Annotated in this window: 49 protein-coding genes, 1 tRNA gene, 1 rRNA gene and 3 pseudogenes; 30 read left to right on the top strand and 24 right to left on the bottom strand. The window is 34.6% G+C overall.

The features are described from left to right. Positions 1 to 45: 45 nt before the first annotated feature. The 11 genes and pseudogenes from A9G48_RS09840 to tsaE all read right to left on the bottom strand — a co-directional run bounded on the left by A9G48_RS09840 (position 46) and on the right by tsaE (position 12,546). Positions 46 to 1,583: ribosomal RNA gene (locus A9G48_RS09840) — 16S ribosomal RNA — on the bottom strand. Positions 1,584 to 1,887: 304 nt separating this feature from the next. Next, on the bottom strand, positions 1,888 to 3,069 hold the full coding sequence (purT, locus tag A9G48_RS09835) for a formate-dependent phosphoribosylglycinamide formyltransferase (protein ID WP_034947594.1): 1,182 nt from the start codon (positions 3,067 to 3,069) through the stop codon (positions 1,888 to 1,890). Between the two features lie 78 nt (positions 3,070 to 3,147). Then, a complete protein-coding gene (locus A9G48_RS09830; protein ID WP_034947591.1) occupies positions 3,148 to 4,446 on the bottom strand; it encodes an adenylosuccinate synthase in 1,299 nt (432 codons plus the stop codon). Between the two features lie 19 nt (positions 4,447 to 4,465). After that, complete coding sequence (gene hflC / locus A9G48_RS09825) at positions 4,466 to 5,428, bottom strand: protease modulator HflC (protein WP_034947588.1); 963 nt, start codon at positions 5,426 to 5,428, stop codon at positions 4,466 to 4,468. Positions 5,429 to 5,437: 9 nt separating this feature from the next. Beyond that, the gene (hflK, locus tag A9G48_RS09820) at positions 5,438 to 6,649 is read right to left on the bottom strand and encodes an FtsH protease activity modulator HflK (RefSeq protein ID WP_051825406.1); all 1,212 of its coding nucleotides are present in this window, start codon (positions 6,647 to 6,649) and stop codon (positions 5,438 to 5,440) included. A 23-nt stretch (positions 6,650 to 6,672) separates the two neighbouring features. Continuing rightward, entirely contained in the window at positions 6,673 to 7,968 is a 1,296-nt protein-coding gene (gene hflX / locus A9G48_RS09815) for a ribosome rescue GTPase HflX (protein ID WP_034947585.1), read from the bottom strand. Between the two features lie 20 nt (positions 7,969 to 7,988). Continuing rightward, entirely contained in the window at positions 7,989 to 8,234 is a 246-nt protein-coding gene (gene hfq / locus A9G48_RS09810) for an RNA chaperone Hfq (RefSeq protein WP_034947582.1), read from the bottom strand. A gap of 286 nt (positions 8,235 to 8,520) precedes the next feature. Further along, positions 8,521 to 9,435: a tRNA (adenosine(37)-N6)-dimethylallyltransferase MiaA gene (gene miaA, locus A9G48_RS09805; protein ID WP_034947579.1), complete on the bottom strand. Its 915-nt coding sequence runs from the start codon at positions 9,433 to 9,435 to the stop codon at positions 8,521 to 8,523. Next, positions 9,432 to 11,285, bottom strand: coding sequence for a DNA mismatch repair endonuclease MutL (mutL, locus tag A9G48_RS09800; RefSeq protein ID WP_034947576.1), 1,854 nt, complete (start codon positions 11,283 to 11,285; stop codon positions 9,432 to 9,434). The genes miaA and mutL overlap by 4 nt, the downstream gene beginning before the upstream one ends. Positions 11,286 to 11,305: 20 nt before the next feature. Next, a pseudogene (locus A9G48_RS09795) lies at positions 11,306 to 12,010 on the bottom strand (N-acetylmuramoyl-L-alanine amidase); the annotation flags it as partial. A gap of 56 nt (positions 12,011 to 12,066) precedes the next feature. After that, the gene (tsaE, locus tag A9G48_RS09790; protein WP_034947573.1) at positions 12,067 to 12,546 is read right to left on the bottom strand and encodes a tRNA (adenosine(37)-N6)-threonylcarbamoyltransferase complex ATPase subunit type 1 TsaE; all 480 of its coding nucleotides are present in this window, start codon (positions 12,544 to 12,546) and stop codon (positions 12,067 to 12,069) included. Positions 12,547 to 12,673: 127 nt separating this feature from the next. On the opposite strand from tsaE, the gene tusB reads away from it, so the two are divergent. From tusB to A9G48_RS09775, 3 genes are all read left to right on the top strand, one after another. Next, positions 12,674 to 12,955: a sulfurtransferase complex subunit TusB gene (gene tusB, locus A9G48_RS09785; RefSeq protein WP_034947570.1), complete on the top strand. Its 282-nt coding sequence runs from the start codon at positions 12,674 to 12,676 to the stop codon at positions 12,953 to 12,955. Positions 12,956 to 13,078: 123 nt separating this feature from the next. Next, positions 13,079 to 13,642: a Sua5/YciO/YrdC/YwlC family protein gene (locus A9G48_RS09780; RefSeq protein WP_034947567.1), complete on the top strand. Its 564-nt coding sequence runs from the start codon at positions 13,079 to 13,081 to the stop codon at positions 13,640 to 13,642. Between the two features lie 4 nt (positions 13,643 to 13,646). Continuing rightward, on the top strand, positions 13,647 to 14,750 hold the full coding sequence (locus A9G48_RS09775) for an anhydro-N-acetylmuramic acid kinase (RefSeq protein ID WP_065576132.1): 1,104 nt from the start codon (positions 13,647 to 13,649) through the stop codon (positions 14,748 to 14,750). An 18-nt stretch (positions 14,751 to 14,768) separates the two neighbouring features. Here A9G48_RS09775 and A9G48_RS09770 read toward each other — a convergent pair whose 3' ends face one another. Then, a complete protein-coding gene (locus A9G48_RS09770; RefSeq protein ID WP_034947560.1) occupies positions 14,769 to 15,548 on the bottom strand; it encodes a Cof-type HAD-IIB family hydrolase in 780 nt (259 codons plus the stop codon). A gap of 1 nt (position 15,549) precedes the next feature. Further along, positions 15,550 to 16,233 carry a DnaA inactivator Hda gene (gene hda, locus A9G48_RS09765; RefSeq protein ID WP_080715932.1) on the bottom strand — a complete coding sequence of 228 codons (684 nt, stop codon included), beginning with the start codon at positions 16,231 to 16,233 and terminating at the stop codon, positions 15,550 to 15,552. Positions 16,234 to 16,903: 670 nt separating this feature from the next. Between hda and mnmG the strand changes: the two genes are divergently transcribed. Together mnmG and rsmG are read left to right on the top strand one after the other, a co-directional pair. Next, positions 16,904 to 18,796: a tRNA uridine-5-carboxymethylaminomethyl(34) synthesis enzyme MnmG gene (gene mnmG / locus A9G48_RS09760; protein ID WP_034947554.1), complete on the top strand. Its 1,893-nt coding sequence runs from the start codon at positions 16,904 to 16,906 to the stop codon at positions 18,794 to 18,796. After that, entirely contained in the window at positions 18,774 to 19,382 is a 609-nt protein-coding gene (rsmG, locus tag A9G48_RS09755; protein ID WP_034947551.1) for a 16S rRNA (guanine(527)-N(7))-methyltransferase RsmG, read from the top strand. Before mnmG ends, rsmG begins: the two co-directional genes overlap by 23 nt. A 32-nt stretch (positions 19,383 to 19,414) precedes the next feature. Here the strand turns inward: rsmG and A9G48_RS09750 are convergent, their stop codons facing one another. Next, on the bottom strand, positions 19,415 to 20,650 hold the full coding sequence (locus A9G48_RS09750) for an N-acetylmuramoyl-L-alanine amidase (RefSeq protein ID WP_034947548.1): 1,236 nt from the start codon (positions 20,648 to 20,650) through the stop codon (positions 19,415 to 19,417). A 378-nt stretch (positions 20,651 to 21,028) separates the two neighbouring features. Here A9G48_RS09750 and miaB point away from each other — a divergent pair, with 378 nt between their 5' ends. The 12 genes and pseudogenes from miaB to A9G48_RS09695 form a co-directional block, all read left to right on the top strand. Continuing rightward, the gene (gene miaB, locus A9G48_RS09745; RefSeq protein ID WP_034947545.1) at positions 21,029 to 22,456 is read left to right on the top strand and encodes a tRNA (N6-isopentenyl adenosine(37)-C2)-methylthiotransferase MiaB; all 1,428 of its coding nucleotides are present in this window, start codon (positions 21,029 to 21,031) and stop codon (positions 22,454 to 22,456) included. Between the two features lie 193 nt (positions 22,457 to 22,649). After that, positions 22,650 to 23,660 (top strand): PhoH family protein, encoded by a 1,011-nt coding sequence (locus A9G48_RS09740; protein WP_051825400.1) that lies wholly within the window; start codon positions 22,650 to 22,652, stop codon positions 23,658 to 23,660. Between the two features lie 39 nt (positions 23,661 to 23,699). After that, positions 23,700 to 25,640, top strand: a complete 1,941-nt coding sequence (gene mrdA, locus A9G48_RS09735) for a penicillin-binding protein 2 (RefSeq protein ID WP_065568918.1) — start codon at positions 23,700 to 23,702, stop codon at positions 25,638 to 25,640. A 2-nt stretch (positions 25,641 to 25,642) separates the two neighbouring features. Beyond that, complete coding sequence (mrdB, locus tag A9G48_RS09730) at positions 25,643 to 26,749, top strand: peptidoglycan glycosyltransferase MrdB (RefSeq protein WP_034947539.1); 1,107 nt, start codon at positions 25,643 to 25,645, stop codon at positions 26,747 to 26,749. A 14-nt stretch (positions 26,750 to 26,763) separates the two neighbouring features. Then, on the top strand, positions 26,764 to 27,945 hold the full coding sequence (locus A9G48_RS09725) for a serine hydrolase (protein ID WP_034947536.1): 1,182 nt from the start codon (positions 26,764 to 26,766) through the stop codon (positions 27,943 to 27,945). 335 nt (positions 27,946 to 28,280) lie between these two features. After that, the gene (rpsB, locus tag A9G48_RS09720; protein WP_034947534.1) at positions 28,281 to 29,018 is read left to right on the top strand and encodes a 30S ribosomal protein S2; all 738 of its coding nucleotides are present in this window, start codon (positions 28,281 to 28,283) and stop codon (positions 29,016 to 29,018) included. Positions 29,019 to 29,102: 84 nt separating this feature from the next. Further along, positions 29,103 to 29,960 carry a translation elongation factor Ts gene (gene tsf, locus A9G48_RS09715; RefSeq protein WP_034947531.1) on the top strand — a complete coding sequence of 286 codons (858 nt, stop codon included), beginning with the start codon at positions 29,103 to 29,105 and terminating at the stop codon, positions 29,958 to 29,960. A 118-nt stretch (positions 29,961 to 30,078) separates the two neighbouring features. Beyond that, a complete protein-coding gene (gene pyrH / locus A9G48_RS09710; RefSeq protein WP_034947527.1) occupies positions 30,079 to 30,813 on the top strand; it encodes a UMP kinase in 735 nt (244 codons plus the stop codon). A 29-nt stretch (positions 30,814 to 30,842) separates the two neighbouring features. Next, on the top strand, positions 30,843 to 31,400 hold the full coding sequence (gene frr, locus A9G48_RS09705; RefSeq protein ID WP_065576131.1) for a ribosome recycling factor: 558 nt from the start codon (positions 30,843 to 30,845) through the stop codon (positions 31,398 to 31,400). Positions 31,401 to 31,844: 444 nt separating this feature from the next. After that, positions 31,845 to 32,294 carry an MFS transporter gene (locus A9G48_RS11250; RefSeq protein WP_080715931.1) on the top strand — a complete coding sequence of 150 codons (450 nt, stop codon included), beginning with the start codon at positions 31,845 to 31,847 and terminating at the stop codon, positions 32,292 to 32,294. A 279-nt stretch (positions 32,295 to 32,573) separates the two neighbouring features. Then, positions 32,574 to 32,900: a hypothetical protein gene (locus A9G48_RS11245; RefSeq protein ID WP_051825396.1), complete on the top strand. Its 327-nt coding sequence runs from the start codon at positions 32,574 to 32,576 to the stop codon at positions 32,898 to 32,900. A gap of 10 nt (positions 32,901 to 32,910) precedes the next feature. Next, a pseudogene (locus A9G48_RS09695) lies at positions 32,911 to 33,207 on the top strand (alpha/beta hydrolase); the annotation flags it as partial. A gap of 96 nt (positions 33,208 to 33,303) precedes the next feature. Here A9G48_RS09695 and A9G48_RS12225 read toward each other — a convergent pair. Continuing rightward, a pseudogene (locus tag A9G48_RS12225) lies at positions 33,304 to 34,178 on the bottom strand (LysR family transcriptional regulator). Positions 34,179 to 34,689: 511 nt separating this feature from the next. Between A9G48_RS12225 and deoC the strand changes: the two are divergent. The 3 genes from deoC (at position 34,690) to ispC (ending at position 37,358) form a co-directional block, all read left to right on the top strand. After that, positions 34,690 to 35,355 carry a deoxyribose-phosphate aldolase gene (deoC, locus tag A9G48_RS09685; protein ID WP_034947521.1) on the top strand — a complete coding sequence of 222 codons (666 nt, stop codon included), beginning with the start codon at positions 34,690 to 34,692 and terminating at the stop codon, positions 35,353 to 35,355. Positions 35,356 to 35,416: 61 nt separating this feature from the next. Further along, complete coding sequence (gene deoR / locus A9G48_RS09680; RefSeq protein ID WP_034947519.1) at positions 35,417 to 36,178, top strand: DNA-binding transcriptional repressor DeoR; 762 nt, start codon at positions 35,417 to 35,419, stop codon at positions 36,176 to 36,178. Position 36,179: 1 nt separating this feature from the next. Continuing rightward, positions 36,180 to 37,358 carry a 1-deoxy-D-xylulose-5-phosphate reductoisomerase gene (ispC, locus tag A9G48_RS09675; RefSeq protein WP_034947516.1) on the top strand — a complete coding sequence of 393 codons (1,179 nt, stop codon included), beginning with the start codon at positions 36,180 to 36,182 and terminating at the stop codon, positions 37,356 to 37,358. 137 nt (positions 37,359 to 37,495) lie between these two features. On the opposite strand, the gene A9G48_RS09670 is transcribed toward ispC, so the two are convergent. After that, positions 37,496 to 38,455: an aminoimidazole riboside kinase gene (locus A9G48_RS09670; protein ID WP_065576130.1), complete on the bottom strand. Its 960-nt coding sequence runs from the start codon at positions 38,453 to 38,455 to the stop codon at positions 37,496 to 37,498. 311 nt (positions 38,456 to 38,766) lie between these two features. Between A9G48_RS09670 and A9G48_RS09665 the strand changes: the two genes are divergently transcribed. Beyond that, positions 38,767 to 40,236: a glycoside hydrolase family 32 protein gene (locus A9G48_RS09665; RefSeq protein ID WP_034947511.1), complete on the top strand. Its 1,470-nt coding sequence runs from the start codon at positions 38,767 to 38,769 to the stop codon at positions 40,234 to 40,236. Between the two features lie 44 nt (positions 40,237 to 40,280). On the opposite strand, the gene A9G48_RS09660 is transcribed toward A9G48_RS09665, so the two are convergent. Next, positions 40,281 to 41,285 carry a LacI family DNA-binding transcriptional regulator gene (locus A9G48_RS09660; protein ID WP_034947509.1) on the bottom strand — a complete coding sequence of 335 codons (1,005 nt, stop codon included), beginning with the start codon at positions 41,283 to 41,285 and terminating at the stop codon, positions 40,281 to 40,283. 210 nt (positions 41,286 to 41,495) lie between these two features. Between A9G48_RS09660 and A9G48_RS09655 the strand changes: the two genes are divergently transcribed. Further along, positions 41,496 to 42,740: an oligosaccharide MFS transporter gene (locus A9G48_RS09655; protein ID WP_034947507.1), complete on the top strand. Its 1,245-nt coding sequence runs from the start codon at positions 41,496 to 41,498 to the stop codon at positions 42,738 to 42,740. 181 nt (positions 42,741 to 42,921) lie between these two features. Continuing rightward, a complete protein-coding gene (gene cysE, locus A9G48_RS09650; protein ID WP_051825419.1) occupies positions 42,922 to 43,683 on the top strand; it encodes a serine O-acetyltransferase in 762 nt (253 codons plus the stop codon). A gap of 61 nt (positions 43,684 to 43,744) precedes the next feature. On the opposite strand, the gene A9G48_RS09645 is transcribed toward cysE, so the two are convergent. The 5 genes from A9G48_RS09645 to recN form a co-directional block, all read right to left on the bottom strand. Continuing rightward, a complete protein-coding gene (locus A9G48_RS09645; RefSeq protein ID WP_065568929.1) occupies positions 43,745 to 44,578 on the bottom strand; it encodes a mechanosensitive ion channel domain-containing protein in 834 nt (277 codons plus the stop codon). 62 nt (positions 44,579 to 44,640) lie between these two features. Further along, on the bottom strand, positions 44,641 to 45,234 hold the full coding sequence (gene slmA / locus A9G48_RS09640; protein WP_065576129.1) for a nucleoid occlusion factor SlmA: 594 nt from the start codon (positions 45,232 to 45,234) through the stop codon (positions 44,641 to 44,643). Next, positions 45,231 to 45,689 (bottom strand): dUTP diphosphatase, encoded by a 459-nt coding sequence (gene dut, locus A9G48_RS09635; RefSeq protein ID WP_034947500.1) that lies wholly within the window; start codon positions 45,687 to 45,689, stop codon positions 45,231 to 45,233. Before dut ends, slmA begins: the two co-directional genes overlap by 4 nt. Then, the gene (coaBC, locus tag A9G48_RS09630; RefSeq protein WP_065576128.1) at positions 45,673 to 46,899 is read right to left on the bottom strand and encodes a bifunctional phosphopantothenoylcysteine decarboxylase/phosphopantothenate--cysteine ligase CoaBC; all 1,227 of its coding nucleotides are present in this window, start codon (positions 46,897 to 46,899) and stop codon (positions 45,673 to 45,675) included. The genes dut and coaBC overlap by 17 nt, the downstream gene beginning before the upstream one ends. A gap of 52 nt (positions 46,900 to 46,951) precedes the next feature. Continuing rightward, positions 46,952 to 48,613 carry a DNA repair protein RecN gene (gene recN / locus A9G48_RS09625; protein ID WP_065576127.1) on the bottom strand — a complete coding sequence of 554 codons (1,662 nt, stop codon included), beginning with the start codon at positions 48,611 to 48,613 and terminating at the stop codon, positions 46,952 to 46,954. 195 nt (positions 48,614 to 48,808) lie between these two features. On the opposite strand from recN, the gene A9G48_RS09620 reads away from it, so the two are divergent. From A9G48_RS09620 to metF, 4 genes are all read left to right on the top strand, one after another. Beyond that, positions 48,809 to 49,372, top strand: coding sequence for a hypothetical protein (locus tag A9G48_RS09620; RefSeq protein ID WP_065576126.1), 564 nt, complete (start codon positions 48,809 to 48,811; stop codon positions 49,370 to 49,372). A 419-nt stretch (positions 49,373 to 49,791) separates the two neighbouring features. Next, positions 49,792 to 50,343 (top strand): YagU family protein, encoded by a 552-nt coding sequence (locus tag A9G48_RS09615; protein WP_034947488.1) that lies wholly within the window; start codon positions 49,792 to 49,794, stop codon positions 50,341 to 50,343. Positions 50,344 to 50,520: 177 nt separating this feature from the next. Beyond that, on the top strand, positions 50,521 to 52,794 hold the full coding sequence (gene metE, locus A9G48_RS09610) for a 5-methyltetrahydropteroyltriglutamate--homocysteine S-methyltransferase (RefSeq protein ID WP_065576125.1): 2,274 nt from the start codon (positions 50,521 to 50,523) through the stop codon (positions 52,792 to 52,794). A 133-nt stretch (positions 52,795 to 52,927) separates the two neighbouring features. Next, a complete protein-coding gene (gene metF, locus A9G48_RS09605; protein ID WP_065576133.1) occupies positions 52,928 to 53,803 on the top strand; it encodes a methylenetetrahydrofolate reductase [NAD(P)H] in 876 nt (291 codons plus the stop codon). Positions 53,804 to 53,867: 64 nt separating this feature from the next. Here metF and A9G48_RS09600 read toward each other — a convergent pair. Together A9G48_RS09600 and A9G48_RS09595 are read right to left on the bottom strand one after the other, a co-directional pair. Then, positions 53,868 to 53,944: transfer RNA gene (locus A9G48_RS09600), tRNA-Met, on the bottom strand. 905 nt (positions 53,945 to 54,849) lie between these two features. Beyond that, positions 54,850 to 55,185 carry a fatty acid desaturase gene (locus tag A9G48_RS09595; protein WP_255305663.1) on the bottom strand — a complete coding sequence of 112 codons (336 nt, stop codon included), beginning with the start codon at positions 55,183 to 55,185 and terminating at the stop codon, positions 54,850 to 54,852. A 69-nt stretch (positions 55,186 to 55,254) separates the two neighbouring features. On the opposite strand from A9G48_RS09595, the gene A9G48_RS11830 reads away from it, so the two are divergent. The 3 genes from A9G48_RS11830 to A9G48_RS11710 all read left to right on the top strand — a co-directional run bounded on the left by A9G48_RS11830 (position 55,255) and on the right by A9G48_RS11710 (position 56,483). Beyond that, positions 55,255 to 55,428, top strand: a complete 174-nt coding sequence (locus tag A9G48_RS11830; protein ID WP_202807469.1) for a hypothetical protein — start codon at positions 55,255 to 55,257, stop codon at positions 55,426 to 55,428. 168 nt (positions 55,429 to 55,596) lie between these two features. Further along, on the top strand, positions 55,597 to 55,881 hold the full coding sequence (locus A9G48_RS09585; protein WP_034947484.1) for a hypothetical protein: 285 nt from the start codon (positions 55,597 to 55,599) through the stop codon (positions 55,879 to 55,881). Between the two features lie 161 nt (positions 55,882 to 56,042). Next, positions 56,043 to 56,483: a hypothetical protein gene (locus A9G48_RS11710; RefSeq protein ID WP_034947481.1), complete on the top strand. Its 441-nt coding sequence runs from the start codon at positions 56,043 to 56,045 to the stop codon at positions 56,481 to 56,483. Positions 56,484 to 56,553 lie beyond the last annotated feature (70 nt).

The following is a 56,553-nucleotide window of genomic DNA, read 5'->3' as shown; positions in this document are numbered from 1 at the left end:
CTCTTTCTAAACAAACAATCTGTGTGAACACTTACGAGCTCTTCGTAAGGAGGTGATCCAACCGCAGGTTCCCCTACGGTTACCTTGTTACGACTTCACCCCAGTCATGAATCACACCGTGGTAAACGCCCTCCCTAAGGTTAAGCTATCTACTTCTGGTGCAACCCACTCCCATGGTGTGACGGGCGGTGTGTACAAGGCCCGGGAACGTATTCACCGTGACATTCTGATTCACGATTACTAGCGATTCCGACTTCATGGAGTCGAGTTGCAGACTCCAATCCGGACTTAGACGTACTTTATGAGGTCCGCTTGCTCTCGCGAGGTCGCCTCCCTTTGTATACGCCATTGTAGCACGTGTGTAGCCCTGGTCGTAAGGGCCATGATGACTTGACGTCGTCCCCACCTTCCTCCGCTTTATCAACGGCAGTCTCCTTTGAGTTCCCGACCTAATCGATGGCAACAAAGGATAAGGGTTGCGCTCGTTGCGGGACTTAACCCAACATTTCACAACACGAGCTGACGACAGCCATGCAGCACCTGTCTCACAGTTCCCGAAGGCACTCTCATATCTCTACAAGATTCTGTGGATGTCAAGACCAGGTAAGGTTCTTCGCGTTGCATCGAATTAAACCACATGCTCCACCGCTTGTGCGGGCCCCCGTCAATTCATTTGAGTTTTAACCTTGCGGCCGTACTCCCCAGGCGGTCGATTTATCGCGTTAGCTTCGGAGCCCATCACTCTAGGCAACAAACTCCAAATCGACATCGTTTACAGCGTGGACTACCAGGGTATCTAATCCTGTTTGCTCCCCACGCTTTCGCATCTCAGCGTCAGTATCTGTCCAGAAGGCCGCCTTCGCCACCGGTATTCCTCCACATCTCTACGCATTTCACCGCTACACGTGGAATTCTACCTTCCTCTACAATACTCCAGATAACCAGTTTTAAATGCAATTCCTAGGTTGAGCCCAGGGATTTCACACCTAACTTAATTATCCGCCTACATGCCCTTTACGCCCAGTCATTCCGATTAACGCTCGCACCCTCCGTATTACCGCGGCTGCTGGCACGGAGTTAGCCGGTGCTTCTTCTGTAACTAACGTCAATTCTAGGCACTTTTCATACCCAAAACTTCCTCACTACCGAAAGTACTTTACAACCCGAAGGCCTTCTTCATACACGCGGCATGGCTGCATCAGGGTTCCCCCCATTGTGCAATATTCCCCACTGCTGCCTCCCGTAGGAGTCTGGACCGTGTCTCAGTTCCAGTGTGGCTGGTCATCCTCTCAGACCAGCTAGAGATCGTCGCCTTGGTAAGCCTTTACCCCACCAACTAGCTAATCCCATATGGGTTCATCAAATGGCGCACGTCCTCGCGGAACCGTACTTTGGTCTCTCAACTTTATGCGGTATTAGCAGTCGTTTCCAACTGTTGTCCCCCTCCATCTGGCAGATCCCCATACATTACTCACCCGTCCGCCACTCGTCATCAAGTGCAAGCACTCATGTTACCGTTCGACTTGCATGTGTTAAGCCTGCCGCCAGCGTTCAATCTGAGCCATGATCAAACTCTTCAATTTAAAGTTTGATGCTCAATAACTGTCTCTGACATATTCAAATGAATCTTCAGTGTCACTTATCAAGACTTCTTAATCTTTTTAGTCCGTAGACTTTTAATCTTTCGTCTCGCAAGTGCCCACACAGATTGTCTGTTTCTTCTTTTTAAAGAGCTAACAGCTTATATCTTTCATCAACCTTTTGTTGATTTAGTTCGCTGTCTCAAGGGTTGCGTATGTTACTCACTTCACTTGTGAACGTCAACCCCTATTTTAGAATTTTTTATTTTTTTGTATTGAGTGACTGCTTTTTACACAAATTTATGCATTATAGGGTTATCTTTAGTTGTTTTGTCACATCAATTGCTTTATTAATGGCCTCTTTAACTGTCGATGCTCTAGCTAACGCAACCCCCATTCTTCGTGTTCCTTTTACTTCTGGTTTACCAAACAAACGTAAATCGGTTTGCGGCTCGCTTAATGCTTTATCAATATTAGCAAAAGTTATTTGCTTGGAATTACCTTCTACTAATAAGACAGACGATGCACAAGCACCATATTGTTCTATAATTGGAATTGGCAATCCTAATATTGCTCTAGCATGTAATGCAAACTCAGATAAGTTTTGTGAAATTAACGTCACCATACCGGTATCATGAGGACGAGGTGATACTTCACTAAACCATACTTGCTCCCCTTTAACAAATAATTCAACACCAAATACCCCTCGGCCACCTAATTCTTCTGTTATTTTAGTTGCAATATTTTTCGCTTGTTTCAATGCTTTTTCTGGCATCTGTTGAGGTTGCCAAGATTCTCGATAATCACCTTTTTCTTGACGATGGCCAATTGGTTCGCAGAATGAAACTCCGTTAATATGCCGAACAGTCAGCAAAGTAATCTCGTAATCAAAATCAACAAAACCTTCTATGATTACTTTCCCTTTACCAGATCGCCCCCCTTCTTGAGCATATATCCATGAAGATTTAATATCTGCTTCACTACGCAATAAAGATTGACCTTTACCCGAAGAGCTCATAACTGGCTTAACCAAACATGGAAAACCTATCTCTTTTACCATTTGTTCATATTCAAATTCGTTTTCGGCGAAACGATAAGGTGAAGTGGGTAGTTTTAATTCTTCTGCAGCAAGACGACGAATCCCCTCACGATTCATTGTTAATTGTGTTGCTTTTGCTGTTGGAATAACAGTAAATCCTTCTTTTTCCAACTCAACTAGTGTAGATGTGGCAATAGCTTCAATTTCTGGAACAATATAATCGGGATTTTCCATTTCAATGATTTTTTTTAGAGCATCCCCATCAAGCATATTAACAGTATGATACCGATGAGCTACTTGCATTGCTGGCGCATTAGCATAGCGATCAACTGCAATAACTTCACAGCCAAAACGTTGTAATTCAATCGCCACTTCTTTAGCTAGTTCTCCTGCACCACAAAGTAATACTTTAGTTGCAGTCGGTGATAAAGGAGTACCTAATTTAGCCATAATTTCCTCATACACAGTTAATCGTTATATCTCAAAAAATAAAAAATCGGGAAAATTATCCCGATTTTTTAATCAATATTAAGCTTGATAAGGATCACGTAAAATCATGGTTTCATTGCGATCCGGACCTGTTGAAATAATATCAATTGGTGTTTCGGTTAACTCTTCAATTCTTTTGATATAAGCTTTTGCTGCTTGTGGCAGTGCATCATAGCTTTTAATACCAAAAGTTGATTCACTCCAACCTGGCATAATTTCATAAACAGGTTTAACTAAGCCCCACTCTTCAGCAGCAGCTGGAGCATTTTTGATAACATCACCATTTGGTAATTGGTATCCGACACAAATTTTTACTTCTTTAAGCCCATCTAACACATCAAGCTTAGTTAAACAAAATCCTGAAACAGAATTAAGTTGTACCGCTTTACGCACAGCAACTGCATCAATCCATCCTGTTCGACGGCGACGACCAGTTGTTGCACCAAATTCATTACCTTGTTTGCAAAGATATTCACCAACTTCGTCAAATAGCTCGGTAGGGAATGGGCCTGCACCAACACGCGTAGAGTAAGCTTTAACAATACCTAACACATAGCCAACATAACGCGGACCAAAACCAGATCCCGTTGCCACACCACCAGCAGTAGTATTAGAAGAAGTTACAAAAGGATAAGTACCATGATCGATATCAAGTAATGTACCTTGTGCACCTTCGAACATAATTCTTTCGCCTTTTTTTCGTGCATCTTCTAAAAGCGCAGGAATATCGGCAATCATAGCAACTAAAATATCAGCTATAGCTAACGTAGCATCTAAAACTTTTTGATAATCTACAGCTTCGGTTTTGTAATAATTGACTAATTGGAAATTATGATATTCCATCACATCTTTTAGTTTTTCAGCAAAAGCTTGACGATCACGTAAATCACCAACTCGAAGTCCACGGCGAGCAACTTTATCCTCATAAGCAGGACCAATACCACGCCCTGTTGTTCCAATAGCTTTATTGCCACGAGCTTTTTCTCGAGCTTGATCTAATGCAATATGGTAAGGCAAAATTAGAGGACATGATTCAGAGATAAGGAGTCTTTCCCTAACAGGAATACCACTATTTTCTAACTCTTTCATCTCTTTCATCAAAGCATCAGGACATAGCACAACACCATTTGCAATAATGCTTATTACATCATTACGCAAAATTCCTGATGGAATTAAATGTAATACGGTTTTTTCACCATTAATAACTAATGTATGACCTGCATTATGCCCACCTTGATAACGAACAACATATTTTGCTTTTTCTGTGAGTAAATCAACAACTTTACCTTTACCTTCATCACCCCATTGTGTACCTAGCACAACAACATTATTACTCATAAGCTATTTACTCATTCTATTATTTATTTGATTTTAATTTCATATATTGGAAAAAGTCATTATCAGGGCTAATTACCATAACATCATTACTTGTAATGCTTTTTTCATAAGCTTTTAAACTACGAATGAAGCTAAAAAACATCATATCTTTACCAAAAGCATCAGCATATAGTTTTGCGGCAACGGCATCCCCTTCACCACGGATAATACGTGACTCTCGCTCAGCTTCAGATAAAATTTTAGCCGCTTGCAATGTTGCGCTAGCTCGGATTTCCTCTGCTTTTCTTACCCCCTCAAAACGCTTATCTCGAGCAATAACTTCGCGTTCTGCTCGCATTCTTGCATAAATAGAACCAGAAACAGCATCAGGGAAGTTTATTTTTTTTATACGCACATCAATTACTTCAACCCCAAAAGCTCTTAAACTAGTTTTGCCATCTTCAGAATCTTTTTTAAGATCAACAGGTAGATTACCAATTTGAGCATGTTTAACTACTTCATGATGAGTACCATTTAAAGAATCTTTAACACGAATCATTAAAGAATTACGTGATTTAGTATCCGCGTTAGAATCGTTTATAATATCTTCATTACTAAGCTTACCAATTTCAGCTCTTAAACGACCATTCAAACGTGCTAATAATAAGTCTTCAACATTGTTACCACCAGCTACCGTTTCATAATAACGGTTAAAATCTATAATTTTCCATTGAACAAAATAGTCAACAATTAGCTCTTTTTTTTGTACATTAAAAAACCGCTGTTCTCTATTATTATTAGAACTATTTGTCGTGTGGATTTTTGCATCAATTATTTTTACTCTATCCATACCAGGAATTTTGAAATGTAATCCAGGTTTTGACAAAGCAATAATTTTATTGAATCGCAATACGACTCCACGCGTACCTTCTTCAATAACATAAGCACTTGAAAAAAATATCCCAATCAAAATTAAGACAATAGGAATTAATAGTTTACGCATTTTTTCTCCTTATCGTCCTATAGTTCGCGTAGTATTTCCTGAAATACTACCACCATTAGGTTTATTACTATTTTGTGATTCAGGTTTAGTTTCTTGTCGATTTTTTATTTCCTCAGAAGTATTTAGCATATTAAAATGATAACTTTCATTTGTATTTGATAAGGTCGAGGTATCAAAACCCTTTTCAGCTTTATTTTTTAATAATTGCTCTAACGGCAATACCATTAAATTACCACTTTTATCATTAATAATGACTTTATTAGTTTTACTTAATATTTTTTCCATTGTTTCGATATATAAGCGCTCTTTAGTTATTTCAGGCGCAACTTTATATTGTGGTAATATTTTTTCAAATCGAGCAACATCACCAGATGCTTCAAGTTGAACGCTAACTTTATAAGCATTAGCATCAGCTAAAATTCTTGCAGAACGACCTTCTGCTTGCTGAATTAACTGCACTTTATCCGCTTCAGCCTGCTTTATCTCACGTTCACTGTCACCTTGAGCTCGTATAGCATCATCATAAGCGTCCTGAACTTGCTCTGGCGGTCCTGCAACTTGGAAATTTAAATCAACAATATTAATTCCCATATCGTAATGAGTAATAACATTTACAAGCTCATCTTTAGTGCTACTTTCAAGTGCTGCACGCCCATCTGAAATAATAGCATCAATATTAGAACTACCTACAGCCGTTCTAAGCGCACTATCAGCTGCTTGATGAAGGCTATCTTTAACATTAGTAACATTAAATAAATATTTTAAAGGATCATTAATACGATACTGAACATTCATTTCAACATAAACTAAGTTTTCACCTGTAGTAACGATGTATCCTTTCACATTAAAATTTTGTGTTCCTTGTGTATCGACAATATAAAGATTATCGATCAATGGCATTCTCCAATTCAACCCTGGTTGTATGATTTCAGATTGAACTTGACCAAAACGAGTAATTACGCCTCTTTGGCTTTGATTTATAGTATAAAAGCCACTTACGCCCCAAATAAGTATTAATGCAATTATAACAATGCTACCTATTTTAGTAGCACTAATTGGGCGTTTTCCTGGTAATAATCCACCAATATTGCCTGAATTACCTTTTTTTAAAAGGTTTTTAATTTTATCAAATAAATTACCTGATGAACCAGAAGGCTTTTTGTTATTATTTCCCCATGGATCATTGTCTTGTCCGTTATTTCCGGGCTGATTCCACGCCATATTTTATATGCTCCATTTAACAATTAGTTGTTATTTTGCGTATTAGTTAAGTATAACAGATCTGGCTCTTGTTTACAGAGCCTATTCCACTCAATTGAAGGTATTCTTACATTTAAATAAAAATTACCATCATCACAAATAATTTCCTTTTCTACTGCATTTAATTGATATAGACGACTTCTTATTCTAACTAAATAAGCAGGCAAACTTATCTGACAAATTTGCATTTGTTTAGTAAGTCTTTCTTTTAAAGCGATAAATAAAAGATCTAATCCTAAATTATTTTGGGCTGAAATCCAAACACGAATTGGGATGCCATTTTCATCTCGATCAATACTTGGCTGTTTATCTTCTATTAAATCAATCTTATTCATAACAAATAGTGTCGGTATTTTGTGTGCATTAATTTCAAATAATACCTCATCAACTGCATACATGCTATCTAACAAATTAGGATCGGCTGCATCTACCACATGCAATAATAATGCTGCTTCTTGTGTTTCGAGAAGTGTTGCTTTAAAAGCTGCAATAAGATCATGCGGTAAATGACGAATAAAACCTACTGTGTCAGCTAAAACAACCTGACCAACATCATTAACATAAATACGCCGTAATGTTGGATCGAGCGTAGCAAATAGTTGATCAGCCGCATAAACATTGGCATTAGTTAACACATTAAATAATGTCGATTTACCAGCATTAGTATAACCAACAAGTGAAACTGTTGACAGATCAGCTTTGTTCCTAGATTGGCGATTTTGGTTACGTTGTTTTTCAACTTTAGCTAGTTTTGACAAAATTAATTGAATGCGATGACGAATCAATCTTCTATCGGTTTCTAACTGAGTTTCACCCGGTCCACGTAAGCCTATCCCACCTTTTTGACGTTCTAAATGCGTCCAACCTCGAACTAAACGCGTGGATAAATATTGTAATTGTGCTAGCTCGACTTGTAATTTACCTTCATGTGTTCTAGCTCGTTGTGCAAAAATATCTAGAATTAATCCGGTTCGATCAACAACTCGGCATTTACACAATAATTCTAAATTACGTTCTTGGGATGGCGTCAAAGCATGATTTACTAAAATAACCGAAGCGTCAAGCTGTTTAACTTTTTCAGCTATTTCTTGAGCTTTACCTTCACCAATAAAATATTTTGCTTGAGGTGCTTTTCTTGAAGTTGTTACAATATCGAGAACGTCTATCTTAGCTGAAGAAACTAATACTTCAAACTCTTCAAGATCCTCGATATTGCTTTCTTTAGGGAAGAATACATGAACTAATAAGGCAGTTTCACCGCCTTTATGTCTTTCAAACAATCAGATTCTCCACTGAAATATCAGCTTTCGCCTTCCTCTTCAGTCTGAGATACAAATCCAGAAATAGGTCTAGATGGTACGACTGTTGAGATAGCATGTTTATATACCATTTGGCTAACAGTATTTTTTAACAAAATCACAAATTGATCGAAAGACTCAATTTGTCCTTGTAATTTAATACCATTAACTAAATAGATAGATACTGGAATATGCTCGCGACGAAGCAAGTTTAAATAAGGATCTTGTAATGACTGCCCTTTTGACATGAGTTTATCCTTTAATAAGAAAATTATAATAAGATGAAAGAACCAATAATGTTATCGCAGAAAATAAATTATTATTCACGACGAAAAATAAAACTCTTTTATTATCTACCAAAATAACATAAAAAGCACTGTTCTTAAACCAAACAACAACAATTAATGCACAAATAACTAAAATTTTAATGAATTTAAACCAAAAAGTAAAAAATTATACCCATGTTTAACAAACGCTTGCAATATTTTTACTAAAATTACTAGGGTAATTTAAATTAAAAATATTCGTACTCTTTTATTTCAATATGTTATCAAAAATAGAACCTATATTATCGGTATTTAACCATGTTATAGGTTGTTTCCAACCTCGTAACCACGTTATTTGTCTTTTCGCTAATTGGCGTGTAGCGCAAATCCCTTTAAATACCATCTCATCATAGCTAGTACAACCATTTAAATATTCCCACATTTGACGATAACCAACACAACGAATAGAAGGTAAATTTAAATGCAAATCAGTTCGCTGCATAAGTGCTCTAACCTCATTTTCAAATCCTTGATCAAGCATTTGTAAAAAACGTTGCTCAATACGTTCATGTAATTGAGACCTATCTTTTGGCATAATAGCAAATTGCATAATATTATATGGTAATGCTTCACCACTTTCTTGTGTAAGTTCAGTTAGGCTTTTACCTGAAATTAAATAAACCTCTAAAGCACGATTAAGTCGCTGGGGATCGTTAGGATGAATTCGTTCAGCTGAAATTGGATCGACTTTTTTTAGATCTTCGTGAATTGCTTGCCAACCTAATTTATTGGCTTTTTCCTGTATTTGCTTACGAATTTCGCTATTAGCAGCAGGAAGTGGTGAAAGCCCTTCAATTAACGCTTTAAAATAAAGCATTGTGCCACCTACTAATAGAGGAATTCGTCCTTTTTCCAGTGATTTTTTAATTTCTACCAATGCATCACGTCGAAAATTTGCAACTGAATAACTTTCTACAGGGTCGCAAATATCAATCAATTTATGAGGATACATCTGTTGTTCCTCTTTAGTTGGTTTGGCTGTACCAATATCCATACCACGATAAATTAACGCTGAGTCAACACTAATAATATCAATGGGAAAGCGATCATAAAGAGCCATAGCGATAGCTGTTTTACCACATGCTGTTGGTCCCATTAACGAAATAATTTTTGGTTTATTCATAATAAAATTGATTGTGTTAAATTTTTTATATCAATCGGATATAAAAATGATTCTTGCTGTAACAAATTAATATCTATCTGTTCTAACTTTGCTAACAATTGAATTACCTTAGCTACACTCCAACTCTCCGCACAACTATCATAGTATTGATTAGCTAACCAAGCAGCAATTTGAGTTGGATTGAACACTTCCTTTTCCGATGATGAGATAAAACTAATTAAAGTAGGTAAAATTTGTTGCCAGTTCATTGCTCGCAATATTTTAGGCACATTTTGTAGATATAATTTAGCTTTATCAATATAAAAATGAAAACCTAAAAAACTCAACTGAGGTTGATAAGAAGACAGGACTTTCTGCTCTTTATTATCGAGTAAAATTGTTAATGGAATAAGCAATTTTTCAGAATCTTGTGATAATAATTTAATCGCAATGACTTTTTGTTGAGCAATAGGCAATTTTATTAACAATAATTTTTGCTGATCACCTTCATACTTTTCAAGCAATGCAATATTAGGCTGAATAATGGTTAATACCCGACCAAATTGTACTAGTGATGAGCTATCAAGATGCTGTTGTAATGTTTGTAACGGAGTACTTCGTTTTGGAAATAATGATTCAATCACCGCTTTTTGTGGTCCGGTTACGTCATTTTCTTCTATAGATAAAAATGGTTTTTCGATATCACGTTGTGCAATATTTTGAGAGGGAGATTCAACACTAACTAACTGACCATATAACGCATTTTCTTTAGCATAATTGCTATTTTTTTTGGGTAATTGGTTATTAGCTTGATAAGGCTTAGAAATAGCCTGTTGATTAAAGATATTTTCTCCAGCTGCTTGCCGATTAGGTGTTATTGTTACTTTTTCATCTATTGCAGATAAATCTGATTCAAGCGCCATAACTATGGATTGATAAACGAAATCATGAACCAATCTTGCCTCATGAAAACGGACTTCATATTTAGCAGGATGAACATTAACATCAACTTGTTTTGGGTCAATTTGTAAAAATACCACATAACTTTGTTGTTCATTCGTACGTCTTATATAAGCTTGTCGTAACGCATGATTAAGTAATTTATCTTTGATCACTCGACCATTCACATAAAAATATTGTAAATTACTTACTTCACTACTAGTAACCCAACCTTGAATAAACAGATCATCGTGCTGCCAATCAAGTTTTATAGCTTTTTGCATAAAAGATCGACCACAAACTAATTCAACTCTTTTTTCAAGAGAAGATAAACGATATTGTTTTACTAATTTACCATTATGTTGCAAATTAAAAGTCACATCAGGACGAGATAACGCAATACGCCGAACAAATTCCTCAATATGCATAAATTCGGTTTTTTCTGTTTTTAAAAAACGGCGTCTTGCAGGAGTATTATAAAACAAATCAAGTACTTCAACAGTGGAGCCAACTGGGTGTGCAGCAGGTTTAATCACCGGCTGCATATCTCGCCCTTCAGCATAAACTTGCCAAGCTTCAGTTTGTTCTGCTGTGCGTGAAGTTAATGTCAATCTTGCAACTGAACTTATACTCGCCAGAGCCTCACCACGAAATCCGAGGCTAATAATAGAATCTAAATCATCTAACTTGCTTATTTTACTTGTAGCATGGCGAGCAAGTGCCAGTGCTAATTCATCTTTCGCAATACCGCAGCCATTATCACGAATACGAATTAATTTACAGCCACCTTGCTCAATTTCAATATCAATTTGAGTGCTACCCGCATCAAGGCTATTTTCAACTAACTCTTTAATAACAGAAGCAGGACGTTCTACCACCTCACCAGCTGCAATTTGATTTGCTAATTGAGGTGAAAGAATATGAATTGCCATTAGTGTTGCTCTCCAAATTTTGGATTTTGTTTAACGTAATTTTTTATACCTTGATAGATAGCTTTAGCTATCTTATCTTGATGAGCATTACTATTTAGTAATCGTTCTTCGCCTTCATTAGAAATAAAACCAACTTCAATTAAAATTGACGGAATATCTGGCGAACGTAATACACCTAAACTTGCATGTTCAGGAACTGATTTATGTAATTTTACTATCTTTTTAATTTGTTTTAATACTTGTTGTGCTAGCTCATAACCCACTTGTTGAGAATAAGAAAATTGTAAATCTAATATTGCTTGACTTAAATGAGGATTGCTATCGTCGCTTAATGCATTGCCAGCACCACCTAACAATTCTGATTGTTTTTCGCTCTGTTCAAGCCATCTTCCTAATTCCGTATCAGCTCGCTTGGTTGACAATACCCAAATAGAAGCACCCATTGCATTTCGATTCGGTGCTGCATCGGCATGAATTGAAATTAATAAATTTGCTTTATTTTTACGAGCTATTTCAGAGCGTTGTGAAACAGAGATAAAATTATCATTGCTACGGGTTAATACTCCTTTAAAATTAGGATCTTTATTTAGTAAATTGGTAAGTTTTTTAGCAATAGAAAGCGTAACTGTTTTTTCATATAACTTATTTTTCCCTATTGCGCCGGAATCTTTACCACCATGCCCCGCATCAACGGCAATAACAACTTTAGCTGCATAGGCAGAACTACAAAGCAGTAATAAAATAAAAAAAGTGAATAATTTTTTCATTGTCTTTATATTGTTTATTTCAAATATGATAGATTAATAATCTCGCTGCCTTTTTCACTTATTGCCTGAACGCAAGCAGTACGTTCAAGCGCCAAATAAGTCAAATGAATTTCAAGATCAGCACTTGGCAAGATCCCATTTGCTTGCTGTGGCCACTCAATCAAACAAATTGATCGCGAAGAAAAATATTCACGAATCCCCATAAACTCTAATTCTTCTGGATCACTAAGTCTATATAAATCAAAATGATAAACTGAAAAACCATCAAATTGATAAGGTTCAACTAGAGTATACGTAGGACTTTTTACGTTACCAATATGTCCCAATTGTTGCAAAAAACCACGACTAAAAGTTGTTTTACCTGCACCTAGGTCACCAATCAAATAAATGACTATTGTACTATTATGATTTGATAAATAGTTTAAACATTTAGATGCAAGCAGCTTACCAAACAAAACTGTTTCTTGCTCATTGGATAAAATAGTAAGTTTCATCACGCATTCTTTGCTCAATAAATAGTACTTATTATATACTAATACCCTATAAAGATGTACCAAATAAGATTGGACTAAATTTTTTTTAAAATTCGAGCATGTTATTCAATATAAAAAGTGAAAAATTATGTTACACACAATTTCTTCTGCTAACCGATTAGTTATCAAACCTCTAATAATATCAAAACAAGATGCCGTGCTATTTTGGCAAAATGGAGTTATTATGGCTACGCAGAATAATCCATTATTGGATTATATTTTCCAACAAACAGATCATTGCTACATATTAGATAACGATATTAAAGCTCGTGGACTTAGTTCAAGTATCGATCCTAGGCTTAAAATTATTACGATGCAACAAGTTGTTAAACTAACAACCTATTATTTTCCACAAATAAACTGGGAATAATCAAAGAGTATTTAATTTATTTGGCTTTAGCAATTGTTTAAAAGTAAATGAGACCAATTTGCAAATCTCAATACCTAGGTTTAATATAATTTTCAACCATGTTTAACTAATATTTATGTATTAATGGCAAATTTATTATCTTTAAAACAAACCAAGAAGTTACTAAAAACAGCTTCGGTTGTGGCCTACCCAACCGAAGCTGTTTTTGGATTAGGCTGTGATCCTAATTGTGAATCAGCCGTATTAAAACTGTTACAACTAAAACAGCGATCAATAGATAAAGGTTTGATTTTAATTGCTAGTCATTACCAACAACTGATTCCTTATATAGATGAATCAGCTATAACTAATGAACAAAAACAGTTAGCACTTACTAGCTGGCCAGGTCCTATTACTTGGGTTTTTCCTAAAAATAAAAAAACACCTTATTTTTTGACTGGTAAATTCGACACCATAGCAGTACGAGTCACCAATCACCCTTTAGCTCGTAAATTATGCGATCTTTATGGCAAACCGATAGTTTCAACCAGTGCTAATTTATCGAGTTATCCTCCTTGTAAAACAGCCATCGAAGTAGCCAAACAATTTGGCCAAAATTTTCCGATTTTAGCAGGCGAAGCAGGTAATAGATTACAGCCATCTCAAATCAGAGATATTCAAACAGGTAACATTATTCGACAAGGATAGATATATGCAAAATTTATATATTGGTGTGATGTCGGGAACCAGCATGGATGGAATTGATATTGCTATGGTTAGTATTACCGAAAAAAATGTCACATCAATAGCTAGTAGTTGCTACCCAATGCCCACCAACTTAAGACAGAAATTATTAACATTATGTGAAACAAAACAAACCACATTACAAAATTTGGGTGAATTAGACCATCAACTTGGTGGATTATTTGCAGATAGTATCAATCAATTTTTAAAAGACAATAAAATAGATAAACAACAAATAAAAGCAATTGGTTGCCACGGGCAAACTATTTACCATGCACCAATCAGTGACAATCCATTTACCCTACAAATTGGCGATGCCAATATTATCGCTGCAAAAACAGGCATAACCACCATAGCTGATTTTCGCCGAAAAGATATGGCTTATGGCGGGCAAGGAGCCCCACTGGTCCCCGCTTTTCATAAAGCTATACTACAAGATCCAAAAATCAATCGTGTAGTATTAAATATAGGAGGAATTAGTAACATTTCAGTATTAATTCCTAACCATACTGTTATTGGTTATGATACAGGTCCAGGAAACGTACTGCTTGATTGCTGGATAAATCAAAATCTAGGTAAAAGCTATGATAAAAATGGGTTGTGGGCAAAAACAGGAAAAGTTAGCCAAGACTTACTGAATAAATTATTTGATGAAGATTATTTCAAAATACCAGCACCTAAAAGTACAGGGCGTGAGCTATTTAATTTACCATGGTTACATAAAAAACTAATAGGAATTGATTTAAAAGCTGAAGATATTCAAGCAACGTTCGTTGAATTAACCTCTTTATCAATTGCAAATGAAATCAATAAATTACCTATAGTAAAAACATTACCTTGTGAGCTTTTAGTTTGTGGAGGAGGAGCTAAAAATTCACTTATTATGCAAAGATTATCAGCATTATTACCATCATGGTCAGTATTAACAACAGATACTAAAGGCATAAATGGTGACGACATGGAAGCTATAGCCTTCGCTTGGCTCGCTTATTGCCGGATCAACAACATTCCATCAAATATTCCCGAAGTAACTGGGGCAAACCAAGCTGTGTGTTTGGGCGTTATTTATTAATAAACTAAAAAATATCGATCAAATCAACCCAAATTTTTGTAACGCTTTAGCAATACCATCATTATTATTAGTATCTGTAACAAACTCAGCTTTTGCTTTTAATTCATCAACTGCATTACCCATAGCAATAGGGTGATCAACGGTTAAGAACATTTCAAAATCATTCATACCATCACCAAATGCATAAGTTGGCACATCAGTGAACTCTTTATTTTTTAATAACTGAGTAATACCATAACCTTTAGAGCCACCATGATTAAAAACATCAACACAGTAAGGGGTATTACGAATAAAAGTTAACTCAGGGAAAACATCTCGATAAAACTCTTCTCCAGATTCACAAAGTAATAAAAGCATCTGAATAGGTGATTTTAAATAAACCTGATCATCAACAGGAGGAACTGGTTGCTTAAGATAATGATAAAACTTCTCGGCTGCTTGACTATACTCAGATATACACATCATTTCATCATTATAAAAAGATAAAGGAATATTCGTTTCCTGCTTAGAATACTGATGTATTCTTATTATTACATCTTTATCAATATTATTAGTAAAAACCTTTTCGCCTTTGTATAAAACAACTTGCCCATTCATACCGATAATTGAATCAATTTGAGTCTTTTGCATTAAATCAGCAACTTCACAAGGTGTTCGACCAGTTGCTATCACTGGAATAATATTATTATGTTTTAACTTTTTTATAGCATCAAGGGAACTGGACAATATATCAATTTGACTATTAAATAATGTCCCATCTAAATCAAAAAAAACAATAGCTTCAGGTTTATGGCTCATATTACAAATCCAAAATATTTTTAATAAAAGGAATAGTTAGCTTCCGTTGTTGTGCTAACGTTGCTACTTCAAACTTTTCTAACAAAGAAAATAATGTACGCATATCACGATTAACACGTTTTAATAAAAATAACCCAACATCTGTTGATAGTTCAAATCCACTTAATTGTGCTCTCAATTGCAAAGCTTTAAGCTTGTCATCATCGCTAAGTTCTTTTAATTGATAAACCTGCCCCCAAGATAATCTAGAAACTAAATCAGGCAATATAAAAGGAATTTGTTTAGGTGGTGCATTTGCAGTTATCAATAATTTACTCACATTTTTTTCTGTCAAACGATTAAATAAATCAAAAATAGCCTCTTCCCAATCTCTATGACCTGCTATTGCATCAATATCATCTAAACAGACTAAATCATAATTTTCTAATCCTTGTAAAATTTCAGGTACCAAATGATAATGCTGTTTTAATGGAATATAACTAGCTAATTTATTTTGGCTTGACGCATGTAAAAGGTGAGTTCGGCCTGCAACGTTAGCCGCCCATATATAAAAGACATTAAAACCCTCTTTACCTAATAAGGTTTGCAACGAATCAAACAATAACCGATTATTACCTACATAAAAACTATCAAAAGTTTCATTATTAGATAACGGAAAAGGCAAAGGTAGCTGTGAAAGAGTAATAAAGTAACCTCACAATACAAATAAAATCATATTAAGTATAAATTTGCTTTTATAAAAATCAATCACTTTTATAGAAAAGAAAAACATCCTACTTTTCAAAGTATTTAATGTGTATTTTAAATAACACAAATACAAGTTAATTTACTATTAATAAAAAAATAAAACTAACCAAGTTATTCAGTTGTTTTTGAATTTTATTCAAATAATAAGATCATAAAAAGAGTAGATTACTCACTTATGTATAAAATAAAGGCAATAAAAGATAAAAAGTAAGCAAACGAATTTATTTTTTTGTGGATAACTTTGTGATAAAACGGGATAATAAGTTGTGATAAGCCTATTAACAACCTAAGAAACAAAATTAACTGTGAATAAAAGTAGCACTTATCAACATAATTAAAACAAAAAAGATCCGATCAACTAACATAATTTAGCGATCGATAAGATCAAACAAAATAATAATAAAATAGAGTTACCCACAAAAGTTATCCTACATAATAATAATAAAAATAAAAAGATCATCTAAAAGATCTTATTTTATTTAGAATGCGATCCTAATAGATCATTTGACGTAACCAAAAAGATGAGTAAAATCTCCTACCCTGAATAAATCAAATCTCCCGATCTAAATTAGCGATCATCTATACACAAAATAAATACGAGGCTTTTTATGTTTTATCCAGATCTTTTTGATGTCATCATCGTTGGTGGCGGTCATGCAGGAACAGAAGCAGCAATGGCATCAGCAAGAATGGGGCGAAAAACACTACTTTTAACCCATAATATCAATACATTAGGACAAATGTCTTGTAATCCTGCCATTGGTGGTATAGGTAAAGGCCATTTGGTAAAAGAAATTGATGCAATGGGTGGCTTAATGGCACGCGCTATCGATCATGCTGGGATCCAATTTAGGATCTTAAATAGCAGTAAAGGACCTGCAGTTAGGGCTACAAGAGCACAAGCAGATCGATCACTATATTGCAAAGTGATCCGAACTACACTTGAAAATCAAGAAAATTTAATGCTTTTTCAACAATCTGTTGAAGATGTGATCATCGAAAACGATCAGATCGTAGGTGTAAAAACCCAAATGGGAGTATGCTTTAAAGCTAAAACAGTCGTATTAACAACAGGTACCTTTTTAGACGGAAAGATCCATATAGGACTTAATAATTACAGTGGTGGACGTACAGGCGATCCTGCTTCGATCGGCTTATCAAAATCACTTCATCAATATCCATTTAGAATGGGACGATTAAAAACTGGTACCCCTCCACGAATTGATGCTAGAACAATTGATTTTTCAAAATTAGGTACACAATATGGTGATGATCCTGTTCCTGTATTCTCATTTTTAGGTAATGCAAACGAACATCCTAAACAAATTCCTTGCTATATAACAAGCACTAACGAAACAACGCACGAGATCATCCGAAATAGTTTAGATCGTAGTCCCATGTATACTGGTGTGATAGAAGGAGTTGGTCCAAGATACTGCCCATCTATTGAAGACAAAATTATGCGTTTTGCGGATCGTAATTCTCATCAGATCTATTTAGAACCTGAAGGATTAGATAGCAACGAAATATATCCAAATGGGATCTCAACAAGTTTACCATTTGATACACAATTAGCATTTGTACGCAGTATGAAAGGATTAGAAAATGCTAATATTGTCAGACCAGGTTATGCGATCGAATATGATTATTTTGATCCAAGGGATCTTAAACCAACACTTGAAAGTAAAGTTATTAAAGGTCTCTTTTTAGCAGGACAGATCAACGGAACAACTGGCTATGAAGAAGCCGCAGCTCAAGGAATGCTTGCTGGCTTAAATGCAGCACGTTTTGCATATGATCAAGATCAATGGTATCCAAGCCGTGATCAAGCCTATTTAGGGGTATTAGTTGATGATCTTTGTACTCTTGGTACTAACGAACCTTATCGCATGTTTACCTCTCGTGCTGAATATCGTTTAATGTTACGTGAAGACAATGCTGATATTCGCTTAACTGAGATTGGTCGCAAGCTAGGTATGGTTGATGATTATCGCTGGCAACGTTTTAACGAAAAATTTGAAGCTATTGAACAAGAAAGAGCAAGATTACGTGATATATGGGTACATCCTCATATTGAAAGCATTGACGAAGTAAATGCTGTGTTAGGTGCTAATTTGACTAAAGAAGCCAACGGAGAAGAGTTACTTAAGCGGCCTGAAATGAGTTATAACACATTGAAATCGCTTTCATTATTTTCTCCTGGATTGTCTGACGCACAGGCTGCGGAACAGGTTGAAATTCAAGTTAAATATGATGGATATATAAAATTACAAATAGAAGAAATTGAACGTCAAAAACGCAATGAAGAAACGCTTATTCCTGAGCATATTGATTATGCTGAAATATCGGGTTTATCGAACGAAGTTGTGGCTAAATTAAAACAACATAAACCTATTTCAATAGGACAAGCTTCGCGTATATCAGGAATTACTCCTGCTGCAATTTCAATGTTACTAGTTTATTTAAAAAAGAAAAATTATGTTAAAAAAGAAACTCATTAATTTAATAGATCAAACGGATCTTTTGATCTCAGAATCACAAATAGATCAATTGATCCATTATGTTGAAATGCTTAATAAATGGAATAAGACTTACAACTTAACAGCTGTACGAGATCCTAATGAAATGTTAATCAAACATATCATGGATAGCTTAGTTGTATCGCCCTATTTAACTGGCAAAACTTTTATTGATGTTGGAACTGGTCCTGGTTTACCAGGCGTTCCACTAGCAATTATTAACCCAGATAAACAATTTGATTTAGTGGATAGTTTAGGTAAGCGTATTCGATTTTTAAAACAAGTTCAGTTTGAATTAAAGCTAACTAATATAAACCCAATACAAAGCCGAATAGAGGAGTATAGCGATAAAAAGTTTGATGGCGTTATTAGCCGAGCATTTGCTTCATTGCAAGACATGCTTAGTTGGTGTAAGCATCTTCCTAATGAACAAGGATCTTTTTATGCTTTAAAAGGTAGCGATCTTGATCCTATTCCTGAAGATTTTAGGCTTACCCAGAATATTAAGCTGAGCATTCCACAATTGGGTGCTGAAAGATGTTTAGTTATTATTGTTAAAAGTATATAACTTATTTAGTTTACTTTAAAAATGATAAAAAACTAGTTTTTACGTTTTTTTAGATAATCTTTAATTCCGTCAACAATAGCTTTAGAAACTTGATTTTGGAAAGAAGCAGTCTTAAGTTTTTTCTCTTCAACAACATTACTAATAAAAGCTGTTTCAACTAAAACTGACGGAATATCAGGCGCTTTTAATACAGCAAAACCGGCTTTTTCAATGGTTGGTTTATGTAACTTATTTATACCTTTCATGCGATTTAATATTGCGCTACCTAATAAAGCTCCATTACTTAGTGTTGTTTTTTGTACTAAGTCCAAAATAGTGTTGTCTAAATACTTATCACCACTTCGACTAACCCCCCCTATCTGATCGGCTTTATTTTGTGTTTGTGCTAAATAGCTAGCCGCCGAACTACTTGCTCCACGAGTAGATAAAGCAAATACAGTTGAACCTCTTACTGAGCGGTTAGTAAAGGCGTCGGCATGAATAGAAACAAAGAGATCAGCATGCAATGATCGTGCCTTAGCGACACGAACTTTTAATGGAATAAATACATCTTCATTGCGTGTCATATGGACTTTTATATTATTTTCTTTTTTTAATAAATTGTAAGCACGACGGGCTATTTGTAAAACTATATCTTTTTCTTTAGTTTTATTATAACCGATTGCTCCTGGATCTTCGCCTCCATGTCCTGGATCGAGCATTACAATAATTGGTGCATTTTTCTTTTTATTAATTGGGGGAGGGATATTAGCTTGTTTTTTATTAAGATCGCCGTCCTTGTATTCTTCTAATAAGGCAAGTAAGGGATCATCGTCATTTATTGAAATTGATCTAGTAGGATAAAGATCCATAACTAAACGATGTTTGAATTCTGCTATTGGAGATAATGTAAAGGTATTAGGTTCCACACCTTGTTTTAAAACGATCATAATTCTGATTATTTTAGGGTTGACTTTATTAACACTAATCAATTTTATGAAAGGATCGTGACTGAGTACTTTTGACGAAATTGTTTTTAATGTAGGAGTTAAATCTATATTATCAATATCGATAACTATTCGATCAGGGTTATAAAGCAAAGCACTTTTATAATTTAATCGAATAGTTGATTCTAATGTGATTCGTGTATAAGTTGATGATGGCCAAATACGAACAGCAATAATTTTTGCCATTGCTACTGCAAAGCCAATACGGGTGACAGACAATAAACAAGTCGCAATTATCCCTTTGATAAAAAGGCGTTTTTTTGGACTAAATGTTTTTGGCATACCTGAACACTTTATTTGTTATCACTATTAAGTGCGAATAATAACATAAAATAAAATGATATTAAAAAAGAATGAATATCATAATTAGTTGTTTTTTTGATAAATAAAATAGATTCTATTCATGTTTATAGATTTTTATAATATTAGAATCTATTTTTGATTAACCCACTATTTTATATATAAAATACTTTTACTAATCTTCTTACAAACCGCCCTTTATGCTGTAGTTAAAAAAACAAAAAATAAAGTGCCATTTTGTATGGTCATTTTTTATTTTATTATAGACCCTACAATCACAAAGCATTACAATATGCCACGCTAAAATCGCGGATTTAAACCCGTTTTCATTTTAACAATTAAAATATAGCTGAGTTATTGATGAGCAAAAAATTACATATCAAAACTTGGGGCTGCCAAATGAATGAATATGATTCTATTAAGATGGCAGATCTCCTTGAATCCACCCACGGTTTAACTTTAACAGAAAATGCCGAAGAAGCAGATATTTTATTACTTAATACCTGCTCTATTCGAGAAAAAGCCCAAGAAAAAGTCTTTCATCAATTAGGACGTTGGAAGAATCTTAAAAAAAATAACCCAAATATCATTATTGGTGTTGGGGGATGTGTTGCTTCACAAGAAGGCGCTCATATTCGTAAACGCGCACCATTTGTGGATATTATTTTTGGACCGCAAACTTTTCACCGCTTGCCTGAAATGATTGAGCAAGTTAGAAGTGGTAAAGGTAATCATGTGGTTGATATAAGCTTTCCTGAAATAGAAAAATTTGATCGCTTACCAGAACCTCGTAGTGAAGGCCCAACCGCATTTGTTTCAATTATGGAAGGATGTAATAAATATTGTACTTATTGCGTAGTTCCTTACACTCGAGGTGAAGAAGTTAGTCGACCTTGTGATGATGTTATTTATGAAATAGCTCAGCTTGCTGAGCAAGGTGTACGTGAAGTCAATCTACTAGGTCAAAATGTAAATGCATATCGTGGACCAACATTCGATGGTGATATTTGTTCCTTTGCTGAATTACTACGCTTAGTTGCAGCCATTGATGGTATAGATCGTATTCGTTTTACAACTAGCCATCCAATCGAATTTACAGATGATATTATTGATGTTTATCGTGACACACCAGAGCTAGTAAATTTTTTACATTTGCCAGTACAAAGTGGCTCAGATCGTGTATTAAACTTAATGAAACGTACGCATACCGCACTTGAATATAAATCAATTATTCGAAAACTACGCAAAGTACGACCAGATATTCAAATTAGCTCCGATTTTATTGTTGGTTTCCCAGGTGAAACACAAGAAGACTTTGAACAAACCATGAAGTTAATTGCCGATGTTAATTTTGATTTAAGTTACAGTTTTGTCTATTCAGCACGTCCAGGTACACCAGCTGCTGAAATGGAAGATAATGTGTCTGAAGACGAGAAAAAGCAGCGTCTTTACATTCTTCAAGAAAGAATCAATCAACAAGCCATGCAGTTTAGTCGTCGTATGTTAAATACCATACAACGTATTTTAGTTGAAGGGCCATCTAAAAAAGATCTCATGGAATTAACAGGACGAACCGAAAATAATCGGATTGTTAATTTTGAAGGTCATCCTGATATGATAGGTAAGTTTGTTGATGTTGAAATTACTGATGTTTACCCAAATTCATTGCGCGGTAAAGTGGTTAGAACTGAAGATGAAATGGATTTGCGCGTAAATGAATCTCCGATGTCAGTGATATCACGAACTCGAAAAGAAAATGATTTAGGCGTAGGGATTTATCAACCATAAAAACGAAATGCCTATTTCAATTAAAATGGCAAAGATTTGATAAAAAACAGTCAACAAGAGCAGTAGATAATGTTGTTAGCTTAAACACAGTTTCTTGGCGTTACGGTAATATCAACTTTTTAAAAGGTGTTGAAATTATTCTTTATGTGAACAATGTATTAGTAGCTAACGTTAATTATTTGAGGGATTACGTTTGAATATTATGAAATATGAAATTGTGCTTGAGCCAGAAGATAATCAGCGCCTTAATAGCCTTTGTGGTCCTTATAATGACAATATTAAGCAAATTGAACGTCGATTAGGAATTGAAATTAACCACCGAGGCAATCTTTTTTCTATAACAGGTGATGCTATTTGTGTAAAAGCGACTAATGACATTTTGAAGTCGCTTTATAAACAAACCAAAATCAAAGATAAAATTGTTGATATTGAGCCTGAACAAATACATCTAGCAATAAAAGAGTCCGGTCTTTTACAAAAAGCGAGTGAACACTTACCAGCTTATATTGATCATCAAGGTGGAAAGCTAGTGATGATAAAAACTAAACGAGGCATAATCAAACCCAGAACAGCGAACCAAGCACAATATATTGCTCATGTGTTGGATTATGATATCTCGTTTGGAATTGGTCCTGCTGGAACCGGTAAAACCTACTTGGCGGTTGCAGCCGCGGTTGATGCTCTTGAAAAACAGCAAATCCGCCGAATTGTATTAACTCGTCCTGCAGTTGAAGCAGGTGAAAAATTAGGTTTTTTACCAGGTGATTTAAGTCAAAAAGTGGACCCTTACTTACGTCCACTTTATGATGCCTTATTCGAGATGTTAGGTTTTGAAAAAGTCGAAAAACTTATTGAAAAAAGTGTGATTGAAGTGGCACCACTTGCTTATATGCGTGGAAGAACGCTTAATGATGCATTTATTATCCTTGATGAAAGCCAAAACACCACGATTGAACAAATGAAAATGTTTTTAACTCGAATTGGCTTTAATTCGAAAGCGGTAATAACAGGTGATATTACTCAAATTGATTTACCGCATAATCAAAAATCAGGATTACGTCATGCGATAGAAGTTTTAAGCCAACTTGATGAAATTAGTTTCAATTTTTTTAGTAGTGAAGATGTTGTCCGTCATCCAGTGGTAGCTAGAATCGTTAATGCCTATGAAAAATGGGAAGAACAAGAGCAGCATCATAAGAAATAACTCAATGAAAAAAGCGTTTAGAGGAGTATTATTATCCCTATCTCAAGTAAAAAAAAGCGAACTAATATTCGAGATCACTCGGCAGAAACAAATTTGTTTTTGCGTCGAGCATTGTTTGCTTTTGTTGTAATAATATTATTAGTGATTATTTTGTTGGTTAATTTAGCCGACCTTCAAATTGCTAATTATAGTTATTACAGTACAAAATCGAATAATAATCGCATTGAAAATATTCCTATACCTCCAAGCCGCGGTATGATTTATGACCGTAACGGTACGCCTTTGGCAATTAATAACATCACATATCAACTTAATATTATTCCTGATAAAATAAAAAATCTTAATGAACAGTTTAGTTATTTAAAAAAAATTGTTGATTTGACAGATGAAGACATAGAAACATTTCAAAAAGAGCGACGAAATTATAAAGCACATCGCCCTGTGCCGCTTAAAGAAAATTTAACCAGCCTACAAATTGCCCGTTTTGTTGTTGATCAACATCGATTCCCTTTTGTTTCAATTGTTAAGATTCAACATCGATATTATCCTTATGGCGCATCTTTAACGCATATAATTGGTTATATTTCTAAAATTAACAGCCAAGATAAAAAACGCTTAGAAGATGAAAATAAAACCAGTAACTATGTTGCAACACTTAATATAGGAAAAATGGGTATTGAGCGATATTATGAAGATGTGCTACATGGCACGGCTGGTAATGAAAAGGTTGAAGTAAATAGTCGAGGGCGTATCGTTCGTTTACTTGAGCAGCACCCACCGAAAGCAGGTGAGGATATCTATTTATCTATCAATTTAAAATTACAACTCTATATTGAGCGACTTCTTGCGGGACGCAAAGCTGCAGTAGTTGCTATTGACCCTAATAATGGTGAAGTATTAGCAATGGTTTCAAGTCCAAGTTATGATTCCAATTTATTTGTTGGAGGTATATCTAGAGCTAATTATAATGAATTACTTAATGATCCAGATAAACCATTATTTAATCGAGCGTTACTTGGTGCATATCCACCAGCTTCAACTGTTAAACCTTATATTTCCATAGCAGCTTTGAGTGAAGGAATTGTTACGCCCAAAAGCATTATAAATGATCCCGGATGGTGGCAATTACCTGGAACTGAAAGGCGTTATCGTGACTGGTTAAAATGGGGACATGGTCATGTAGATGTATTGAAAGCCATTGAAGAATCAGTTGATACTTATTTTTATCAAGTTGCATATGATATGGGCATAGATCGTTTGAATTTATGGATGACTAAGTTTGGTTATGGTGAAAAAACAGGTATTGATATTTCACCAAATGAAGAAACTCGTGCTGTTATGCCTAGTCGTGAATGGAAAATGTTGCGTCATAAAAAATCTTGGATGCAAGGGGATACTATTCCAGTTGGAATTGGTCAAGGTTATTGGACAGCAACACCTATACAAATGGCGAAAGCTTTAACCATTTTAATTAATAATGGTAAAACTTATATTCCTCATTTTTTACTATATAAAAAAAGTGATATTTTGAATTCTAATGATAATAAACCACAAACTAATCTTGTATTATTTGAACAACCCAATAGTTTAACTGAGGTCAAATCTACTTATTGGGATTTAGCTAAAGAAGGTATGCGTCGCGTCATGTTTGGTTCACGAGGAACAGCACGTAAAGTTTATGTTGATGCACAATATCAAGCGGCAGGAAAATCAGGAACTGCACAAGTTTATGGTTTGAAACAAAACGAAACCTATAATGCACATAAAATTCCGGAACATTTACGAGATCATGCCTTATTCGTTGCTTATGCGCCTTTCGATAAACCAAAAATTGCTTTAGCTATTGTTCTTGAAAATGGGGGAGGAGGAAGTTCCAATGGTGGTGCTGTAGTGCGTAAAATACTTGATTATTACTTGCTTGGTAATAACTCTACAAAATTAGATGATGAAATATCACCAACTACAGGAAACTCTAATTAATTATGCATAATATCAAAAAAACTTTTTGGCAAAAAATACATATTGATCCTCTTTTTTTCCTATTTATTGCATTATTACTTGGCTATAGTCTTTATGTACTTTGGAGTGCTAGTGGACAAAATATCGACATGATGCAAAAACGAGCAATACAAATACTGCTAGGTTTTGCTGCTATGATTATTTTTGCTCAATTTTCACCCAGAACTTATGAAAAATGGGCTCCTTCACTTTATGTTACCTGTATTATAGTATTATTCTTGGTTGATATTTTTGGCTATACCAGCAAAGGTGCACAACGTTGGTTGGATTTAGGAATTTTACGTTTTCAACCTTCTGAAATTGCCAAAATAGCGGTACCATTAATGGTTGCCAAATTTATTCATCGTGACGGTTGTCCACCACCTTTAAAAACGACTTTACAGACACTCACTATAATTGGAGTGCCTGCTTTGCTTGTCGCAATGCAGCCAGATTTAGGGACTGCAATTTTGATTGTTATGTCAGGTCTTTTTATTATCTTTTTAGCGGGTATTGATTGGCGCTTTATCCTTATTGCACTTATTTTAATTGCTGCTTTTTTACCTATTATGTGGTTCTTCTTAATGCATGATTATCAGCAAGAAAGGGTACTAACCTTGTTTAACCCTGAACGGGATCCAAATGGTACCGGTTATCATATTATTCAATCTAAAACAGCAATAGGATCTGGTGGAGTGTGGGGAAAAGGTTGGCTTAAAGGAACTCAATCACAATTGGAGTTTTTACCAGAACGGCATACTGATTTTATTTTTTCTGTTATTGCTGAAGAGTTTGGCTTTATTGGTACCGTTATTTTGTTAGTACTATTTTTATGTTTAATTATTCGTGGACTTTTTATTGCTTCACAAGCACAAACCACATTTGGCAGAATATTAGCTGGTGGATTAATTTTGGTTTTCTTTGTATATGCGTTTATTAATATTGGTATGGTCAGTGGAATATTACCTGTAGTTGGTGTACCATTACCGTTAATAAGTTATGGTGGCTCATCTTTAGTCGTATTAATGGCTAGTTTTGGCATTATGATGTCTATTCACACACATCGCTATATGTTATCTAAAAATATTTGACGGAATCCAAATAAATGAAAAAGAAATTTAAATTATCTTTTGCTTTGTTATTACTCGCAATTTGTTCATCAGTTTCAGCTGAAGTGGCATTTCCTATCCCAGAAATTCCAAAATTAGATGCAGAATCTTATATTTTAATGGATGCCAAATCAGGCGAAATTTTAGCTCAATATAATGCAGAACAACAGCGAGATCCTGCTAGTTTAACTAAAATGATGACCAGTTATGTAGTTGGTCAAGCTTTGAAAGTTGGTCGTATTAAAAATGATGATATGGTTATAGTAAGTAAAGATGCTTGGGCAACAGGTAATCCTATTTTAAAAGGATCATCATTAATGTTTCTAGAAGTGGGTAAAAAAGTTTCAGTATCAGATCTGAATAAGGGTATTATTGTTCAATCAGGTAATGATGCTTGCATTGCCATGGCTGAGCACGTTGCTGGTAGCCAAGGTGCTTTTGTTAATTTAATGAATGATTATGCAAAAAAAATTGGGTTAGAGCATTCTCACTTTGAAACTGTGCACGGGCTTGATGCTCCGGGGCAGTATACTACAGCTAAAGATATGGCATTATTAGGTCAAGCCTTAATTCGTGATTTGCCATCAGAATATGCTATTTACAAAGAAAAAGAATTTACCTATAACTTATCTAAACCACAATTAAATCGCAATGGCTTGCTTTGGGATACCACACTAAATGTTGATGGGATAAAAACAGGCCATACTAATGCTGCTGGTTATAACTTAGTTGCTTCTGCGGTGGATGGTAATACTCGCTTAATTTCAGCTGTATTAGGTGGGCGCACATTTAAAGGACGTGAACAAGAAAGTAAAAAATTATTAGTTTGGGGGTTTCGTTTTTTTGAAACAGCAAATCCCGTAAAAGCTGGTAACTCATTAATAACAGAATCAATTTGGTATGGTGAGCAAAATAAGATCCAACTAGGCTCACTTAATGGTTCTTATGTGACAGTACCAAAAGGCCGTTCAGCAGATGTACAAGTTAAATATACAATTGATGGCTATATTTATGCGCCGATTACTAAAGGGACTGTTGTGGGCAAAATGCAGTTTTTATTAGATGATAAAGTTATCAATGAAGAATCATTGGTTGCACTACAAAGTGTTGAAGAAACAGGTTTTTTGGGTGGTATATGGGATTGGATATGTTTACAATGTCATAAATTATTGAACTAAATAGTTTTCTTAAAAAAGTTACTGCAATTTAATTTCGGACATTTTTAGGCTACTCGTTATAAAAAATAACTTACATGCTAAGCTCCGAAATTAAAATTACCTCATTTCTATAAATAAAACTGGTAATCTTCGATTAAATATGGTATAAAACGCGCGCTACATTTCACATTATTTTTTGCAAAAGTAATGATGGATAAAAGCATTAAATTTAATGATTAATTAACGTTATAACACACACATATCATTACACTTTTCCGGGGTGCCTTTTACTTTATGTATAGGTCGGATAGAGCGGATATGTGGAGGCATAACCCCAACGTCAAAATGAGGAAATCATGACTACAGTATCAATGCGCGATATGTTACAAGCGGGTGTACACTTTGGACACCAAACTCGTTATTGGAACCCAAAAATGAAACCATTTATTTTTGGTGCACGCAATAAAGTTCATATTATCAATCTTGAAAAAACAGTACCATTGTTCAACGAAGCATTAGCTGAATTAAACAAGATTGCCGCTCGTAAAGGTAAAATTTTATTTGTTGGTACAAAACGTGCAGCTAGCGAAGCAATTAAACAAGCGGCTGAAAGCTGTGGACAATACTACGTTAATCACCGTTGGTTAGGTGGAATGTTGACTAACTGGAAAACAGTACGTCAATCAATCAAACGTCTAAAAGATTTAGAAACACAAGCTAGTGATGGTACATTCGATAAATTAACCAAAAAAGAAGCACTAATGCGTGCTCGTGAAATGGCTAAATTAGAAAATAGCTTGGGTGGAATTAAAAATATGGGTGGCTTACCTGATGTGATCTTTGTTATTGGTGCAGACCACGAACATATCGCTATCAAAGAAGCTAACAACTTAGGTATTCCAGTCATTGCTATTGTTGATACTAACTCAGATCCTGATGGTATTGATTACGTTGTTCCAGGTAATGATGATGCGATTCGTGCAATTCAATTATATGCAAATGCAGTTGCTGAAGCAGTACGTTCTGGTCGTGAACAAAACCAATCTCCAGTATCTGAAGAAAGCTTCGTAGAAGAAGCGCCAGCAGCAGAGTAATAAACTCAAATATTTTCAGGGTTGATAATAATATCGACCCATTCTAATGAAAATCATCACAATGGTTAAATAGAGGATTAAAAAATGGCTGAAGTTACCGCTTCTATGGTAAAAGAACTGCGTGAAAGAACTGGCGCAGGTATGATGGAATGTAAAAAAGCATTAGTTGAAGCTAATGGTGATATTGAACTTGCGATTGACAATATGCGTAAATCAGGTCAAGCAAAAGCGGCTAAAAAAGCGGGTCGTGTTGCGGCTGAAGGTGTCATTATTTCTAAAATCTCTGCGGATAAGAAATTTGGTATTATCTTAGAAGTAAATTGTGAAACAGACTTTGTTGCCAAGGATGCTGGATTCTTAGCATTTAGTGATAAAGTTGCTGAAGCTGCTTTAACTGATCGCATTAATGATATTTCAGTTCTACAAGCTAAATTCGAAGAAGAGCGTACAGCGCTAGTTGCTAAAATTGGTGAAAACATTGGTATCCGTCGCATTGCTCAAATCGCTGGCGATGTAGTTGGTAGTTATCAACACGGTGCTCGTATTGGTGTATTAGTTGCTGCTAATAGTGCTGATGATGAATTAGTTAAACATATTGCAATGCACATTGCTGCAAGTAAACCAGAATATGTTGATCCAAGTGACGTACCTGCTGATGTGGTTGAACACGAACGTAACATTCAAATTGATATCGCAATGCAATCTGGTAAACCACGTGAAATCGCTGAAAAAATGGTTGAAGGTCGTATGCGTAAGTTCACTGGTGAAGTATCATTAACCGGTCAACCATTTGTTATGGATCCTTCAAAAACGGTTGGCGACTTATTAAAAGAAAAGAGCGCAGCAGTAGCTTCATTCATTCGTTTTGAAGTGGGTGAAGGTATTGAAAAAGTTGAAGTTGATTTTGCAGCAGAAGTTGCTGCAATAACGAAACAATCTTAATAGTTTCAACAAAGCCGCCGTTAAGGCGGTTTTGTTTATCTACAAAATATTTTAAAATTATTGCAGCTAGCAGTCCTAGCTTATCAGGTAATTAAACAACGAAATAGTGAGACTTCATATGGTAACCCCTTTTTATAAACGTATTTTGCTTAAGCTTAGTGGTGAAGCGCTACAAGGCGACGAAGGTTTTGGTATTGATGCAGCCGTTCTTGACCGCATGGCTCAAGAAATAAAAGAGCTTATTGAAATGAACGTTCAGGTTGCGGTAGTCATAGGAGGTGGTAATTTATTTCGTGGTGCAGGACTTGCTAAAGCGGGAATGAACCGAGTGGTTGGTGATCATATGGGCATGCTAGCAACAGTTATGAATGGACTTGCGATGCGTGATGCGTTGCACCGAATTGAGGTTAATGCCCGTTTAATGTCAGCGATACCATTAAACGGCGTTTGTGATGATTATCGTTGGACTGAAGCAATTAGTTTGCTTCGCCATGGTAAAGTTGTTATTCTTTCTGCAGGAACAGGCAATCCTTTCTTTACAACAGATTCAGCCGCTTGTTTACGAGGTATTGAGATTGAAGCGGATGTTGTTTTAAAAGCGACCAAAGTAGATGGTGTTTACTCAGCTGATCCTGTTAAAGATCCAACAGCAATACTTTATAAAACATTAAACTATGAAAAAGTTCTTACTGATGAGCTTAAAGTAATGGATTTAGCTGCATTCACATTAGCAAGAGATCATAATTTACCGATTTGTGTTTTTAATATGAATAAACCTGGTGCGTTGCGTCGTGTCATATTAGGTGAACAAGAAGGAACATTAATTAATAACAAAGCAACTTTAACCAGTTAATTATCTTTATTTTAAATAAGGCTTTTATTATGTTAAAAGAGATTCAAAAAGAAGCGCAAACGCGCATGGAAAAAAGCATTGATGCATTTCAGACTCATATTTCTAAAGTTCGAACTGGTCGCGCATCACCAAGTTTATTAGATGGCATTATGGTTGAATATTATGGTAGTCCAACGCCACTTCGCCAATTGGCTAATATTGTAGCGGAAGATGCAAGAACTCTTGCTATAACCGTATTTGATAAATCATTAACCCCTCTTATTGAAAAAGCTATCCTAACTTCAGATTTAGGGCTTAATCCTGCATCAGCAGGCACAGTTATTCGCGTACCATTGCCACCGCTTACAGAAGAACGTCGCCGTGACTTAACTAAGATTGTTCGTAACGAAGCTGAACAAGGACGAGTATCGATCCGTAATATTCGCCGTGATGCTAACGATCAAATCAAAGCATTACTAAAAGATAAAGAAATATCTGAAGATGAAGAGCGTAAAGCGCAAGATTTAATCCAAAAATCAACCGATGCAGCAATTAAAAAATTAGATGCTGTGCTTGTAGATAAAGAAAAAGAATTAATGGAGTTCTAATTCTTAATTCTTTTTCTTTCTTTTCTTAACAAGCGCTCTGCTTTACTAAAAACAGGGCGCTTTTCCTCAAAAACAAGCTAATTTTCCTATAAAACAACTGGTAAAAATCATTATATAAAATAGAATTCTATGCTTTTAAAGCATATTTATTTATAAAATATAAGTATTTTATATGAATTAATGAAGTGTCTATACTTTTCTAAAGTTAGCAATTTGAGCTATTTTTATTTGTGACATCTCCGTCTGATCTTATTTATATAAGTAAGTTTGAATAAGATTTAATGGCATTTGTTAGCTAAGTTTTCAACGTTGATGTTACTATAGAGCTAGCCGGATAAAAGGTACTTTATGTAATGAAAATACCATTATTCTGTCAGGCAGAACTAGAAAAAGCATCTCATTAGTCTGCTATTTTTTCATTATTTATGGGAGTAACCCAGTCTTATTTCGGCTGAGTTTATTCCTATTAGTTTGTTAACGCATATTGCAAAAACATTACATATTACTGCAGGAGTGGCAGGGCAAACGGTGACTACTGTAGGTATTTTTGATGTTATTACAAGTTTGACACTGGTGCCACTAACAAACAAAATAAATAGGAGATTAGTGTTATTAACGCTCTCTATTTTATTGGTGATCGCTAATATATTAGTCGCATTTACACCTAATTATATCATTCTATTGATGGGACGCAGCATATTGGGGATATGTGTTGGTGGATCTTGGTCTATAGTCTCAGCGATAACGCTACAACTTGTACTGACAAAAGATCTATCTCGCACATTAAGTATTATCTATGCTGGTGTCTCAGTGGCAACGATTATTTCACTACCACTAGCAAGTTATTTAGGCAATCTAATTGGTTGGCGAAATATCTTTTTGCTATCGGCATGACTGGGTGCTATCGCCTTTATTTGGCAATTTATTGCATTACCTACTTTACCGGCACAGCAGGGTAATAGTTTTAAAAATATGTATTTTCTCTTAAAACAACGCTGGATAACGATAGGAATAGTAGCCACGATATTTAGTTATGGGGGATAACATATATTTTTTACATATTTAAGACCATTTTTAGAACATAATCTTGCCTTACAAACAAATTTCTTATCTACGTTTTTACTTCTATTTGGAATAGCTAACTGCATTGGCACCGTTATTGCCGGTTTCATTATGGACAAACAATTTAAAATAACGATGATAGCCGTTCATTTTATTTTATTGATATTTGCTATTATTTTAATGTTTAGCCATAAAGATATAACATTAAATATGTTACTAGTTATTGCTTGGGTATTGATGTTTGGTTTTATTCCGGTAGGTTTGTCTACTTGGATTGTACGTACACTTGCTGATAGATCCGAAATGATGGGCGGATTATCTGTTACTGCGATTCAGTTTTCTATTGGATTGGCAGCGGGAATTGGAGGCATCATCTTTGATCATAAAGGGATACTAGGCATATTTTTTAGTGCTGCACTTATTTTTTATTTGCCTTGATATTAACTCAACTCCGTTTTCGATTTCAACGCCAGAATTAACGATTCATCCAACATTAACCAGTAATATAATATTTATGAACTTCTACCCATTTAATGATATTGAAACCATTTCACCACGGCCAATGTTATTTATCACTGGTGATCAGGCTCATTCTAAAGAGTTCAGTGAAGATGCTTATAACCGTGCAATAGAACCCAAAGAGCTCTATTATGTAAAAGGAGATGGGCATGTTGATCTTTATGATCGAATTGATTTAATCCCTTTTGATAAATTAACAACCTTTTTTAAAACAAATTCAAAATAGCTACTAATTTTTAATGAAATGTTGTTTCACAGCAAAGAGAGTAAATGTTTACGTACTCTCATTTTTTACTCATCATTATAAAATCTCAGATGAATATCAAAAATGTTCTTTTATCTGTTTTAAAAACAGTCCAGCAGCTTTAGAAAATACATGGTATTTTTTCCAGACAATATTCACATCTACTTTTAATTTTTGATATAAGGGTTTAAAACAAAGCGGGTTATCGCCAGCTGTATTAATGAGTTTATCTAAGCACAAGACATATCCGATATGTTGTTCAACCATTAATGCTGCATTAAATATTAAGTTATATGTTGCAATAATATTTAATTTTCGTAGTTTCGTTTAAACCATTTTTCAATGCTATCACTAACATATTTTTGTTGGGAAACGATCAGCGGTAATGTCCATAAATCAGATGGAGAAATGACCTCAAGGTTTGCCAACGCACAATCTTTTCTCATTAATACCCCCCCAAGTATCTTGTTGAAGAAGGCACAATGATTCATATTTTGTTAGGTTAGTTGGTTCAATTAACACACCAAAATTAAGTAATCCCTTATCAATACGTTCGGTAACATCATTTGCATTTCCACTATAAATATGGATACGGATGTGTGGGTAAACCTCTTGCATTGATTTGATAACATTTATCACCAACTTCATAGCATCAGTTTCACCACAACCAATATAAATATCACCATAAATACTTTCGGTGGGGCTTGAAATTTTTCTTCTGTTTTATGTATTAATTCCAATATTTCTTCGGCACGTTTACGTAATCGTATTCCTTCATCGGTCAAGGTAATTCGCCTACTGCCGCGAATAAATAAGGTTGTGCCAAGTGTTTGTTCAAGCTCCATTAACTGACGAGATAAGGTAGGTTGAGTTAGATGAAAATGGTTAGCTGCAGTGGTAATGCTTTCTTCTTTAGCAAGAGCAAGAAAATAACGTAAAATTTTTATATCCAACATTTACCTTTCCACCAATTTTTATTTAACAATTCTTTGATTTTTATGTTTAAAAGATGTTATGCCAGAAAATGGTGTGTGTTTACATCTTATTATTAACATAATCTTTTAACGCCATTGGGTGTTTTATAATAAATTATTTAAGTTGAATAGATTACGCTTTATTATTGCTAAGTTTTTGTTGAAAAATCCCACTAGTATATAGAATATTTGGTTGGGTATTAAATAAATCTTGGTATACAAATGTGTGTTTTCAGGCTAATCATCCAAACTTATTAAAAATTTTTTAGAAAAATTACTGATTTTATTTAAATTTTAGTTATTTGATTTTTAAATAAAAATAAACATCAATAGCCACTATTTTTAACTGTACTATTTTAAGTAATTGCGCCATAATGTTATAAAAATAACAATTTTTAGCTATATGTGTTATTTTTATAACATTATTATTTATTTACATACTAACAATATTTAATTAAACATTATTACAAGACATTTTAAGGATCTAATTATGAGTTATGCAAAATATATTGATCATACTTTACTCGCAATGAATGCGACCGAAGATCAAATTCGTAAGCTTTGTGATGAAGCAAAGGAATATCATTTTTATTCAGTTTGTGTAAATTCAGGCTATGTTCCTTTAGTGGCTAGTTTACTAAAAGATAGCGATGTAAAGGTTTGCTCAGTGGTTGGCTTTCCTTTAGGCGCTATGCTAACTAGCGCTAAAGCCTTTGAAACCGAAATGGCGGTTAAAGCAGGTGCGCAAGAAATCGATATGGTTATCAATGTGGGTTGGTTAAAAAGCAATGATTGGGATGCGGTTAAGCAAGATATTAAGGCGGTATTTAACGCATGTGGCGCTGTGCCATTAAAAGTGATTTTAGAAACCTGCTTATTAACTAAAGACGAAATTGTTAAAGTCTGTGAAATCTGTAAGCAAATCGGCGTTGCGTTTGTTAAAACATCTACTGGTTTTAGTGTATCTGGCGCAACGGCTGAGGATGTTAAGTTGATGCGTGATACCGTTGGCAATGAGATGGGCGTTAAAGCATCGGGCGGTATTCGTGATCGTCAAACGGCTGAAAAAATGGTTCAAGCGGGGGCTTCACGTTTAGGGGCTAGTGCAGGTATTGCGATTGTTTCTGGTGATGCAACTTCGACCAGTGATTATTAATCAATGATATCAATTAATAAGCTACTTATGTAGCTTGTTATTATTGATTTATGGGATCAGCATGGAAACACAATCACAAAAAAGAGTGAATGATCTTATTCAACTTTTAAAAAAAACAGATAAGATTCATTTAAAAGAAGCCGCTAAGTTGTTGGCTGTTTCAGAAATGACCATTCGCCGAGATTTGGGCAATGTTGGTTGTTCCCTAAGTGTTTTGGGTGGCTATGTTGTTAGTGATGCTCGTCATCAAATTACCCCGTATTTTTTGTCAGACCAACAAGATAAACAGGTTTATGAAAAACAATATATTGCCAATATAGCTAGTAAATGCATTGTAGAAAACGATACCGTCTTTTTTGATTGCGGTACGACTATTCCTTTTATTATTGATGCCATTGATGATGAAATAACTTTTACTGCTATCTGTTATTCATTAAACGCATTTTTAGCATTACAAAATAAATCTAATTGTAAGACAATTTTATGTGGAGGTCATTATCAGGCTAATAATGCGATTTTTAGCGCTATTGGACAGCATAGTGGATTAAATTCGATTTGCCCAAATAAAGCATTTATTTCGGCCGCAGGGATTGATATTGAACAAGGTGCAACTTGTTATCATTTTGATGAACTTGATATGAAATTGCAGGCTATAAAAAAATCAGGTCAAAATATTTTGATTGCCGATCATACTAAATTTAATCAAGTTAAACCGGCTTTTATTGGTGAGTTAACTCTGTTTAATCAAATTATTACAGATAAAGTGCCAACCAAGGAATTTATTAATTTTTTAGCTAATCATAATATAGATTTAATGTATTAATATGAAAAATATCACAATTTTAGGTTCGACAGGTTCAATTGGTTGCAGTACGCTAGCGGTTATTGCTCAAAATCCACATCTATTTAAAGCTTATGCTTTAGTAGGAGGTAATAATGTTGCCAAAATGACTGAGCAATGTCTGGCTTTTAAGCCTAAATACGTTGCCATGGCAACAGCGCAAGCTGAGATGGCATTAAGAGCAAATCTTGCCAATCTAAAATTGGATATTGAAGTGTTAAGTGGTGAACAAGCCATTTGCGAATTAACGCAGTTACCCGAGGTCGATCAAGTGATGGCCGCAATCGTTGGAGCCGCAGGATTAAAACCAACTCTTGCTGCGATTAAAAAAGGTAAGCGTATTTTGTTGGCCAATAAAGAATCGCTAGTAACCTGTGGACATTTATTTATGCAAGCGGTTAAAGAGTATGGTGCTGAGTTGTTGCCAGTAGATAGCGAACATAACGCTATTTTTCAAAGTTTACCAACGACGGTACAGCATGATTTAGGTTTTGCTAACCTTGCTGAACATGGTATTACTAAAATCGTGTTAACAGGTTCTGGCGGACCATTTCGCGATTGGGATTTAGCTAAACTGGCACATGTCACCCCTAAGCAAGCGGTTGCTCACCCTAATTGGTCGATGGGTAAAAAAATATCTGTCGATTCAGCAACGATGATGAATAAAGGGCTGGAATATATTGAAGCTCGTTGGCTATTTAATGCTAGTGCCAACGAAATGGAAATTATTATTCATCCGCAATCAATTATCCATTCAATGGTACGTTATCAAGATGGTAGTGTGATAGCTGAACTTGGTGTGCCTGATATGTGCACGCCAATTGCTTATGCCATGTCTTACCCCGATCGTGTTCCTTCAAGCGTACCACCTTTAGATTTTACGCAAATTTCGTCGTTAACATTTAAACAACCTGACTTTGACCGTTATCCATGTTTAAAATTGGCAATCGATGCCTTTAATCAAGGGCAAGCGGCTACCACGGCGCTCAATGCCGCCAATGAAGTTGCGGTTGAAGCATTTTTGCAACATAAAATTGGTTTTATGGATATTGCTAAAAATGTATCAAAAGTATTAGATCAATTGGCTTTCCCTGAGCCATCGACAATTGATGATGTTTTTATGATAGATCAATGGGCAAGATCACAATGCAGTCGGTGTTAAATGCTATTTTATTTTATAAACAGTAATTTAACTAAATAGTTAAGTTATTGAGTGGTAAAGGGCAGTCAATAACAATTATATTTTGAAACTATTGTGCTCAATCTTGCTGCCCTATTAGTAAGTTTTTACTATTTTTATTATGCCATTTGTTTTGCTGTTAATGTTGGATTATCGCTAATAAATGATTGTAAAAATGTACTATCAGGTAGTGCAGTTAATGCGCCTTTTTTGGTTGTAGCTAAGGCTCCACAAGCACTGGCAATGGTCATCATGCTTTCTAACATCAGTTTATCATCAGGCATGCCTGATGATGCAATACTGCTGAGTAATCCTGCGACAAAAGCATCACCTGCACCGGTTGTATCAACACTATTTACATGGTACGAATCAAACGAAAATGTTTTGCCTTGCCATAATACAATGCTGCCATCTTTACCTTTGGTAATTAATTTTAATGATGCTTCATAGTGTTGTTGTAGTTTATTTAATGCTTCACTCCAATCATTGCTTTGAGTTAACCAAAATAGTTCTTCGTCTGATAGTTTGAGGATATCAGCATCATGACAAAATTGGGTAATGGTGGTGCGCATTTCGTCTTTATTGACCCACATCTGTTCGCGCAAGTTAACATCAAAGCTGATTAGGCCATTTTTAGCGGTAAGCTGTTCAATCGCAATTTTAAGTGTTTGACGGCAGGTGTGGCCAACTAGCGCCAAAGAGCAAAAGTGTAAAATATCTTGGTTAAAATTAGGAATTGTTTGCTGAGATAAAAATTGATCAGCTGAAGGTGAAACCAAAAAAGTAAAACTACGTTCACCGTTTTTTCCTAAATCAACAACCACAGTACTTGTTCGATGATGTTCATCTTTTTCAATGCTTTGACAATCAACGTTATATTGGCGGAATGTGGTTTCCATAAAATCACCAAAAGGGTCATTACCAACACGACCAATAAACGCTGAAGGTAACCCTAATTTTGCAACACCAATTGCAACATTTGCAGGTGCGCCACCAGCACATGCTTTATAATTCATATCACCAAATGGCAATAAATCAATAACGGCATCTCCAAGGGACCAAATTTTAGTAGTATTCATTTTTTTACTCGGTTATAGTTATTTACTGCAGTAATCTAGCATAGAGACAGATTTTTAAATTTTTTTGAATATGTCATCTTTTTACTTTTTAGTAAAGCCATTAATACTTAATCTGTTGTTGAATTTATAATAGTCATTTTTTAAAATCCGCCATAGACTAAATCATTTGACAAAAAATTCATTGTTAACGTTAAAAATATGTGACTATCATCACATATTTTATCGCTAATTTCATTAACAGTTAACGTTAACAATTAAATTAAGATACTATTAAATAAAGGTATCTAATATTGGATAAAAAAGGGGTTTTTATGTCTACTGCTATTGATAAAGCCAATCTAGCTGTTAAAAATTTAGAAAAAGTAATGAATAAACAATATTATCCACATTTTCATTTAGCTCCACCAGCTGGTTGGATGAATGATCCTAACGGTTTGATTTATTTTAAAGGTCAATATCATGCCTTTTATCAGCATCATCCTTATGATGAAAATTGGGGACCAATGCATTGGGGACATGCTGTTAGTGATGATTTAATCACATGGCGAAGGTTGCCAATAGCTATTGCTCCCGATCAAGAATTTGATAAGTCAGGCTGTTTTTCTGGATCGGCCGTAGATAATAATGGTGAGTTATGCTTAATTTATACTGGCCATATTTGGTTGAGTGGCCAAGGTTATGATGAACAGATTCGACAAAGCCAATGTCTTGCAACTAGCAAAGATGGCATTCATTTTGAAAAGCAAGGCACAGTACTTATACCTCAAGACGGAGTAATGCACTTTCGCGATCCTAAAGTGTGGCAACAAGATGGTAAATGGTGGATGGTTGTTGGTCAAAGAACGCCAAATAATGTTGGTCAAGTTTTACTATTTAGATCTGATGATTTAAATGAATGGCAATTGGATCATGTTGTAGTGAGTGATATCGATCCTGATGTTTATATGCTTGAATGCCCTGACTTTTTTTCACTTGGTGAAAAATGGGTTTTGATGTTTTCACCACAAGGGTTGAAAGCAAAAGGTTATCAGTATCGTAATCAATTCCAATCAGGCTATATAGTGGGTAATTGGCAACCTGGGCAGCAATTTTCAATAGTTAAACCTTTTCAAGAAATGGATTTTGGACACGATTTTTATGCACCGCAATCATTTCTTGCCGCTGATGGACGTCGTATTATTTTTGCTTGGATGGATATGTGGCAGTCAGCCATGCCAAGCAAAAAAGATAAATGGGCAGGCGCATTTACACTTCCTCGTGAACTGATTTTAGATCAAGATAATAAAGTCAGAAATCACCCAGTAAAAGAACTTGAAGCTTTGCGAGAAAAGCCAAAATCATTTGATGAAATAACACTTAATAGTGAAATTAAAAATACCAATATTGAGTCAATTTGTTGTGAACTTTGTGTTGAATTTGATCTAAAAGAAAGTGATGCTGAGCGTTTTGGTTTGCAACTTGCTGCCACTGAAAATGGTAAACAAGCAACACTACTATATGTTGATTTACAATCTAATCGTATTATTCTTGATCGTAGTTTATCTGGTCTTGAATTAACTGGTTATCGTAGCGTACCATTACCAGAGAGCCAAAAATTAACTTTACATGTGTATGTTGATGCTTCATCTGTAGAAGTATTTGTTAATGGTGATTTATATAGCCTTTCAAGCCGTATCTATCCAAAATTACCAGCAGAGCGAGTAGTTAATTTATTTGCTGAAAATGGTAGCGCCAAAATAACCAAATTAGATAGCTGGCAGTTAAAATCCATTTATGTGTAATTGATGATTGAATTGATCGCCATTTGGCGGTCAATTTAAGTAAGCTATAATGAATTTCTTTCTAAATAAGGTGATGCTACCTGTATTATCTGTTGTTGGTTTTTGTTATTAATTATATGTAAAGCTGCTTGTTCTCCAATCTCATAATGAGGCAATTGCACTGTTGTCAGGGGAGGATAAAACAGTTCACCAGTACCTACCATGTTATCGTAACCTAATACAGCCACATCAGAAGGAATCTGAAGTCCTTGACCAAGTAAAAATTGATAAGCAACAAAAGCTATTCGATCATTACCACAAATTAATACATCAAAATCAGGTTTTTTATTGCAATGCTGTTTGAGTATATCAACCGTCATCATATATTCTTGAGCAAGATTATCTGATAAAGTTGAGGTATGGTAACTAGTAATCTCATTTAAATTGTAACCCGCATCTAACCACGCTTGCTCAACGGCTTTACATCTAATTTTTCCTGCTAATGTGGTTTCTGATAAGTAGATGCATAATGGTTTTTTATAGCCTTTCTTTATTACCTGTTGCATGGCTTGATATTGACCCAAATAGTCATTTGGAATGTAGCAAGCGAGTTGTTTTGAATCGCTTATGCAATTAGCTAATACAACGTTTTTATCTAATAATTTTTCAGGTAGTTCAATTTTTTTTAATCCCATTGTTGTATAGATGATACCGTCAGGGCGATATGACAGTAGGGTATTAATGGCATGATCGGCATCTTTATCATCAAATAAATTAACAATAAAGGTATTCCATCCATGATTTTGTGCGGTCTTTTCTATGGCTTGTAGTAATTCTACCGAAAATGGTGTCATTGCTGTTTCTAATGCCAAAACACCAATTGCACTTGGTCCTGATTTATCACCACGAATCTTTCTTGCCGATAAGTCAGGTACGTAATTAAGGTGCTTAATAGCTTGTTTAACGCGTTTGTAAGTTTCTTTATTTAATTTTTCAGGATTATTTATTGCGCGTGAAACCGTCATTAATGAAACAGAAGCTAGCTTTGCAACATCCTTAAGTGAAGCCATAGTTAAATCCTCTTGTTTTACAAGATAAAAATGATTATCAACCATTACTATGCATGATGATATCACAAATAGAAATGATAAAAAGTGTGAGGTAAGTAACATTTATGATAATTGGTTCTATCTATTTCGTATCAAATATGGCAATAATGTTAATATTAGCATGTTAACGTTAAACTTATTCGATATTTCAACAATATAAGAGTAATAAACATGAATATGATAAAAAATAGAAACTATTGGTTCTCGTCTGGTTACCTTATTACCTTTTATGCTGCGTGGTCGATGTGGTGGTCTTTTTACGCAATTTGGTTAAAAAGTAAAATTGACTTATCCGGTGAGCAGTTAGGTATTGTTTATGCGGCTAATTCTGCCGCGGCCATGTTTTTCATGATTTTCTATGGCATTATTCAAGATAAATTACAAATAGGTAAAGCGGTAGTGACCTTCCAAAGTATTATCATGGTTCTTATTGGTCCTTTTTTAATTTATGTGTATGAGCCTTTATTAAAAAATGATTTTATTTGGGGTGTTTGTTTCGGAGCACCCGTTTTAAGTGCTAGCTTTATTTCAGGTAGTGCTTTGATTGACTCTTTTATTGAACGTATTAGTCGATTATTTGGCTTTGAATTTGGTCCTGCTCGTTTTTGGGGATCATTTGGTTATGCTGCTGCCACGTTTGTTGCGGGTATTTTATTTGGCATTGATCCTCATATTAACTTTTGGATAGCGTCGGGTGTTGCGGTTATCTTTTTTACCATTAATATGATATTTAAGCCAAAACAATATCAAGCATCACCAACTGAAAATAACGATACTGCTTTAGTAGAAAAAACAACGACTATACCAACAATGGGTGAAATTTTATCGTTGTTTGGTTTGAAAAAATTTTGGTTGTTTGTGTTTTTTGTTATTGGTACTTATAGTTTTTATACTATCTATGATCAGCAGTTATTTCCTAATTTTTATACTGGTTTTTTTGAAAAACCAGAAGATGGCTATCAAATTTACGGTTATTTAAATTCCTTCCAAGTCTTTTTAGAAGCAACTTGTATGATTATTGCTCCTTATTTTATTCACAAAATGGGGGCTAAAAAATCGTTATTAGTTGCTGCACTAGTTATGATTTGCCGAATTGCATTATCTGCAACGTTAGATAATATTTATCTGATATCATCCGTTAAGTTATTTCATGCAATTGAAATTCCATTATTTATTTTAGCGATGTTTAAATATATTGTAGGTAATTTTGATGCTCGGTTATCTGCTACACTTTATTTAGTTGGTTTTAATATTTCATCAAATCTTGGCGTTATTGTGTTGTCATGGTTTGTGGGCAAATTATTTGATAATACAGGATATGCGATAACATTTTATGTGCTTGCTGGTGTTGTTTTGATTACTTCGATAATAGCTATATTTACTTTAAGTGACGAGAAAAAAGCAAAACAACAATAATTTTAAATTAGCTCTAATAATTATAAAAATGGGGACATATAGTTTCCATTTTTCTTTTTATTGATGTTAAATCAATACAATCCTTGCTTATAAGGAAAGTTTGCGAAACAATATTAATAATTTTAGTTAATATGTATAGGGAGTTGTAGTGAACGATAAAAAAATAGCTGTGAAACCCGAAATGTTATGGCAAACCATTCGAAAAGAAGCCTCAGAGTTAGTTGAAAGCGAGCCGATGCTAGCTAGTTATTTCCATGCAACTTTACTCAATCATGAAAATTTGGGTAGTGCTTTAAGCTATATTTTAGCTAATAAACTTGTTTCTCAGGTTATGCCCGCTATTGAAATTCGTGAAATTGCTAGGCAGGCTTATCAAGCGGACCAAAATATTATTCAGTCAGCTATATGTGATATCATGGCTGTTTATATTCGCGACCCGGCCACTAATTATTATTCAACACCACTTCTTTATTACAAAGGATTTTTATCCTTGCAAGCTTATCGAATTGCACATTGGCTTTGGAAGCAAAATCGTAAGTCATTGGCGGTTTTTTTACAAAGCCAAATTGCGATTGTATTTGGCGTTGATATTCACCCTGCGGCAAAAATTGGCTGTGGAGTAATGTTTGATCACGCAACAGGTATTGTGATTGGAGAAACGGTGGTAATTGAAAATGATGTTTCTATTTTACAATCGGTTACATTAGGCGGAACGGGTAAAGAAAATGGTGATCGCCATCCAAAAATTCGTGAAGGAGTGATGATTGGAGCTCATTCAACGATTTTAGGTAATATTGAAATAGGCAAAGGTGCTAAAATTGGAGCAGGATCTGTCGTATTAGATCATGTACCGCAGCATACAACTGTTGCTGGTGTGCCAGCAACAGTTGTTGGTTGTCCAGATTGTGAAAAACCGGCGTTAAATATGGATCAAGATATTTAATTGCTAATAAATGATAAATAAACTTCTATTGAAACGGATCAATGAAGTTTTTAATAAACTGTTACTTAGACTTCAGGTTTACATCCATTGTTGGATATGGAATATCGATATTATTTTCAGTTAATCCATTTTTGATATTTTCAAGCAACTTACCTTTTACTACTCCATAATTTTCATTTAATGTCCAAACTAAAACATTAAAATTCATTGAAGAAGCATCTAAAACATCTAATCGAATGGTAGGCTCTTTTGAAGTTAATATATTATTAGTTTTATCAACAGCTTGTTTTAATACTTGATAAACTTTTTGAATATCTGAGTTATAACTAACATTTATTACCAGATCTAAACGCCTTTCAGGCAAACGTGTATAGTTAATAATATTGGCACTAACTACCTGGCTATTAGGGATCACCACTAGTTCATTAGTGGGTGTAACAATAGAAGTTGAAAAAATTTGGATAGAATCAATAATCCCTTGCTGGCTATTGATAACGACCATTTCACCCACTTTAAATGGACGAAAAATAATTAAAATAACACCAGCTGCAAAGTTAGATAGCGAGCCTTGTAATGCTAAACCAATCGCTAAACCAGCAGCACCGATAACAGCAACAATTGAGGCTGTTTGTACCCCTAATTGACCTAAAACAGCAACCAATGTCACTAAAAAGGTTGCATAGTATGATAAAGCACTGACAAATTTAACAACAGTTGGATCAACATGCCGATTTGTTAATATTCTTTTTAATTGGTTACTAATAAATTTAGCGATGGTTCTACCAATAACAAAAATAATAATAGCAAAGCAAAAATGAGCGATATAGCTAAATACTACCCCATCATATTTTTTGATAAATGAAAGAGTATAATTTAAAAAATCTTCAAAATTCATATTATTATCCTCATCAATAGGTAATAAAAATTTTTTATTAAAGAATTTAATTATGAAATTGGTTAAAGCAGTTGCTTGGTTAATAAATTCCAACGTATATCAAAATTAGTTGTTGGTAGATATTTAAAACCTGAACGAGAATAACGTGCCATCATTCCCTCGCAAAAAGCTAATAATTGGCTAGATAAAATACGTTCATCAGTTATGAAGGCAATACCTTCACGAATTTTTCGCTCACGTAAAACTTGTTTAATTTGAGTTTCAATACGTTCAAATAGTTGGCTAATTCGTTCTTGTAATTGTTCTTGTTCAAACATTAATGCATGCCCCGTCATAATTCTGGTTAATCCTGGATTCTTTTCAGAAAAACCCAATATCAAGGCAAGAATAAGTTGTAACCGAGTAAATGTATTTGATTCTTCATGCATTATCACATTTATACGGGATAACAAGATATCTTCAATATAGACAATTAAACTTTCAAACATTTTTGTTTTACTCGGAAAATGTCGATATAAAGCTGCTTCAGAAACACCTACTGTTGCAGCTAATTTGGCCGTAGTTATTCTTTGAGTGCCTTCATTAGATTCAAGCATTTTTGCCAATGCTTGTAAGATATCTTCTTTGCGATTTCTATTTTTGCTACTCACGATCATTTTTTACCCGAATGTCCAAAACCACCTTCGCCTCGTACTGATTCAACAAATTCATCAACAATGTTAAATTCGGCTTGTACAACCGGAACAATGATTAGTTGAGCAATTCGATCGCCTGCTTCAATCACAAAAGGAGTTTGGCTTCGATTCCAAACAGGAACAAATAGTTGTCCTTGATAATCTGAATCAATCAAACCCACCAAATTACCAAGTACAATACCATTTTTTGAACCAAGCCCTGAACGCGGTAACACTAATGCCGCTAAACTAGGATCAGCAATATGCATTGATAAACCAGTCGGCGTTAAGATAGTTTCTCCTGGTTTTATTTCAGTTGTCTTATCAAACATTGCTCTTAAATCAATGCCAGCTGATCCTTCTGTTGCATATGTTGGTAGTGGAAATTCATTACCTAAACGTTTGTCTAATACTTTTATGTCAATTTTTCTTTTCATCATGACTCACTTTATATCGTGTTATAACAGTTTGAAGTAACTGTGTTGCTAATTGGTTTTTACTGCTTAATGGTAACGTTTGCTCGCCGTTTTTCCAATATACTGTTAACGCGTTTTGATCAGAGTTAAAACCGATAGTTTTATCGGAAACATCATTAGCGCAAATTAAGTCTAAGTTTTTATTGGTTAATTTTTTTAGTGCATAAGCTTTAACATCGTTAGTTTCAGCGGCAAATCCTACCACAAAAGGGCGATGTGTTTTTAGTGCTGCAATATTAGCTACAATATCGGGATTTTTAACTAATTCAATTACAAGTTCATCATTATCGTCTGTTTTTTTGATTTTTTTTGTCTTAATTGTTTTAGCATGATAATCAGAAACCGCAGCACAAGAAATAAAAATAGCTGAATTTTGAGCGTGATTTAATGCTACTTCATACATCTGTTTAGCACTTTTAACATTAATTCGGTTGACATTATTTGGTGTATCTAAGTGAACAGGTCCACTAATTAATGTGACATTGGCACCCATTTGAGCAGCGGCTTTTGCAATTGCAAATCCCATTTTACCTGAACTGTAATTACTAATATAACGAACTGGATCGATTTCTTCGATTGTTGGGCCTGCTGTAATGGTAATTGATATATCTGAAAGTGCTGAGGTTGATTTAAAATAGTGGGTTATTTCCTCAACAATAGTGAGTGGCTCAAGCATACGTCCTGGTCCAACATCACCGCAAGCTTGAAAACCACTGTCTGGACCTAAAATTAAGGTATTTCTTGACGCTAATACAGATAAATTCTGTTGAGTTGCGGCGGCTTTATACATTTGTTGATTCATCGCCGGAGCAATGGCAATTGGCGAAGATGTTGCTAAACAAATTGTTGATAACAAATCATCGGCAATACCATTTGCCATTTTAGCAATAATATTGGCGGTTGCAGGTGCAATTAATACTAAATCTGCCCATTTGGCAAGTTCAATATGACTCATAGAAAGCTCGGCCGATGGATCAAAGAGATCGCTAGAAACCTGATTGCCAGAAACAGCTTGAAGCGTCATTTTAGTGACAAAATGGCTAGCAGAATCTGTCAAAACTACATGCACTTGCGCGCCAGATTTTTTTAAATGGCGAACAAGGTCAGGACATTTATAAGCGGCAATCCCACCAGTAATCCCTAACAAAATACGTTTACCCGATAGACTCATGATCATGCTTCCTTCACACCAAAAATGAAAGCGTTATATTACCACAATTAAGTTAGATAATAAGTAGCTCTTTCGCATTGGCTAATGTTGCATCTGTAATTTTATCGCCGCCTAATAATCTCGCTAACTCGTTTAACCGTCCATTTTCGTTTAATTTTTGCATATCTGTAGTGGTTTTTTTACCATTAGTTTGTTTACTAACAAAATAGTGTTGATTAGCTTGTCCTGCAACTTGTGGTAAATGAGTAACGGTAATTACTTGAGTTGATTGTCCAAGCTGTCTTAATAGTTGCCCCACTTTTGCGGCGGTTGGACCGCTGATCCCAACATCGATTTCATCAAAGATTAAAGCTGGCGTATCCATTTTTTGCGCAGTTAAAACTTGAATTGCCAAAGCAATACGCGATAATTCCCCACCCGAAGCAACTTTAGCCAGTGGTTGGGGGCTTTGCCCTGCATTAGTACTAACTAAAAAAGTGACTTGATCAGCGCCATTTTCATTTAATCGATTTTCGTCAAAAGCAATATCGATACTAAATTGTCCATTAGGCATAGATAATTCATGCATAATAGTGGTTACTTTTTTAGCTAATGTTTTTCTTATCGTTAATCTTTTTTGATGCAATTTTGTAGCAATTTCAACGGCAATTTGATGGTATTTAGTAATATCATTTTTAAGTTGTTCACTTTGTTCATCTTGCTGATTAATTTGTTTAAATTCAGCTAACAAAGTTTGATGTAAATCTGGTAATTCTTCGGGAGAAACATGATGTTTACGCGCCAAAGCAATCTGTTTAGATAGCCGCTGTTCTAATTGCATGACTCGAGCAGGATCGAGCTCTAAACGCTCGCTATAGTGGCGCAGTTCATCACTTGCCTCTTTAATTTGGATTGAGGCTTCTTCTAACATGTTATAAACGCTATTTAAGCAAGGGTCGAGTTCAGCTATTTCTTGAACGCTGTTTTTTACACTACTTAGTAAGCTATTAACATTATAATCATCAGCTTCATCTAATAGCATGACTGATTGTTGGCTAAGATTAATTAATTGTTCACTGTTTGATAATCGTTTGTACTCTTCATCAATTTGTTGAAATTCCCCTTCAATGGGCGAAAATTCATTAAGTTCTTTTAATTGATATTGCAAAAGTTGCATATGTGCATCACGCTCTTGCCTTGTTGTTTCGTATTGCTGGTAAGCCCGTGTTGCTTCTTTCCATTTCTTATAGGCTTGATGCATTTGATCAAGTAGTGTTGGTTCATTCATATAATGATTTAACAACAACTGCTGATAATCACTGCGTAACAGGCGCTGATGCTCATGTTGCCCATGAATTTGAATCAACATTTGCCCCAAATCTTTTAATTGCGAAATAGGAACAGCTCGACCATTAATAAACGCTTTAGAACGCCCATCTTGATTAATTACTCGTCGCAAAATGCACTCATTGCCCTCATCAAGTTGGTTTTCGCTTAGCCAATCAAAAGCCGCTGGCGTATCATCAAGCACAAAACTTGCAGAAATATCAACACGATCAGCGCCATGTCGAATAGATGAAGCATCAGAACGATTACCTAAACATAATCCCAATGCATCAATAGCAATCGACTTCCCCGCTCCTGTTTCCCCCGTAATAGCGGTCATCCCAGTAGTAAAGTCGACAAGAAGTTGATCTACAATAGCAAAATTATTAATAGTTAGTTGAGTTATCATAATAAATTAATACATAAGGCTAGTTATAATATTGGCAGTATAGCAGTAAAAATACTGTAAATAAATACAGGGTTGTGTTTTTGTTTTTTTGGGAGGGGGGAAGATATATAGGTATAAAGTGACTTTTTTATCAATATTGACAGTATTAGATTAATTGATTTATCTTTTAAAAAATTAAATAAAAAGAGAAATAAAATGGGGTTACCTAAAGAATTTAGAGCTGAAAAAATATTAGCATTGGAAAATGAATTTAAAAAATTTGAAGTTGAGTTGTTAGAAAATTTAACTAATGAAGACTTTAAAATATTAGGTATGTATATACAAACTTACAATTTTATTGATTTAAACATTAGGCGTTGTTTTAATATATTAAAAGAAAAGGGAATTTTAATTACAAGCCAAAAAGAATTACATATTATTCCTAATTTAGTTAATAAAATTATATCTTGTCTTTCAGAATTAAATTTAAGCTATGAACAAAGAAAAGAAGCAGAAGAGAAACTTGAAGAAATAAAATTTCGAAGAAACCATAGAAATATTTTTGCTCATTTTGCTGCAAAAAGAATTCCTAATCAAGATGCAATAGTTTTTATGACAAATGACCCAATAGACATGAAAAAGATATTCAAACGAATAAGTCCTTCTGATGCAATTTTTTATGCTATATATGATATTGCTGATATAAGAGGGTTAGTTAACCACATATTATCATATGAAAATTGGTTAGCTGAATTTACTTCAATGATTATTAGAATATAAGGCTCTATTTTAGGGTCAATTTTACTTTGCTTCCACCATCACCTTAACTGTGTGCCCTCTAAAATATTTTTAATATTTTAAACTGCTAACTTTTTATATACAAATCTATTCAACAACTCAACAAATTTGTACAACTCTTAAGGATTTACCATGATAGATCAACTTTACACTTTATCTATCAAATTTTAAAATAACACTAAAATAATATAACACGCTCTATTTGCGCTGAACATTTGTTAATCAAATAATCCGACCTGTTCACCTTTTAAGTTATATTTTTATAAAAAACATCCATAATTCCACACCATTTAACTAAACTTATATAATTACCACCAACCCAACTTATTCTTCTTTTATCCAAAATTACACAGGAGTATAATTTAATTACTTATTTATTTTTTAACTATGGAAAATCAAGTATGTTTGGAAATAAAACAAATCGCCAAGTCATTATTTGGACAACAATCATTGGTGGTTTTATTAGTGCTTTAGTTAAGTGGGGATCCGAGGTTAATATGCCTCCTCGTGTCCCGGGTGAAATATCACCACCAGCGGCACATATCGATGCATGGCTTGGGTGGTTAGGGATTAATTCTCATTCACTTGATTATATTTATCAAACGGCAACTGTTTCTGGTGCGGTAACGCTTTATCACTGGTTATTTAGTTTTGCTTTCGCTTTTGTTTATGTGGCTGGTGCATATTATTGCAACAAAATCCGACTGTGGTATGGCGCAGTTTATGGCACAATTATTACTATCTCTATGCATGGTTTTTTAATTCCATTACTTGGCTTTCGTCACCCTGCTTATGATGCCGAAGGTACTGTTGGTTGGTTATGGAATTTAAATGGCTATGAGCTTTGGAGTGAAATTTTGGGTCATATTTATTGGGGCGTTTCAATTGAAATTTGTATGATTGCCGTTCTTGCCCATTTTTCAAGACCTATCCGTGGTGAGTGGCGTCAATAATTTAAGTTAGAATCATTTAATACTAAATCCTACTATTTAACTATAGTCGGATTTTTTTATTTTATTAGATATAGTTAAAAACTATATTAACCAATAAAAAACTAGAATTATTCAATACCTATTTTTTTTGTTATCTTTTTCATCACTAAAGAAAATGGATAAAAAGGAAAACAAAAAATGAATACTGCTGTTATTGGTTACCCTCGAGTCGGTAAGCTTCGTGAGCTTAAATTTGCAACAGAAGCCTATTTTAAAGGTAATAAAACACAAGCTGAGTTATTAAACGAAGCTAAAGCACTACGAGCTGAGCATTTAAAACAACAAGCGGCTCAAAAAATTGCCTTTATTTCATCTAATGATTTTTCATTCTATGATGCGGTGTTAGATACAGCGTGTTTACTTAATGTTATTCCCAAACGCTACCAAGATTTAGGTTTACCTGAACTTGACCGTTATTTTGCGATGGCGCGTGGTTATCAGGGTGAAAAAGGCGATGTGCGAGCACTCGCTATGAAAAAATGGTTTAACACCAATTACCACTATTTAGTACCTGAAATTGAAGATTCAGTACAGATTAAATTAACAGGCACTAAACCTTTTGAGGAATATCAAGAAGCTAAAGCGTTAGGTGTGCAAACCAAGCCTGTTGTGATTGGTGCATTAACCTTTTTTAAATTAGTCCAGTATTTAGGTAAAAAACAGCTTGTTGATTTTAAAGCCGATATTATTAAAGCTTATCAAGACATCATCCAAAAGTTCACAACGCTTGGTGCTGAGTGGATCCAAATTGATGACCCCATTTTAGTCACTGACCTAAATAAAGATGATATCGCTTTATTTACCGAACTTTATCAAGCGATTTTATCGGTTAAAGGTAACACTAAAGTTGTTCTACAGACCTATTTTGGTGATGTGCGTGATTGTTATAAAGAACTTGTCGCTTTACCTTTTGATGGTATTGGCCTTGATTTTGTTGAAGGTAAACAATCATTAGCTTTACTTGAAAACAATGGTTTCCCTGCCGATAAAGTCTTATTTGCTGGAGTGGTAAACGGAAAAAATATCTGGAAAAACAATTACCAAAAAACCTTAGCATTACTTGGCAAAATTAAACAAAAAGCCGCAAATATTGTAATCAATACTTCTTGTTCATTACTGCATGTTCCTTATACATTGCAAAATGAGGCCAAATTAACCATTCAACAACGCGCTTATTTTGCTTTTGCACAAGAAAAGCTACAAGAACTTGCCGAACTTGGTCAATTATTTAAGGATGCAAATCCTGAAAATAATGCTGCTTATAAAGCTAACCAAACATTATTTACTCGTGAACGTGAGGGCGCAAATCAAGCTGTACGCCAAAAAGTGGCCGAATTAAAAGATTCGGACTTTACTCGTTTACCTGAATTTTCAGTGCGTGAAGCAGCGCAGAAAAAGGCCTTTAATTTGCCACTATTACCAACAACCACGATTGGATCATTCCCACAAACACCTGATGTACGTTTAAATCGTGCTAAATTCAAAAAAGGTGAAATTTGCCTGAACGAATATACTGAGTTTAATCAACAAAAAATTGCGCAGTGTATTAAATTACAAGAAGAAATTGGTATTGATGTGTTAGTACATGGTGAATTTGAACGTAATGACATGGTGGAATATTTTGGTGAAAGCTTAAATGGCTTTGTGTTTACTGAAAAAGCATGGGTGCAATCTTATGGTACTCGTTGCGTTAAGCCACCAATTGTTTGGGGTGATATTTCACGCTCAAAACCGATTACTGTTGCATATTCAAAATATGCACAAAGCCTGACAGACAAACCAGTTAAAGGTATGTTAACAGGACCTGTGACTATTCTAAATTGGTCATTCCCTCGAGAAGATATTTCTCAAAAAGAATCAGTATTCCAAATAGCATTAGCAATTGGTGATGAAGTATTAGATCTTGAAGCAGCAGGTATTAAGATCATTCAAATTGACGAAGCGGCATTAAAAGAAAAATTACCACTGCGTAAAGCCGATTGGAACAGTGAATACCTTGATTGGGCGATCCCTGCGTTTAGATTGGTACATAGCAAAGTGCAAGCAGATACGCAAATCCACACTCATATGTGTTATAGCGAATTTACCGACATTATTAAAGATATTGATGCAATGGACGCCGATGTTATTTCGTTCGAGGCTTCTCGCTCTAATTTGCAGTTGATTGACGTACTTAATGCAAACAACTTCAAAACTGAAGTGGGACCAGGGGTTTATGACATCCATTCACCACGTGTACCACCAGTAGCCGAAATCAAAGCAACGATTGAAAAGTTACTAGCGAAGATTGATAACCAAAAATTGTGGATCAACCCAGATTGCGGTTTAAAAACTCGTGGCGAAAAAGAAGTGGTTGAAAGCTTACAACATTTAGTACAAGCCACTTTAGAAGTAAGAAAAACACTGAATTAAGCACTGTTTTTACAAGGTTGTTGAGTTTTTCATTAACAAAGCAGACTTTGTTTAGCCTTACGTTTCCGCCGCCTATTTGGGCGGCGCAAGTGTCAATAAGGAAAATAAGTGACATAACCAATGGATGAAACAAATGAAAACAAATCTACTATTTAATAAAAAAACCGTGTTCTCCTTTGAGGTTTTTCCCCCTAAAAAAACCTCACCTTTAGAAACAATTTATAGTACATTGCGTGAACTTGGTTATTTTAAACCTGATTTTATCAGTGTCACTTATGGTGCGGGTGGTAGCTTAAATGGTCAAACCACAATTGATATTGCCCACTCAGTCAAGCACACTTATGGCATTGAAAGCGTCGCTCACTTGCCGGGGATCAATTTTGATAAAGCTGAAATGCAAAAAATCCTACACGATCTTAAATGTGCAGGAATTGATAACGTGCTTGCTTTGCGTGGTGACATCAGCCCGAATGTGCAACCTAAAGATGACTTTCGCTTTGCCAGCGAACTGGTGACATTTATTAAAGAAAACAGTGATTTTAACGTGATTGGTGCATGCTATCCCGAAGGACACCTTGAAGCAGCAACACTAAAACAAGATCTGATCCATTTAAAAGAAAAGGTCAATGCAGGTACTGATCAACTTATTTCACAGCTATTTTTTGATAATGACTACTTTTATACATTTTTAGATAAAGCTCGCGATATTGGCATTAATGTTCCAATAGAAGCTGGCATCATGCCAGTGACCAATAAAAACCAAATTGAACGTATGGTATCGATGTGTGGGGTAAATTTACCTAAAAAATTCAAACAAATGATGGAAAAATACGAATACCACCCAGAAGCATTTCGTGATGCCGGTATTGCTTATGCAATTGATCAGATTGTTGATTTGGTTTCACAAGATGTCGATGGCATTCACTTATACACCATGAACAATAGTTACATAGCGAGACGCATTAGCGAAGCAGTATCAACATTGCTAGTAGTGCCAAAATCGGAATAGCGATGGTATAAAGATAAAGTGTGTTGTTTGGAGTACTATGGCGTTGTTATGGACAAGCTAAAATTGGTTGCGGGGGCTGGATTTGAACCAACGACCTTCGGGTTATGAGCCCGACGAGCTACCAAGCTGCTCCACCCCGCGTCAAAGAAGTGGATATATTATAGCAATAAAATAATAAAGCAATACTTTTTTTACTAAGAGTTATATTTTTAAACATTCTTGAGTAAATATGGATTATTTTTTTACATAAAAAACCTAGCCATACTAAAATAACAATTTCCATATAAATTTTTGATTTTAAGTAAAAGTATTAAAACAAAAATTTAAGGAAAGGCGATTTCAATGATAATGATTATCTTAAATTGCTCGATGATTTAACAGTGTAGTTTGCTGATGAGAATTTTCCTATTCATTCTTATCCTGAATTTTATTTAACTGCAATGCGTAACAATGAAAATGCGATAATTGGATAATGCCACCTTATTATCCAATTATCAATGACAAAAATTTACTTTAAAATTTATTAAACAACTTTGCGAACAACTTGGTTCAAGTATATCTTTTCACAAAGACCTCATTAAGCAATATTGAACACAATTTGAAGAGCAATTTCCAAACAATAATGTAATTGATTAATGGGTTAGCTCCGCCTTGCAGCAATTAAGAGATAAAGGTTATTTGTTATTTTTAAAAAAAGAAAATACCAACTGTTAAGTAATGATACTGACTATAAAACTCAAGATTATTTTAATAACCAAGATATTACTGAATCCTTAATCATAAAACGATCTTATACCCATATTCAGTCAGTTTATCCAGGTAATGGGGGTATCTTACCTGCTAGTGAACTGATGGCTGTATCAGAATGTCTAACACATCACTATTAAAGTCATCAATCACATTTATGGTGTGATTAGATAGTTACAAATTAAAGATGAAATCATCTCATGGAATTTAGGTATCTGAATTCTTTTCAGCTTTAATACTGTCAATGCATCAAAAAGCATTTATTTCTTCCTTCCCATTTGTTTTAAAAAAACTTGCTGCTATATAAACAGTTCAGGCAGAGTAATTTCATGATAATCAATCTGAAATTGCTTGGATATTTGTTGGATAATCGCCGTTAAGCGTAAGTAATGTCGATGGCTGAAACCGGGATAGATATGGTGAGTTAGGTGTAAATTGAGCCCGCCTAACCAGTATTCTATAATAGGATATTTTAATCGCCAATTAAGCGCCGTATTAAGTACATGTTGTGTTGAACCATGTGGCATAAGCCCATCAGTGGGCGCTAGGTAAAAATTGGCTTTTTCCCTGTGGGTACCAAGAATCAGTATTATAAAGATCATTGAAGAGCACAGTTGACTTAGCCCATAGGTGATGAGAATAAATCCTACACTGAATTGAGGACAAATAACTAAAGAAAATGGGAGTTAATCGAGCAGATAAGAGTGAAATTTATACAATCATTTGAGGTAGGAACTATAAGAGTAGAAAAAGCTATTTGTAATCAATTTGGTACTAGATTTTTTGATAGTGAATATGCTAGACCTATGGGACAATATTTATTTGAAACTTTTACTCCACAAACAAGCAGAGCAAATTTAGCTTTACCTCCTGTTTAAAATAAAATGGAAGGAATCAAGCAATGGAAAATAAAAGAAGGTACGACCATAATTATTAGTAAAGCGACACCTCAATTGAAAAAGGCGCTCAATATATTGGAAGGGCAGAACAAATTTTTGTATTAACACATTGGAAGTTTAGATGTTTATTATAAAAGTTGAAGAATTATGAAAAAAGTAAGTGAAGAAAAAAAAGCCTATGTAAAAAAGCTTTGCGAAGAAGGCATTAATAGAATTGATAATATTTTTAAGAATTATTCATTTGATGATGAGTATGAAAATATACCTGTTGGAGCTTTAAAAAATGTTAAAGATGAATTTATTAAAATGCTCAATACTCTCGATAAGAGGCAATATGCACCTATTTACCCTAGATTTTTATTAGATTATCCATCAAGTGAATTAAGAACTTACTTTATTCATATAGCAAATGAATATGATAAAAAAACATAAAACTTCAAAAGCATACTTTACTGATCGTTTTTTATTATGACAACGAGTAACTAGACGGGCTTTATTATAATCCTGAAACCGGCTTATATATTAGCCAAGATCCGATAAGGTTATCAGGAAACAACCCGAATTTTTATGCGTATGTGCATGATTCGAATACGATGGTTGATGTGTTCGGGTTACTGAATGAATTTGAGATAGCAGGTTATGGTAGTGCACTGCATGCTAAAGATGGATTGTCTGCTCATGAACTACTTCAAAACGCATGGTTACGTAATAATGGCGTTGTTAAAGGCCGAATGTCTAGCATAGCTAAAACTAATCCAGCTATGGCTCTTCAAGAAAATATGATGCATAAAACAATTTCTAAACTACAAGCAAAATATGGTTTACATAATCCAAATATATTAAAATCCCAAACGGCGATACAAAATATCAATAGAAATACAGCAATAACTAGACGTGGCATATATGAAGATTTAGTTAAAAATAGAGGTTGGGATCCTTCTAATGCTAAAGATTTTGCAACTAAAAAAGCTTTAGAATTAAGAGAAGAAGCTATAAATTTTGCTAAAAAGAATAATTTAATAAAATGTAATTAAATATGAATTTAACAGCTAAAATTAGTCAAGATACTAAAGAAAACATAATAGGTAGAATTGGAGGAAATAT

Origin of the sequence: Gilliamella sp. wkB18, from assembly GCF_001690875.1 — a bacterium.
GTDB lineage: Bacteria > Pseudomonadota > Gammaproteobacteria > Enterobacterales > Orbaceae > Gilliamella > Gilliamella apicola_A.
Note: the sequence above shows the minus strand (reverse complement) of the source record. Positions and strands in the feature narration are given on the sequence as shown.

What these genes read in the sequence shown, in the direction of transcription:
- purT (WP_034947594.1), bottom strand. Translation starts at nt 3,069, where the DNA reads ATGGCTAAATTAGGTACTCCTTTATCACCGACTGCAACTAAAGTATTA.
- A9G48_RS09830 (WP_034947591.1), bottom strand. Translation starts at nt 4,446, where the DNA reads ATGAGTAATAATGTTGTTGTGCTAGGTACACAATGGGGTGATGAAGGT.
- hflC (WP_034947588.1), bottom strand. Translation starts at nt 5,428, where the DNA reads ATGCGTAAACTATTAATTCCTATTGTCTTAATTTTGATTGGGATATTT.
- hflK (WP_051825406.1), bottom strand. Translation starts at nt 6,649, where the DNA reads ATGGCGTGGAATCAGCCCGGAAATAACGGACAAGACAATGATCCATGG.
- hfq (WP_034947582.1), bottom strand. Translation starts at nt 8,234, where the DNA reads ATGTCAAAAGGGCAGTCATTACAAGATCCTTATTTAAACTTGCTTCGT.
- miaA (WP_034947579.1), bottom strand. Translation starts at nt 9,435, where the DNA reads ATGAATAAACCAAAAATTATTTCGTTAATGGGACCAACAGCATGTGGT.
- mutL (WP_034947576.1), bottom strand. Translation starts at nt 11,285, where the DNA reads ATGGCAATTCATATTCTTTCACCTCAATTAGCAAATCAAATTGCAGCT.
- tsaE (WP_034947573.1), bottom strand. Translation starts at nt 12,546, where the DNA reads ATGAAACTTACTATTTTATCCAATGAGCAAGAAACAGTTTTGTTTGGT.
- tusB (WP_034947570.1), top strand. Translation starts at nt 12,674, where the DNA reads ATGTTACACACAATTTCTTCTGCTAACCGATTAGTTATCAAACCTCTA.
- A9G48_RS09780 (WP_034947567.1), top strand. Translation starts at nt 13,079, where the DNA reads ATGGCAAATTTATTATCTTTAAAACAAACCAAGAAGTTACTAAAAACA.
- A9G48_RS09775 (WP_065576132.1), top strand. Translation starts at nt 13,647, where the DNA reads ATGCAAAATTTATATATTGGTGTGATGTCGGGAACCAGCATGGATGGA.
- A9G48_RS09770 (WP_034947560.1), bottom strand. Translation starts at nt 15,548, where the DNA reads ATGAGCCATAAACCTGAAGCTATTGTTTTTTTTGATTTAGATGGGACA.
- mnmG (WP_034947554.1), top strand. Translation starts at nt 16,904, where the DNA reads ATGTTTTATCCAGATCTTTTTGATGTCATCATCGTTGGTGGCGGTCAT.
- rsmG (WP_034947551.1), top strand. Translation starts at nt 18,774, where the DNA reads ATGTTAAAAAAGAAACTCATTAATTTAATAGATCAAACGGATCTTTTG.
- A9G48_RS09750 (WP_034947548.1), bottom strand. Translation starts at nt 20,650, where the DNA reads ATGCCAAAAACATTTAGTCCAAAAAAACGCCTTTTTATCAAAGGGATA.
- miaB (WP_034947545.1), top strand. Translation starts at nt 21,029, where the DNA reads ATGAGCAAAAAATTACATATCAAAACTTGGGGCTGCCAAATGAATGAA.
- mrdB (WP_034947539.1), top strand. Translation starts at nt 25,643, where the DNA reads ATGCATAATATCAAAAAAACTTTTTGGCAAAAAATACATATTGATCCT.
- A9G48_RS09725 (WP_034947536.1), top strand. Translation starts at nt 26,764, where the DNA reads ATGAAAAAGAAATTTAAATTATCTTTTGCTTTGTTATTACTCGCAATT.
- rpsB (WP_034947534.1), top strand. Translation starts at nt 28,281, where the DNA reads ATGACTACAGTATCAATGCGCGATATGTTACAAGCGGGTGTACACTTT.
- tsf (WP_034947531.1), top strand. Translation starts at nt 29,103, where the DNA reads ATGGCTGAAGTTACCGCTTCTATGGTAAAAGAACTGCGTGAAAGAACT.
- pyrH (WP_034947527.1), top strand. Translation starts at nt 30,079, where the DNA reads ATGGTAACCCCTTTTTATAAACGTATTTTGCTTAAGCTTAGTGGTGAA.
- frr (WP_065576131.1), top strand. Translation starts at nt 30,843, where the DNA reads ATGTTAAAAGAGATTCAAAAAGAAGCGCAAACGCGCATGGAAAAAAGC.
- A9G48_RS11245 (WP_051825396.1), top strand. Translation starts at nt 32,574, where the DNA reads ATGGACAAACAATTTAAAATAACGATGATAGCCGTTCATTTTATTTTA.
- deoC (WP_034947521.1), top strand. Translation starts at nt 34,690, where the DNA reads ATGAGTTATGCAAAATATATTGATCATACTTTACTCGCAATGAATGCG.
- deoR (WP_034947519.1), top strand. Translation starts at nt 35,417, where the DNA reads ATGGAAACACAATCACAAAAAAGAGTGAATGATCTTATTCAACTTTTA.
- ispC (WP_034947516.1), top strand. Translation starts at nt 36,180, where the DNA reads ATGAAAAATATCACAATTTTAGGTTCGACAGGTTCAATTGGTTGCAGT.
- A9G48_RS09670 (WP_065576130.1), bottom strand. Translation starts at nt 38,455, where the DNA reads ATGAATACTACTAAAATTTGGTCCCTTGGAGATGCCGTTATTGATTTA.
- A9G48_RS09665 (WP_034947511.1), top strand. Translation starts at nt 38,767, where the DNA reads ATGTCTACTGCTATTGATAAAGCCAATCTAGCTGTTAAAAATTTAGAA.
- A9G48_RS09660 (WP_034947509.1), bottom strand. Translation starts at nt 41,285, where the DNA reads ATGGCTTCACTTAAGGATGTTGCAAAGCTAGCTTCTGTTTCATTAATG.
- A9G48_RS09655 (WP_034947507.1), top strand. Translation starts at nt 41,496, where the DNA reads ATGAATATGATAAAAAATAGAAACTATTGGTTCTCGTCTGGTTACCTT.
- cysE (WP_051825419.1), top strand. Translation starts at nt 42,922, where the DNA reads ATGTTATGGCAAACCATTCGAAAAGAAGCCTCAGAGTTAGTTGAAAGC.
- A9G48_RS09645 (WP_065568929.1), bottom strand. Translation starts at nt 44,578, where the DNA reads ATGAATTTTGAAGATTTTTTAAATTATACTCTTTCATTTATCAAAAAA.
- slmA (WP_065576129.1), bottom strand. Translation starts at nt 45,234, where the DNA reads ATGATCGTGAGTAGCAAAAATAGAAATCGCAAAGAAGATATCTTACAA.
- dut (WP_034947500.1), bottom strand. Translation starts at nt 45,689, where the DNA reads ATGAAAAGAAAAATTGACATAAAAGTATTAGACAAACGTTTAGGTAAT.
- coaBC (WP_065576128.1), bottom strand. Translation starts at nt 46,899, where the DNA reads ATGAGTCTATCGGGTAAACGTATTTTGTTAGGGATTACTGGTGGGATT.
- recN (WP_065576127.1), bottom strand. Translation starts at nt 48,613, where the DNA reads ATGATAACTCAACTAACTATTAATAATTTTGCTATTGTAGATCAACTT.
- A9G48_RS09620 (WP_065576126.1), top strand. Translation starts at nt 48,809, where the DNA reads ATGGGGTTACCTAAAGAATTTAGAGCTGAAAAAATATTAGCATTGGAA.
- A9G48_RS09615 (WP_034947488.1), top strand. Translation starts at nt 49,792, where the DNA reads ATGTTTGGAAATAAAACAAATCGCCAAGTCATTATTTGGACAACAATC.
- metE (WP_065576125.1), top strand. Translation starts at nt 50,521, where the DNA reads ATGAATACTGCTGTTATTGGTTACCCTCGAGTCGGTAAGCTTCGTGAG.
- metF (WP_065576133.1), top strand. Translation starts at nt 52,928, where the DNA reads ATGAAAACAAATCTACTATTTAATAAAAAAACCGTGTTCTCCTTTGAG.
- A9G48_RS09585 (WP_034947484.1), top strand. Translation starts at nt 55,597, where the DNA reads ATGAAAAAAGTAAGTGAAGAAAAAAAAGCCTATGTAAAAAAGCTTTGC.
- A9G48_RS11710 (WP_034947481.1), top strand. Translation starts at nt 56,043, where the DNA reads ATGGTTGATGTGTTCGGGTTACTGAATGAATTTGAGATAGCAGGTTAT.